This window comes from Aquibacillus albus, from assembly GCF_016908325.1.
In the GTDB taxonomy this organism is placed as follows: Bacteria; Bacillota; Bacilli; order Bacillales; family Amphibacillaceae; genus Aquibacillus_A; species Aquibacillus_A albus.
Map to the genome: position 1 here is coordinate 115,344 of NZ_JAFBDR010000001.1, position 57,671 is coordinate 173,014.

Sequence of the window (57,671 nt, forward strand, 5' to 3'; positions counted from 1 at the left end):
TTTTTATGTGGTGTAATGCACTTTCAACCATTCCATCGGCAGTAGGGTATCCATACTTTTCTAATATGTGTCTCTCAAGTGAACCAGCATTCACACCAATTCGAATTGGAATTCCTTTTTCCTTTGCAGCGTTAACAACAGCTTCGACACGTTCCCTTTTACCAATGTTTCCTGGATTAATTCTGATTTTATCTGCTCCACCTTCAATTGCTTTTAGAGCCAATTTATAATTGAAATGTATATCAACAACTAAAGGGATATTAATACGCTTTTTAATTTCAGGAATAGCATTTGCTGCACGTTCATCTGGACAAGCAACACGAACTACTTGGCAACCGGCCTCTTCTAAACGATGAATTTCTTCAACAGTTGCCTCAATATCATGTGTTTTAGTAGTTGTCATTGATTGAATAACTACTTCATCTCTTCCACCAATCACAACGTTCCCCACTTTAACTGGGCGTGTGTCTTTTCTGTGAGTAAAAGCCATAACATCAATCGCTCCTTTTTAATCGCGAACAAAAAATAAGTATCAAGTACCATTATCCATTATAATGGCAATAGAATAAAATGAGAAGTAACAAACTTTAATTTTCAAAGTCAGACTTATAAACAGGGAAAAAATAGGAGCTGTTCGGTTCTATTTGATGTGGGTTAACTCCAGGATTTAACTGCTCAAAGTCATGTATAATTTGTTCCATTTGGACTGATGAAATGTTTTGATTAAGAGAATCGATGATAGATAAAACGGTATCACCAGGTTTCGTGGTTTGTTGAATAACTTGATAACGATCTGTTTCCATATATACATTCTGATCTTTCTTACTGCTAGACGTTACCTCTGGATGGTTTTCCTCATTTGATTGCTCTTCCTGTTTTTCTGATGGGTCAAGTGGAACTTGATTTATTGGTTGGATAACTGTACCAACAGTTAGGTCTTTAAAAATACTAATTATAAATAATAAAGTAAGTATTGTAAGAAAAATTTTTTTCAAAGTGTTCATCGTTTATTCCTCCTTGGTCATTATATAATAATTCTACATTTTTTTAAAAATCCTTTATGAAACCAAAGAAGATAATAAAACGTATCTTATGTATATGGGAAGGAGTTGTCGGGATGAGTAGTTTATCAGCGGATTGGTTAAGCTTCATAGTAGTTGGACTTGGTACGTTATTTTTATTGGGTGAAATATTGGTTAATATGAAAGGTTTTTTTGGGTTATTAGGCTTAGGATTTATTACAGTATATTTCATGTCCTATTTAGACCCAGGAATGTTTATATTGTTGATGATTGTTTATTTTTTAGGCATTGTTTTAATTATTATTGATGGCAAATTGATAAATGATGGTACTTTAGCTACAATTGGTGTCGTTTGTATGATAATATCTGTTGGCTTAAGCTCTCCCAATTGGGTGGCTGGAACATACGCTGTTATTGGAATTATTATAGGAGGGTTGTGTTCACTGTTTTTCTTAAAGGTCTTTAAAAAAAGGGACATGTGGACAAAACTGACTTTACTTGATCGTATGACAGGAGAACAAGGGTATAATACAATGAACAAATCTTATGAAGCCCTATTAAATAAAACAGGGGTAACTGTCACTGACATGCGCCCAATTGGTACAATAAAAATTGAGGACAAAGAGTACAGTGCCATAACTAATGGCCATTGGATAAAAAGTGGTACTCCAATTAAGGTCGATCATGTGGATGGTACAAGGATACTCATATCAAAAATTTAAAAACAGTTAAAAAGTATTGCTTTTACAAAAAGTAATACTTTTTTTGTGGAAAGCTCTCTTAAAGGATTTATTTTGATATATAGTTTGGTTTTTTATGTAAGCCATCATTTTAAAAAATAAGAAATTTTTGCAATACGTTAATATTTAATAAATAATGAAAAGGGTGTAGTTCAATTTTTTGAAAATTGTAAATGAAAGGATGAGATTCCTTGGACATAAATGTACATGTACTTGTTTTAGAATTTATTGGGGGATTGGGAATCTTTCTATTAGGAATTAAATATATGGGGGAAGGCCTGCAAAAAACAGCTGGTGATAAGTTAAGGGATATATTAAATCGCTTTACTAGTAATCCCTTAATGGGTGTTTTAGCTGGAATTATTGTCACCATCCTAATTCAGAGTAGCTCAGGTACTACAGTACTTACGGTTGGATTAGTAAATGCAGGTTTTATGACACTTAGACAGTCCATTGGCGTAATTATGGGTGCAAACATAGGTACTACTGTTACGGCATTTATCATAGGGATTGATATTGGTGAATATGCACTATCGATCATGGCAGCTGGTGCATTTTTAATGTATTTTTTTAAGAATATCAAAGTATCAAATATTGGACAGGCTGTATTTGGATTTGGATCATTATTTTATGGCTTAGGGCTGATGAGCGTTGGAATGAAACCTCTACGTGATGTACAAGCTTTTCATGACTTAACAGTTAGTTTGAGTGAAAACCCAATTCTTGGTATTGTAATCGGAACTTTATTTACTTTTATTGTCCAAAGTTCAAGCGCTACTGTTGGGATTTTACAAGGCTTGTATGATCAAGGTGCAGTTGAATTGACTGCTGCATTACCTGTTCTATTTGGTGATAATATTGGTACAACAATTACTGCTGTATTAGCTTCTATTGGAGCATCAATCGCTGCAAAGAGAGCTGCGTTCACACACGTTATTTTTAACGTGATGGGAACAATAATTTGCTTAATCTTTTTAGAGTTCTTTACTAAGTTTACTGCATTTTTAGAGAATCAACTAAATTTGAACCCTGAAATGACAATAGCTTTTGCCCACGGTACTTTTAATATATCTAACACAATTATACAATTTCCATTTATTGCTGCAATAGCTTACATTGTTACTAAATTAATCCCTGGAGAAGACGTAGTTGTTAAATATAAGCCGATTCATTTAGATTCAATTTTTATCCAACAGTCACCTTCATTTGCATTAGACCAAGCAAAAAAGGAAGTAATTCGAATGGGAGAATATGCATATGAAGGCCTAAGTGAAACGAGCCTTTATTTAAATAACCACCAACAAAAACATGCTGATATGGCACTCCAAATTGAAGGTGCTTTAAATAACTTAGATCGGGAAATTACAAATTATTTGGTTGCATTATTAGGAACTCCATTTTCAGAAGCAGATAGAGCGAAACATTCTCTCCTGATTGATTCAGTTCGTGATATAGAACGAATTGGGGATCACTTTGAAAATATAATTGAATTAATTGATTATAAAATTTCAAATAGAGTAATTATTACTGAACAAGCAAAAGATGATGTAAATGAGATGCTTGATTTAACACTTATTACAGTTAAACAAGCAATAGAAGCATTAGGTAACATAGATAGAGTAGCTGCTCTTGAGGTTATACAAAAAGAAGATGAAATTGATAAAATGGAACGAGCGTACAGGAAAAAACATATCATTCGATTAAATGAAGGTGTATGTACAGGAACAGCCGGAATTGTGTTTGTCGATATTATTAGTAATCTAGAACGGATTGGAGATCACGCTGTTAATATTGCAGAAGTGGTTTTAGGAAAAAAATGATCATATTATCTAGAGGCATTCCCTTTTAGAGATCAAGACTAACAGGGGATGTTTTTTCATTTGTCATTTGGGAAAAATTATTAAAAAAACCTTGATTAGGTATTTAGGACATGCTATATTAATCATGTTGCCTGTTTGTTGGTAGGTTGATTATTGACATTCAATTCTATCCATGTTATATTATATTTCGTCGCTTAAATAATCAACCTTAAATTATTCCACAGTAGCTCAGTGGTAGAGCAATCGGCTGTTAACCGATTGGTCGTAGGTTCGAATCCTACCTGTGGAGCCATATGGCGGTGTAGCTCAGCTGGCGAGAGCGTACGGTTCATACCCGTGAGGTCGGGGGTTCGATCCCCTCCGCCGCTACCAATAAATATGGCGGTCGTGGCGAAGTGGTTAACGCACCGGATTGTGGTTCCGGCATTCGTGGGTTCGATTCCCACCGGTCGCCCCAAAAAAAATGTTTATATAGGACCCTTAGCTCAGCTGGTTAGAGCTATCGGCTCATAACCGATCGGTCGCAGGTTCGAGTCCTGCAGGGTCCACCATAATCGCGGAGGAGTACCCAAGTCCGGCTGAAGGGAGCGGTCTTGAAAACCGCCAGGGGCTTCACGGCCCGCGGGGGTTCGAATCCCTCCTCCTCCGCCATATACATATTAAACTAATTCAAGAAGTGTTATGCGACGAGCAGAGGAAGAATTATATAAAAAATTATACAATGGCTCGGTAGCTCAGTCGGTAGAGCAACGGACTGAAAATCCGTGTGTCGGCGGTTCGATTCCGTCCCGAGCCACTTATTAAACAAGCTAATTTTAGCTTGTTTTTTTGTTTCGTGGATTATGGTATTAACTTAGAGAGGTTGTTTGAGATCTATTAATATGAGAAATGATTGGAAGCAAATCAGTTGCATGTTATAGAATGCTTTGATAATCTTTCCTTGAAAGGATAAACGTGGACAACAGTTTACGTTTTTCTTACATAAACACATTAAAGGAGGAATAAAAATGGCAAAATTTGAACTACCTGAACTACCTTATGCGTATGATGCTTTAGAGCCTCATATTGATAAGGAGACAATGAACATCCACCACACGAAACACCATAACACTTATGTAACAAAGTTAAACGGTGCTTTAGAAGGACATTCTGATCTTCAAGATAAGTCATTAGAACAGCTGCTTTCTGACTTAGACAGTGTTCCTGCAGAAATTCGTACTGCTGTTAGAAATAATGGCGGTGGACATGCTAATCACAGCTTGTTCTGGACATTACTTTCTCCAAACGGAGGAGGAGAACCAACTGGTGAGTTAGCAAGCAAAATAAACGATAAATTTGGAAGCTTTGACAAATTCAAAGAAGAATTTGCAGCAGCAGCAGCTGGTCGTTTTGGTTCTGGTTGGGCTTGGTTAGTTGTAAATAATGGTGAAATAGAAGTAACTAGTACACCAAACCAAGACACACCAGTAATGGAAGGAAAGACACCAATATTAGGACTTGATGTTTGGGAGCATGCTTATTATTTAAATTATCAAAATAGACGTCCTGACTATATCGCTGCATTCTGGAATGTAGTTAATTGGGATGAAGTATCAAAACTTTACGAAGCAGCAAAATAACTTGTATAATCTTTACGCTATCAATCTTTATGGATTGATAGCGTTTTTTTATAAGTTCAGCTTATAATCTTCGCCGTTTCGACCTGCTTGCTTCTAATTTTACCCGCTTTTTGAACACGCACTATTAGTTCTTATTCTCCTGTATAACTCGTTTACATTTGAAAACAATAAGTGTAGACAAGAAAAGGAGACAGGAGATATGAAAAAAACTTTGCAATTACTTCTCGGAGATACTGATATAGATCGTGATTTAAAACTTCTATTAACGATTGGGGGTCTTTACGCACTTTCAACGTTTCTTTCTAATACCTTTGTAAATATATACCTTTGGAAACAATCCGGCGAATATATTGCAATTGCCTTATACAATATTTCAATCTACATTATGCAGCCATTAACATTTATATTAGCGGGACGATGGGCAAAGAAAGTAGACAGAGTTATAGTACTTCGACTAGGGGTTACCTTTTTATCACTTTTTTACATGACGGTGTTGATTGTCGGTGAAAATGCTTCCACTTATAACATGTTACTTGGTGGATTACTAGGTATTGGTTTTGGTTTCTATTGGTTAGCTTTTAATGTATTAACTTTTGAAGTGACAGAGCCAGAAACGAGAGATTTTTTCAACGGCTTTTTAGGTTTAATGCAGTCATTTGGTGGTATGATTGGACCTATGCTAGCAGGGTATATTATTTCTACGATGAATAATTTCCAAGGATATACCTTTATATTTGCCATTTCTTTCATCCTATTTGCATTAGCTGTTGTATGTACGATGTTTTTAAAGAGAAGGTCTGCCAAAGGAACATTCTCGTTTCGGAGAATTTTACAAGAAAGAAAAAATAATCGTGATTGGAAAAATATATTACATGCCCATACCCTTCAAGGTCTTAGAGAAGGTGTCTTTGTATTTGTAATCGCAGTTTGGGTATTTATCACCACGCAAAGTGAATTCGCTTTAGGTACTTTTAATTTGGTTTTTTTTAGCTTTTCACTCGTTTTTTATTTTGTCGCAACAAGGTTTATTAGACCTCATATGAGAAAATGGGCAATATTTGCTGGCGGGATATCGCTTTATTTGTCTGTTTATTTGATCATTATTCATACAAGTTATACGACTCTGTTGATATATGGAGCTATTATAGGACTATCTTATCCAATTTTCACAGTACCATATGCTTCCATGACGTATGATGTGATAGGGAATGCATGGAAAGCTGGGGAAATGCGGATAGAATATATCGTTGTTCGTGAATTATATATCAACCTTGGTCGCGTTCTTTCTATTGCAATATTTTTAGTAGCGGTATCCATGTTTCAACCAGAAGCAATTATTCCTTATTTGCTAATGGTTTTAGGAGCGGGACATTTTATCATTTACTTCTTTATTAAAGACATTACTTTACATGGAAAAAAGGTTAGAAATGAGGAGGTTGCAGTTAAAAAGGAATTTGCCAACCAAGAAAACAGATGATTATGTTATAATAATAAAGAAATTTACAGTTAACAAAAGCAGCCACACTTCTGATGTACTGCTTTTGTTTTAGTGTTTGGGGGAGAACTTCAATGGGAAAGAATGATAAAAGGAAAAAATCACAGCTTCCCTTCCGTTTAAATATATTGTTTTTGGTCGTTTTTAGTTTATTTTCTTTGTTAATTCTTCAATTAGGTGTTGTACAAATATTGAATGGGGAAGAGGCACAACAAGAAATAGATAAAACCGTTAATACAACTACTAAATTGTCGGTACCCCGTGGAAGAATGTTTGATCGATATGGAAGAATAATTTTAGACAATGAACCATTACGCTCGATTACTTACACTCCGCCAAAGAGTGGAGATTCAGCAGAAAAAAAGTTAGATCTCGCTGAAAAGCTGTCACAATATATTGAGATTCAAAGTAACCATGATAAGCTTTCGGATATGATTACTGAAAGAGACAAAAAAGAGTATTGGTATTTGCAGAACACTGAAGAAGTCCAAAGTCGATTATCAGCCGAAGAGTTAGAGCTAAATAATGCTGAACAGTATCAAGTTATGTTAGATAAAATAACAGGAGAAGACCTCGCTACGGTTGACTGGACACCATCTCTCTTAAACGTTATTGCCATTAAAAAAGAATTGGACCAAGCATATGAACTCTCTCCTCACGTTGTTAAAAATCAAAACGTTACAGAGGAAGAGTATGCGAAAGTTGCTGCACATTTAAATGAGTTACCAGGAATAGACGCAGCGCCTGACTGGAATCGTAAAAACGTTTATGATGGAACCTTTAGTAACTTTATTGGAAGTGTTTCTTCTTCTGATGAGGGTATCCCTAGTGAAAATCGAGACTATTATCTGACTCGAGGATATAGTCGGAATGATCGTGTCGGAGAGAGTGGCTTGGAAGCAGAGTATGAAAGTATCCTTCGAGGTACGAAGGAACAAGTTCTATACACAACAGATAAATCAGGAAATATTGTAGGAAATGCAGAAGTAGTGGTAGAAGGAAAACCAGGAAGCGATTTAGTTCTAACAATAGACATGGAACTTCAAAAGGCTGTGGATGAAATTGTTCAGGAAGAGCTACAAACAACGATCGAAAAGCATCCTCAACAAAATAAATACTTGCAAGATGCACTTGTTGCAATGATGAATCCACAGACTGGAGAAGTTTTGGCTCTTTCAGGCGTTCGCTATAATCGCGAGGAAGACCAGTATGAAGATCACTCTTTCCGCACTATATATGATGCTCATCGAACTGGTTCAGCAATAAAAGGTGCAACAGTCTTAGCTGGTCTTCAGTCAGGAGTTATTGAGCCCGGAGAAAAAATTGATGATCTACCAATTCGAATAAAAAACACACCGGAAAAGAGTTCATGGAAATATCTTGGTGTACTTAACGATATTGATGCACTTAGGCGCTCATCCAACGTTTATATGTTTCATATAGCTATGCGTATGGGAGAAGCGATTTATCGTCCAGGTGAACGACTCATTGGCTATGATTCTAGTAATTTTCAAAAAATGCGTAATTACTTTAGCCAATTTGGACTCGGTGTTGAAACTGGGATTGACCTGCCCTATGAAGAAGATGGTTTTAAAGGAAGTAATTTGAACGCAGGTTTTCTTATGGACTTTGCGATTGGACAATATGACACGTTTACTACGTTACAACTAGCTCAATATGTATCAACAATAGCCAATGATGGTTATAGACTTAGGCCGTATTTAGTTAAACAAATTCGGGAGCCTGTTGCATCCAAAGAAGAACTAGGTCCTGTACAAAAAGCTATTAACCCTGATGTTCTGAACAAAATTGAAATGGAACAGGATTATATTGATCGTGTTCAGGAGGGTTTTCGTAGAGTTATGCAAGAACCCCAAGGAACAGGTGTTGCTTATTTCGGTAATGCCCCATATGATCCAGCTGGGAAAACAGGAACTGCGCAAAATGGTATCTATGAAAATGGGCAATTAATCGCAGAAACGGAAAATCTTACTTTAGTTGGATATGCCCCATATGATGAACCAGAAGTGGCTTTTGCTGTGGTGGTACCGAATACTGGTGCTTTTGAAGGAAAACATCCAGTAAACCATATGATAGGCCGAAGAATCCTTGATAAGTACTTTGAGTTAAAAGAAAAAAGACAATTGAATGGAGTTAATGTAAATATAAATGAAATTGATGAAGAGTTGGAGGTACCGGAAGAAGTAGAACAGGCAGAACGAGAAGCAGTAGCTGAATAAGGTTTAAAATCCATGATTTAATGTAATCATGGATTTTTTCTTTACTTTTCCACTATTTTCAGCCAAAAAAAACAATTTTTTTATAAATTTACGTCATCTTTACATTTAGTTAACCGTAAATTAAAACTTGTACGTTATGATGTAATAGAAGTTGGTTAAGGTACTCTTAACACAAATTAAAAAATAGGGGGAAAACAAAGATGAAAAGTATGAAGTTATTAGCACTGGCTGCATTATTCATTTTAACAATTGGTTTACTTGCAGCTTGTGGGACAGAGAATGAAACAGGACAAGCTGATGAAAATCAAGAAACAGATCAAACGGATGAGGGTACAAATGCATCTGAAGAAAATACTGAAGAAAATACTGAAGAAACAGAAGAACTTTCTGGTGAAGTATTGATCGATGGATCTTCCACAGTGTTTCCAATCATGGAAGGTTTGACATACGAATATAACCAAGAAAATCCAAGTGTTGAACTTTCATTGAATTCGTCTGGTTCAGGTGGTGGATTTAAAAAATCTACTGTTGGTGAAATTGATTTAAGTAACGCTTCACGTCCGATTAAAGAAGAAGAAATAGCAATTGCAGAAGAAAATGGTATTGAACTTCATGAATTAGAATTAGCTTATGATGGATTATCTGTAGTAGTAAGTCAACAAAATGAGTTTGTTGAAAATCTTACCGTTGACCAACTTAAAAAAATCTTTCTAGCTGATAATGATGCAACACAATGGTCAGATATTAATCCTGAATGGCCAGAAGAAACGATTACTATTTACAGCCCTGGACATGACTCTGGTACATTTGACTATTTCAATGAAGTTATTTTAGAAGAAAATCCAATGAAAGAAGGGGAAAATGTTACACTTAGTGAAGATGACAACCTTCTTGTTCAAGGGATTCAAAATGATCCATATGCAATTGGATACTTTGGTTATGCATACTATGCTGAAAACCAAGATACTTTAAAGGTATTAGGTATCGATGAGGGGAATGGCGCCATTAAACCGAGTGGCGAAACAATACAGGATGGAAGCTATAGTCCATTATCAAGACCAATATTTACGTATGTAAATGTAGCATCATTAGAAAAGCCACAGGTATATGATTTTGTAGAATTTACTTTAAACAATGCTGGATCAGCTGCCGAACATGTAGGTTATGTAGCACTTCCAGATGAAAAATATCAAGAACAACTTGATAAAATAAATGAATTAGCAGGGAAATAATATGTTTTAAATGGATCAAGGGTCAGATTATACATATAATCTGACCCTTGATTAATTGTGTTATAAAAATAAGGCCCTTCTTTTAATCATAAAATATGAATAAGAAATGATGAAACTAGGTAATTTAATATTAAATATTGATTTTAAGAAAGGTAACATAAAAAATTTACAATAACTTAACATTTAATTAATAATAACTTAACAGTTATTCGTTATCATTTACCTGGATATAAATTAAATAAACTAGGGGGCACTACCATGAAAAACATAAAATTGGTTAGAATTTTTGCACTTCTTATGCTTACGTTCGGCTTACTAGCTGCTTGTGGTGTAGAAACGGAAGATAACAACACAGGTGAAGGTGGAGAACAAGGACTTTCCGGAGAAGTATTGATTGATGGATCTTCTACCGTATTTCCAATTATGGAAGGTTTAACATATCAATATAACAAAGAGAACCCAAATGTTGAACTCTCATTAAATTCATCTGGATCAGGTGGTGGATTTAAAAAGTCGACTGTTGGTGAAATAGACCTAAGTAATGCTTCTCGTCCCATTCAAGAAGAGGAAATAGCAATAGCAGAGGAAAACGGGATAGAGCTTCATGAAATAGAATTAGCTTATGATGGACTATCTGTCGTTGTAAGTCAGGAAAATGACTTTATTGAAAATATTACTGTTGAGCAGCTTAGACAAATATTTTTAGCAGATAGTGATGCGACAAAATGGTCCGATATTAATCCTGAATGGCCAGAAGAAACGATTACTATTTACAGTCCAGGACATGACTCAGGTACGTTTGATTACTTTAATGAAGTTATCTTAGAAGATAATCCAATGAAAGAAGGAGAAAATGTTACACTGAATGAAGATGACAACCTTCTTGTACAAGGGATTCAGAATGATCCATATGCGATTGGATATTTTGGGTATGCATATTATCTAGAAAACCAAGATTCATTAAAAGTTCTAGGTGTTTCTACTGGAGATGGAGAGCCTGTTAAACCAAATGGTGAAACAATACAAGATGGTTCATATACGCCATTATCAAGACCAGTCTTCACGTATGTAAATGTAGCATCATTAGAAAAGCCGCAGGTATATGATTTTGTGAAATTCACACTAGAAAATGCAGGGGAAGCATCAGAACAAGTGGGTTATGTGGCACTTCCAGAAGAGAATTATCAAGAACAACTTGATGAAATAAACAACTTAGCTGGAAAATAAGTTATCGAAAATATAAGGATAGGGTCAGATGTCAACAATCTGACCCTTCCTCCATGTTATTCTAGAAGAGGTGAATTCATTTGGTTAACAATAATGAACAAGCGCATTCCGTTCAAGAAATGATAAAAACCAATAAAAGAAAAAACAATTTACTAAAAACGTCTGAAAAGTCCGTTCCAATTTTTCTTTTGTTTTGTGCTACTATTTCAGTATTAACTACTATTGGTATCGTTTTTACTCTTTTAAGAGAGTCAATCACGTTTTTTTCTGATGTTTCTTTAGCTGACTTTTACTTGGGTGTTAACTGGTCACCATGGTCTGGAAAGTTTGGGGTTGCACCATTAATAACTGGTACTTTACTAATAACTTTTATAGCAATATGTGTTGCTTTGCCGTTAGGAGTTGCGTCGGCAATATTTTTAAGTGAATACGCAACGAACAAAACTAGAAAAATTATCAAGCCAATTCTTGAGGTATTAGCTGGAGTTCCAACAGTTGTTTATGGTTACTTTGCACTGACATTTATTACACCATTACTTCAAGGTTTAATACCGGATTTAAAAATATTTAATGCACTAAGTGCTGGAATAGTTGTAGGTATTATGATTATTCCAATGATTGCATCATTATCTGAAGATGCAATGAATGCTGTACCAAATCATTTACGTGCAGGGGCGCTTGCATTAGGTGCTACTAGGTTAGAGGTTACGTTTAAAGTAATTATTCCAGCTGCATTGTCAGGAATAATTGCATCTGTTGTATTGGCTTTATCCCGAGCTATCGGAGAAACGATGATTGTAACGATTGCTGCTGGTGCTTCACCTAATTTAACTTTTGATCCTACACAATCTATTCAAACGTTAACTGCATTCATTGTTCAAGGCGCAAAGGGAGATACAACGTATGGGTCAACCATATATTATAGTATCTATGCAGTAGGTATTACTTTGTTTGTTTTTACTTTTATCATGAATATGTTATCACAATATATTTCCCGAAAGTTTAGGGAGGATTATTAATGCAAATTCACATTTCTAAAAGCCGAATGAAAAGAAGAATCGCTTTAAATAGCATTTTTAGAATTTTATTTTTCTTAGCAACTACAATCGGGTTAGTTTTTCTTTCTTTATTATTAATTCGAATATTAAATCAAGGTCTAGGCTATTTAACAATAGATTTTTTACGAAACTTTCCAGCTCCATACGTTGAAGAAGCCGGTATGTTTGCTGGAATCATAGGCTCTTTGTTTCTTATGCTCTTAACAGCTCCTATTGCGATTATATTAGGAGTATCAACTGCATTATATTTAGAGGAATATGCACCTAAAAATAGATTTACAAACTTTATTCAAGTGAATGTTCAAAATTTAGCTGGTGTTCCTTCTATAGTATTTGGTCTATTAGGTTTAACTTTTTTTGTTTATTTATTTCAGATGGGTTATACACTCATAGCTGGTGCACTGACAATGAGTCTTCTTATCTTACCTGTAATCGTGGTAGCGGCTCAGGAGGCCATTCGTTCTGTACCGAAAGAAATTAAAGAAGCTTCCATTGGCATGGGAGCAACAAAATGGCAAACAATTTGGCGGATAGTTCTGCCAGCTGCAGTACCCGGTATTTTAACGGGATCTATTCTGGCTTTATCAAGAGCTATTGGTGAAACAGCACCTTTATTAATAGTTGGTGCAGCAACAGCTATTTATACCATTCCAGATTCTATGTTGTCGAAGTATACAGTAATGCCAATACAGATATATAGTTGGACAAGCAGACCTCAAGAAGAGTGGCAATTTGTTGCAGGTGCAGGTATTATTGTTCTATTAGTGATATTATTATGTATGAATGCAATAGCTGTATGGATTCGAAATAAATTTCAAAATAGATATTAAAATGAGGGGTTCTTTCATGACTGATATGATTAGTAATCAACAAAACGAAAACAGTGCAATTGATGACCAATACATTTTTGATATTCATGATTTCAATTTATGGTATGGTTCAGACCAGGCGTTATATGGAATAAATATGGGGATTGAAAAAAATAAAATAACTGCAGTTATCGGTCCTTCTGGTTGTGGAAAATCAACATTATTAAAAACACTTAATCGTATGATTGAGATGGTTCCAAATGTTAATACATCTGGATCAATTAAATATGATAATGCAGATATTTTTAGTAAAAAACAAATGGTAGAAGACTTACGAACACAAGTAGGAATGGTTTTTCAAAAACCTAATCCTTTCCCAAAATCAATTTATGATAATGTTGCTTATGGACCACGAATTCACGGGATAAAAAAGAAAAAAGTTTTGGATGAGATTGTTGAAAAGAGTTTAAGAGGTGCCGCGATTTGGGATGAAGTGAAAGATCGATTAAATCAAAATGCATATGGCTTATCTGGTGGTCAGCAACAACGGGTTTGTATAGCACGATGTCTAGCTATTGAACCAAATGTTATTTTAATGGACGAGCCAACTTCAGCATTAGATCCTATATCAACATTAAAGATCGAGGAATTAATTAAAGAATTAAAAGATAAATATACGATTGTCATTGTTACACACAACATGCAGCAGGCAGCGAGAATTTCAGATAAAACCGCTTTTATGCTAACTGGCGAATTAGTTGAATTTACCGATACGGATACATTATTTTCTAATCCAAAAGATAAAAGAACGGAAGATTATATTACTGGCCGTTTTGGATAAGAAAAATTCTTGACTAATAAAGTGAGGGTAATTGTAAATGAGCAATGTTAGAAAAACTTTTGATGCAGAATTAGATAGGCTTAAGGAAACTTTGTTAGAGATGGTTAAGCTATCTCAAAACGCAATAGATGACGCTTTAAGAGCACTTAAGGAAACAGACCTGGAGAAAGCACAAGCAATCATTGATAATGATATTCAAATCAATAATTATGAGGAATCCATTAACAATCAAGTAGTGAAAATTCTTGCTCAACAGCAACCAGTAGCTTCTGACCTTCGTCGAACTATTGCAGTTCTAAAAATTTCTAATGATGTAGAACGAATTGGCGATCTTGCCGTAAATATAGCAAAATCAGTTCTTATCATTGGTAATGAAGAGTTAATCAAACCTATAGAGGATATCCCAAAAATGGCCAAAATAGCTCAAGGTATGCTTTCCGATGCTATAAAAGCATTTTATGAGGAAGATGTTATTCTTGCAGGAGATTTAGCAAAAGTAGATGATCAAGTAGATGACATGTACGGCAAACTTATTAAAGAACTTCTAGAATTAATGACAAAGTATCCAAATTCTCTTTCGCAAATTACACAACTTTGTTTCATTTGTCGATATATTGAAAGAGTTGGTGACCATGCTACAAATATTTCGGAAAATATTATATACATGGTAAAAGGAAAAATGTTTGACTTAAACGCATAAAAATAGTTAAAGCTATATTTTACTAATAATATACCCCTCGAGAACTAACCTTCTCGAGGGGTTTTTATATATATATTCAGTTCGGTATTTACTCTGATGAAATATTAAAAGATGGAATAATTACCGATTTAAAGAATAAACATCTAATATACTTCATTCAATTAGCCTCAACAAAAAAGCACCGAAGATATTCCTTCAGTTAACTTTTGCAATGATAGAAATTTCTCTAAAAATATATAGAAAACATTCGATAATTTTTTAAGAATCGAGGGGAGTTAAGTGGTTGCAAGAGAACAGTTTAATGCTGAATTAGAAAAAATAAAAAAAATGATTATAGATTTAGCACATGGTTCAAAAAATCTTTTATCTTCATCGGTTGATGCTTTGTACAATAGCGATATTGAATTGGCCACTGAGGTAATAGAAAATGATAAATGGTTGAACAAATTAGATATGCAAATAAATGAAGGTGCAATCCTGTTAATTGCTAAACAACAGCCGGTTGCTTCTGATTTAAGAAGGTTGATTGTAGCAATTCGAATTGCTACTGATTTAGAACGAATGGGTGACAACGCTAAAAATATAGCAAAATCTGCCATACATTTGGGCGAAGATCACGGTATGTCAATTCATCATTCACTTCGTGATATGTTGGATATTGCAATTAAAATGACTGATTTATCCATTAAGGCATATGATTTTGAAGATATTTCATATGTAAGAAAGTTAGCGGAATTAGACGATTCAGTTGATAAAATGTATGAGGACATCATTAAAGATATGTTGCAGGAAACTTCTTTAAATTCTAAAAAGATTCAACACATTATGCAAATGGCTCTTAGTGCTAGGTATATTGAGCGTTTTGCTGATCATGCGACTAATGTTGGAGAGAGTATCATGTATTTGGTTAAAGGTGAATCAGTTGATCTAAATAATTAAGTTGGATTTTTCTTTCGATGATGTGTGTTAGGTAGGAGTTCGGTTTATTCGTCAAAAAAGACATCGAGTTTCATTTAAACGATGTCTTTTTTGTTTATTGTTTTGTAATCGTGTCAGCGATTTGTTTTTCTGTCATATCAGTAGATAGCTGGTATTCACCAATTTGAATTTTCGTACTATAATCATTTTCTTCTAAAAACTGATTAAATTCTTCCGTATCTTGTATTAGTCCAATGTTGAACAGTTCATCTGCAATTGTCATAGAACTCATTCCTGTGTTTATGACAAGTGTATGATGAGTAACTTTTTCCTTATCTGCTTCTTCTTCCAGATCGTCTTCATTCTCGTGTGGTTCAACTTCTTCCTTTTCCGTTTTTAGTTCATTTGTTTCCATCGAATCAACAGACGATTCAAGTTTCTGAGTTTCTTCTTCCGTAGAATTCGTCGTATTTGGAGGACTGTCCTCAACATTATATCCGCTTTCTTCTAAATGTTTGATCATTTGTTGGTTCGTTAGTGTAACTGAATGATTTGTGTTATTTTTGTCTAAATAGTAAACGATAGATAATAGTGCTGTTGCACATAATATTCCTAATGCAAAGGCTTGAACCGATTGTTTCATTTATAATCCACCGCCTCTAGCATCTAGCTTATTTTGGTTAATAATAGAATGTACATCGTATTCACTTAATTTGGTTTCTTTTGCAATATCCTGAATGGACAACCCATCTATGTGCATTCGTATAATTTTTTTCATGAGCGGTGTTTTATTTCCTTCTAGTGGTTGAGACTTGAAATGGGTGATGTCATCTGATAACAGCTCCTCTTCCAAGATCTTTACTTTTTTTTGTAATTGGTATGTTTCTTGTAAAGTAGAAATTGAAACCTGCTCTAATTGGTCCTCTATTGATTTAAAGCGATCTTTCATGAAAAAAGATAGAAATAACAATAATATTGAAGTAGTAAATAAACAAATAATTGCATAAATCACGAACATTCCTCCATCGTTTTTACTGTTTCCATACTAGTTATAACACAGGTGTTACAGATAGAAAACAGTTTCAACGAATTATAGGACTTTTGATTGAAACCTTGAAATAAATAAGAATTTTTGGTAATATAATTAAGTCTGATTAATGATATAAACTGAATTGTATTTTATGATTCAGATTAACAATAGTAAGTTGTTCTTACTGTTGTAATGAAAATGATATTGAATAAAGATATGGAGGGATAATCATGCGTGTAAACATTACACTTGCTTGTACTGAAACTGGTGATCGTAATTATATTAGTACTAAAAATAAACGTAAGCACCCTGAACGTCTGGAGCTTAAAAAATATAGCCCGCGTTTGAAAAAACACACATTACACCGTGAAACAAAATAATTTAGAAAAAAACTCTTACCAAATCGTGGTAAGAGTTTTGTTTTGGAAATTATAAAATGGCTGGATTGTGGATAAAAGGTGTTGGTTAGCGACGTCCAGCTCCAGCGCCCAGCGACTAGTGAGACTTCCCTCACCTCCGTACGATAAGTCAACATCGGTTCACTTCGTTCACCGTGTTTCCTTTATCTCCTGCGGTTCAGTCCAGTCCATACGTCGCTACCAGGGCGCATGCGCTTTTGTTTTATATTTCACGTTTTAAAAAAGTAGAGGTGTTTGTTATTGACGAAAAAAGAAAAGCTTAGAAGTGAGACATTACAAATTTTACGAGAGATATCCGAAGAAGAAAAAGAACAAGTGGAACGAAATATAGGGAGGCATCTTGTCCATAGTGAATGCTGGGAAAAAGCAAAAACAATTGGTGTAACCATTTCGACTAATAATGAATGGGATACAAGAAAATTAATTGAAGCTGCTTGGACACAGAAAAAAAGAGTTTGTGTTCCTAAATGTTTTCCAAAAGATAAACGTATGGTTTTTTATGAATTACATACTTTCGAGGATTTAGAGACTGTGTATCATCATTTGTTAGAACCAAAACCGAATGGTGATTTTATTGTGACGAAGAATCAAATCGATTTAATGATTGTACCGGGGATTGTATTCGATTATAAAGGGTTTCGTATAGGATATGGTGGGGGATATTACGACCGTTATTTAGCAAATTATGAAGGTACGACCGTTTCTTTAGCCATCCAAGATCAAATTGTAGAGGAACTTCCAACAGAAAATCATGATATAAAAGTTGATTATATTATTACAGATCAAGGTTTTGTTTCCACATCTTCATTCTATTGACAGCATATTCTTCTTGAAAACGGTGCAAACTACACTCAACAATTCAAAAAGAAAGAAGGGTGAGTGTATGAAACAATTGATTACATTTAGCTCGGTTATTTTAGGCTTAAGTATTCTTTTTAAAAAGAGGTATCGTATATTAAACATGATGTTAGCTGTAAATGTTATTCGCAAAGTAATTGTTAAAATTACAATGAATTTACCATATTTACGAAAAAAAATATTACCGAGTATTCTTGGACGTTCAGCTTAAAAGTTGAACGTTTTTTTATACGAAAAATATAAAATTTTAGCTTTGAAGTTAATGACCAAGTTTTTCTAACATTTAATTGGTTATTTTTGAATTTTTTTAATACCATAGATGTATACCTAAGTTTTTTGCTCTTACAAAAGGGGGCGGCTTATCATGTATTTAAAAGAAGCCTATTATTTTTTTCGTATGACACACGACTTAATACAAAATCAAAAATTTAATCTTTTACATATCGACCATTCTAGGGAAGAAATCTGGTTAGAAAAAAAGGTGAAGGGTATTACTCATATTGTTCGATTATTACAGGAGCAATTTGACTGGAGTAATCATTTAAAAAGAGATATCGATGAAACCGTTGAACGGGCTAAAAAACTCCAAAGAATAATCATTGGTGGGAAAACTTTTATTCATAATGTATATGTTTCTACTTATCCTCCTGTTGATCAATTAGAATTAGCAAAAAAAACAATGGAGATGGAACGAAAGCTAGCTAAAATGCGTGTATATCTTTTAGATGAGGCAAATAGAGAAAGTAAAAAGGAGCAATTATACAACAACTTAGGACTAGCAAATAATCCGTTTGAATATCCACATACAGAACTGGAATTGGAGCACACAACTATTGTTTTGCGAGAGCAAATTAATCAGTTATTTGTGAAGTCACAAAAGGAAAAGGAAGCTGTATTCCAGAATGGAATGCCATTTTTTACTTTCTTCCTTATCATCATAAATGTTTTCATGTTCTTTTTATTGGAAGGTGCTGGAGGAAGCACATCCACTAATACTTTAATAGAATATGGTGCTAAATATAACCCAGCAATCTTAGACGGAGAATGGTGGAGAATTATTTCTTCTATGTTCCTTCATATTGGCGCTTTACATCTCATTATGAACATGATTGCTTTACATTTTCTTGGATCAGTAGTGGAAAATATATATGGTAATTTCAGATTTCTTGTTATTTATTTTCTTGCTGGAATTATGGGTGGTTTAAGTAGTTTTGCATTAAATCCTCACATTGCTGCAGGGGCTTCAGGTGCCATTTTTGGATTATTCGGTGCACTTTTATTTTTTGGCATTAATTACAAAAAAATTTTTTTCCAGACAATGGGATGGAATGTTATTGTTGTTATCTGTATTAATATTGTTTTTGGATTTAGTGTTCCACAAATCGATAATGGGGCTCATATCGGTGGTTTAATTGGAGGGTTTGTAGCTTCTTCGATTGTGTTTTTTCCAAGACGTAACAATTGGTATATTCAACTTATATCCTTACCAGTCTATGTAGTTATGATTGGATCACTGCTGCTTTATGGTATTTATCAGTTTTCAAATCATGAAAACTCAGCTCTGCAACTCCAGATTGCCCAAGAATTAATTAACGAGGAGCAATATGAAGAAGTAATAGAGAAAACGAGTAACGGAATAACTATCAAAGGTGAGAATATACACCTGGCGGAATTACTATTTTTTCGATCTTTTGCACATATAAAACTTAATCAACCCGGCCCCGCTATGGATGATTTGGAACAGGCGATTAAGATAAAAGGTGATTTTCCGGAAGCTCACTATAATCTTGCGTTATTATTAACGGATATAAATGAGATTGAAAGAGCAACACATCACGCAAAAGAAGCGACAAAGCTCGCTCCCGGAAATGAAGAATTCAGTGATCTGTACAAACGGCTGCAAGCAAATTAATAGTATTGAATAAGTTGCTCTTTTTTTCCATTTTGATCTTGGTATAGGACCATTAGATGCTTTCCGTCTTTATCAAAAAGGATTAAAGGAATGAAGCTATCAACTGGTTTTTGCGTTTCTGATATTCCAAGAATGTAATTTTTATATAAACCTTCCCACAGCTGTCCAATTACCCGTTCAGTGACTTCTTGTGTTAACCCAGGTATTGGCTTCTTTTCATAGGACATCAATTCTGTTAAAGGGACATAAATATATTGATCCTTAGGAATTTGAAAGTAATCAATTAACTGTTTCCAATGATAACTCAATTGTTGGTTTGTAGCATGATCTAATGTCTTTTTCCATTCTTTTTGACTAGAATTCATTGGTTGATCAAATGATTCTAGCGCTGTATAAGGAGAGTCAATGACATACAGCTCATCCGATGACATGGCGTGAATACTTTTAATCTCATCATCAGGATAATGAATTTCTCCATGATGAAAGGAAATGGTTTGATAGTGACTACTATCTTCTCCATGAACTAACGTTTGTAATTGTATATTTTTTTCATTTTCTTTCCATTTACTTAAAATACCTTTAAGCCTTCCATCTGAAAATAGGAGCGAAACATCCTGTCTTAAATAAATGGGATCTGTTAAGTTCGAATAGGTTGTCCATTTGATGTCATATTCATCTTGGTCGGTTTCTGATAGCAATTTTAACTCTGTATGATAGGAATGAAAAGAAAGTGAATCATCAATTGGGAAAAATTTTATTACACTAACTTCTTTCTCATAAAAAAGCAGTAATGCTAAAAAAAGTGAAGCAACTATTATTCCAGTTGCAACATATAATTTCTTCATAAAATGAACCCCTTCTTCCGTAGTTTCTTATCGTTAAGAAACTTTTTGGACAAACTTAACTTAGTTAATCCATTTATATGATGCTTGTTCATTTTATATGAAGATTAGTGTTAAACAAGAATGGAAGTATGCATGTATTTATTGAATCGGTACAAGCTAATAAACAGAATTCATTTGTTAGGGTGAGATGATGGAAAAGAAATTGAAACCAATGTACCGAAACTTTAAACAAAATGTAGAATACATGCGAGACAGGCTAGGGGTAGATAAAAGTTTTGACGTTATCCACCTTGATGTTGAGTACGCTGAGCGAAGAATGGCTTTATTCATGATAGATGGATTTGTTAAAGATGATATATTACATCTATTAATGAAATTTTTAGCTAAATTAGAGCCAGATCATTTAGAACCCGAACCGCTTGAAAAATTGTTAAAAACCTATATTCCATATGTAGAATTGGACACGACAGATGATTTAGATGAAGCAGGTGATATGGTTTTAGCTGGACCAACTGCTTTATTCGTTGAAGGTATGGATAAGATTATTATAATTGATGCAAGAACATATCCTGTTCGGGGTCCACAAGAACCTGATTTAGAAAGAGTTGTACGAGGTTCTCGAGACGGTTATGTAGAAACAATTGTTTTTAACACAGCTCTAACTAGACGAAGGATACGTGATCGATCGCTTCGGATGGAATATACCAGTATCGGAAGACGGTCCAAGACAGATATTTGTGTCTGTTATCTAGAAGATATTGCTGATCCTGAAAAAGTAGAGGTTTTAAAAGATCATCTAAAACAAATTGATACAGATGGCCTTCCGATGGCAGAGAAAACGGTCGAGGAATACTTAGGTGGAAGGCATTGGAATCCTTATCCGACAATAAGGTATACCGAAAGACCTGATACAGCAGCAGCACATCTTTATGAAGGACATATCATCCTTATCATTGATGGGTCTCCAAGTGTCATGATAACACCAGCGACATTTTGGCATCATTTGCAGCATGCTGAAGAATATAGGCAAAAGCCCTTAGTAGGAGCTTACCTACGATTTGTAAGGTATATTGCGGTAATTGCATCGATATTTATTTTACCATTATATTATTTGTTCTCCGTAAACCCAGATTTACTTCCGACAGCATTAAACTATATTGGACCGAGTGAATTTGGAGCTATACCATTGCTTGTACAGTTTCTTATAGCTGAGATTGGCATTGATATACTTCGAATGGCAGCTATTCATACACCAACTGCACTAGCAACGGCCCTTGGTTTAGTTGCAGCAATTTTAATAGGTCAAGTAGCGGTAGAGGTAGGGTTATTTTCAAATGAGGTTGTATTGTATCTTGCTATCGCAGCAACCGGAACGTTTGCAACACCTAGCTACGAGTTAAGTTTGGCAAATAGAATTTTACGTATTGTCTTGTTAATCGTAACAGCAAGCTTTGGTGTAGCGGGTTACGTAGTAGGTATTACGGGATGGATCATTTATCTTATGCGTATGAATTCCTTTAACACAGGTTATCTATGGCCGTTTATACCATTCTCACCGATTGCATTTAAAGACGTATTACTTCGGACTCCAGTACCATTAAAACGTTCAAGACCACCTTTCCTTAACCCACAAGACCCAGACCGATAATTCGTTCTGGGTTTTTTATGTATATTATAAAGAAGGAAGAAGGCATTTATTTTCTTTCTTCTGCTTGCTATAATAGAATAGGTGAATAATATGGAAACAGTATTTGATGTACAACAGCTGCTTAAAAAATATGGAACAATTATTTATATTGGTGATCGGTTAGCTGATCTTGAATTAATGGAAGATGAAATCAAAGAATTGTATCAATCACAGTTTATTTCAGCAAAAGATTATCAGAAGGCAGTTTTAATTTTAAAAAGAGAAGCAGCATATATACGGCAAGGGTAGGGGATTCGGTGAATTGACAGAAGTATGTTGTAGGTGTTGATATCGGAGGTCTAATAAAGAAACACTTCTATCCAAAACGTTTGAAACACAAGGGGAATTTGGAGGTGCCTACTTAGTCAAACAGAAAATGAAATAAAATAGGATAAATGAATGATTGTTTTTTTGTCACGAGATGATTATAATTTCTTTTACATGGCATACTTTTTATGAAGACAGATTTATCCAATTTTGTAAAAAATATTCCCTTTCGCAGGGTTTATTTTTTTGTTTTCATCAATTAAAATGAATGGATGTTAGATAATCAGTCTAGAATAATGTAACTAATTTCTTTTTATCTACGTCTATACGAAGTGAGCTTCATTTAATAATAATAAAATGTACTACATTTCAAGAATGTATGACAAATAGAGGAGGAAACATATAATGATTCAAAACAAATCTAAATTACCATTATATGTGCTAGCAAGTATTTTATTTGGATTGAAAACGTATATCGTCTATCGATTTTTATTTACTATATCTTTAGATAACACAATGCAAGAATTTATTCTATTCATTAATCCTTTCGTTTCAGCATTTCTAGTCTTTGCTATTGCTGTTTGGTTTAGTAGAAAACGACAAATGAAGTTTTTACGATATGCTTCGTTAATAGGAACAATAATTCTTTACTTTAATCTAATTTTTTACCGTAATTTTACTGATTTTATTACTATACCTGTGTTATTTCAGGGTAGCAATGCCACAGACTTGGGATCTAGTCTGTTAGCACTTGTTCATTTACCAGATATATTGTTGTTTTTAGACGTTCTTATTATTTGGTATTTAAGTAAAAAGCGCGAAGGTATGGTCATGGTTCATTATCGAAAAAGAATGAAGGCATTTGTGTTTAGCTTGTCTATAGCCTTTTTAATAGGAAATTATATCTTGGCTGAGATTGAGCGACCACAGCTATTGCAAAGAACTTTTGACAGGGAATATCTTATTAAAAATATTGGGTTATTTAATTACCACGTGTATGACGCAGTATTGCATTCAAAAACAAAGGCTCAGCGTGTTTTTGCAGATGGAAATGAAATGCCTGAAATTAAAACCTATGTAAATGAAATAAATGAAGTGAATAATCAGGATACAGAATTGTTTGGTGTGGCAAAGGATAAGAACGTTATTTTTATTTCTTTAGAATCCGTGCAAAGCTTTGTGATTAATAGGACTGTAAATGGGGAAGAGGTAACGCCATTTATGAATGATTTAATTGAAAATAGCTATTATTTTAAAAACTTTTACCACCAAACAGAGCAAGGAAAAACATCCGATTCAGAATTCTTAGTAGATAATTCATTGTATCCACTTCCTAGAGGAGCTGTATTTTTTACTCATGGACAAAATGAATATAATGCACTTCCAGAAATACTAAAGAATCAAGGATATTACTCAGCTGTATTCCATGCGAATAACAAAAGCTTTTGGAATCGTGATGTAATGTATGATAATGTTGGATATGACCATTTTTATGATGAAAATGCATACCAGATTACCCAAGAAAACACCATTGGATGGGGTCTTAAGGACAAACCATTTTTTGAACAGTCGATTAAGTATTTACAATCTTTACCTGAGCCTTATTACTCCAAGTTTATTACGCTAACGAATCATTATCCATTTGATTTAGGGGAAGAGGATGCTTCAATTGAACCGTATCATTCTAATTCAAAAACATTGAATCAATACTTCCCTACTGTTCGTTATACAGATGAAGCGTTAGAGGAATTCTTTGACCAGTTAAAGCAGTCTGGGCAGTATGAAGACTCTATTATTGTTATGATGGGCGACCATTATGGTATAAGTGACTTCCACAATAAAGCGATGAGCATGTATTTAGATAAGGATGAAATTACCCCTTATGATCATGTTCAATTACAAAGAGTGCCGTTTTTCATTCACATACCAGGTGAAGAAGGAAAGGTATTTGAAAAAATTGCTGGGCAAATTGACGTAAAACCTACGTTGTTACATTTATTAGGGATAGAAAATAAAGGTGATATTGGATTTGGCAATAATTTATTTGCCGAAGAAAGAAAAGACTTTATTGCATTAAGAGATGGAAGCTTTATTACGGATGATTATATTTATAGTAAAGATCAATGTTTTGATAGAGACACTGGTAAGTTATTAGCAACAACTTCAAATAATGAGTTAACCAATAATGAAGAAGAGCAGGAAGAGAATGTTTGCCAACCATATAAATCCATTGTTCAAAAAGAGTTATCTTATTCTGATCAAATTATTTATGGTGATTTGTTAAGATTTTATGATAGTAAAGTACAAGTGCATACCGAGGAATAAAAAAGAGGGCTGTCTAGTTGAATCACTAGGCAGCCCTCTTCTTTAATTAAATAATATTTAACTCTGATAGGATTGTCATTATTGAAAACCATCCAAATACCAAGGTAGAGATACCAGCAAATCCAACTGCAAAGAAGTTCTTTGCTTTTAATTCTCTGAACACTGCCACTAAACATAAGACCGCTACTACTAACAAGATAATAGCCAATTCCATCCTTATACCTCCTCGAAATCTAAACCATGTTGAATAACGTTCCTTATTATACTAATATGTAATAGACCATTTCTTCTCATACATTCTAAAACAAAAAAAATGTTTTGTCGAGATGAAAATCTAAAATATTACATAGAAAAGGAGGAAAGGAAAATGGATGTAAATAAGTTATCATTAGGACCTTTAGGAACAAATTGTTACGTTATATCAAATGACAAAGAAAGCATTATCTTTGATCCAGGTGGAGATGCTGATCAAATAGTAAATTGGATTGAAAAGTCTCAGCTTAATCCTGTCGCTATTTGCTTAACACATGCACACTTTGATCATATCGGTGCAGTAGAACCACTTCGTGAACAATACGAAATTCCTGTTTATTTACATGAGCTAGAAGAAAATTGGTTATCAGATCCTACTCTGAATGGATCATCTTTTTTTCCAGTAGAAGACATCGTAGTTCAATCTTGTGATGCTTTTTTAGAAGAAGGTAAAATGAAGCTTCAATCATTTGAATTTGAAATTTTACATACCCCGGGTCACTCACCAGGCGGAGTGGCATTTGTATTTAATAGAGAGAAAAAGATTATTGGTGGTGATAGTTTATTTCATCACGGTATTGGTCGAACAGATTTACCAGGTGGGGATTTTGATACTTTAATAAACAGTATTAAGACAAAGTTGTTTAAGTATGAGGATGATTATGAGGTGTTTCCAGGACATGGTCCTTTGACAACTATTGGAAATGAAAAAAGGGAAAATCCATTTTTATAGAGTAGATCGTACGAAAAAACGGTTTGACTGCTTATTACAAACCTAAGTAAAAAAGCTTTGACTTTGATTGATTCAAAGTCAAAGCTTTTTTATTAATGTCCAAATCCAGGTACCAAAATAAAATTAGTATAGTAAGTAAATCCGATAAAAAAGACCGTACAATAAGCACCGAATAAATACATATACATTCTTTCAGATAAATTTAAAAATCCTACTCCCAGGAAAAAGACAGTTTGTGCCAGAAACAAGAAAGCCATGTTATGCATTTCAGCCACATAGAACATGACAGTAAAAATTCCTGTCCAAAAAGAAAGCACACGAAACATTCTGTCCATACTTTCCCCTCCTTCATAAAGGTATGTATCATCGTTATTATATACGAGGTAAAAGAGATTGTAAATCAATCTTATCCATGTTTTAACTATTTTTAAAGAAATAAAGGCTGACACACATTTCATCTAAGTGTTGCGTCAGCCTTTCTTTGGACATGAACTGGGCTAGCTGGATTCGAACCAGCGAATGACGGAATCAAAATCCGCTGCCTTACCGCTTGGCTATAGCCCAACATCTTACATTCATTATGATGAACAAATGGTCAATTTTTATACTATTTTTCTTCGATTTTTTTAATGTACATTCTTAATTCACGTTTCCCACCCTTATCAGAAATTACATAAAATTGAACATCTATTGTATCACTATTAATAAACGAATAAGCTGCGGTTACCTGACCATAAGGATAATCAAAGATTTTTTGCCCGCTTTCCGAGGATTCACTCTGCTGGAGGTTATCTAATAATTCAGCATGAGCCATTTGAATAAGAGTCTGTAATTTCATTTGTTCTATTTCTAATTTAGATACCTCTATATGGTTTATATATACGGTTACACTAGACGAAATGACCATAAGTGTTAAAACCATAATAAGCATGAAATAAGGCAAGATAAATCCCTTTGAGTTTCGGAATAATTCAGTAGAGGCTAAATTTTTTTTCATAAAGTTGACCTTCAATCGTTTTTACTGTTATATCAAAACCAAAAGAATTTGTTTGTATTTCTAATTCTTCAATATCTCTAGCCAGTATTTCGTGTCCTTTCCCTGTTACTTGTCTTCGTATCACTTGTTGATACTGATCAATTGAAACCACCTCTCCATTGTGATTTTTCAATAATAATGTATCATTTGAAACTGTCATTGATTCAGTACGGTAAAGTTCATCCTGAATAAATTGAAATAGTTGTCTTACAGATAATTCTTCTGAATAGCTAGGGATAGTGAGGGAGGTAAAGAAATATGGGACAAAGGGTAGTGTTACCATTAGAAATGAAAGAGAAAACAGTATAGATAGCAAGGTGAACCCACCATTAGATTTATGGGTATCCGTAAAGGCAGGAAGTTTCATAGCCAGTTTTTGCATTTTTCCATTTTACACATCCTTTCATTAATTCCTCTTCAAATTCAAAAGTTAGGTGCAGCAATCCTATGCTGGTATTTTTTTGATAACTAATGGGGAACTCTAACTGAGATGAAGCCCATATATGATATAGTAGTTCATCATGTAAAATAGATTGTGCGTTTCGCCTATGGCTTAATAATACTTCTTCCACTTTAATTTGAGAAAGAATCGGGATAAGGCTAAACATAATTGTCGAAAAGATTGCTAGACAAATAAGGACTTCTGTTATATGGAATCCACTTGAATTATTTTTCAATAATATAACACCTGCCTTTCCCAAACGGAAAAGATACGTCATAGCTGCTATAAGTAGTATCGATAGTGAAAGTTCCTGGATTTTTTATTGTTCCATTCGTAGTAAATGATATCGGCATTGTTAAAGTTCTTAAGTTAATGTCCCAAGTTTTAGGGATTTCTCTTGTAACTATAGACTTCCCTACAGGCCCTTGTTTGATAACGTATAGATTTTTTTCAGGCTCAATAACCATATAGATATTGTCTCTTGTAACAGTTGTCCTTTTTTGCATATATAAAATATCATCCTGAAATATTTGAATAAAATGTCTGGTTTTATATTGATCGATAACATGATATTGAAATGCCCCTCCGATTGAGATAATAAAAGAAATCATACTTAACACTATAATAACTTCTATCAATGTAAAGCCGCTCTGTTTATTCGACGGCAACAATTTCTATTGTTCCATTTGTTAATGTAATTTTTTGTTGACCATTGGCACATTGATCTGTTTGTAAATACTCACCTTCGATTAAAGTTTGAATGTCAATGGGTGTACTGCCGTTATCAATTTCATAAGCTTGTATTTGACTCTCCGTTAATTGAACTAAAGCATTACAACCTTTTGTTTGCATTGTATTATTTTTATCAGCTAGGTTAGGAATTAAAAGTATAAGTAAAGTGCTTATTACGGTCAGAACAATTAACATTTCTATAAGAGTAAATCCTTTTTGATTATTCATATTTTTTCCCTCATTTCATAGGTTTTGAATTAATTGGAACATCGGTAGCATTAAAGTTAAGTAAATAAACAGGATTAATCCACCAATCATAATGAAAAAGGCTGGTTGAATAAAATCAATCAATTGCTTTGTCTTGCTTTCAATTTGTTCAATTAAAAACTCAGCATAGATGGCTAAATCTTTAGCAAGAACCTGGTTATTTATATTCTTATTAAAAATTCTATATAGTTCTTTCGTGAACATCGAACAAGACGGGAGAACGGATGTGATTGATTTCCCTCTCTTTAATTCGGAGATCATTCTATTTGAATAATACGAAATAATCGGTAATTGCTGTTGATTGTGCAGGGTTTCAAGACATGCTTTTAATGATAACCCTGCATTTAGTAAGGAGCTTAGGTGAATAGAAAATAAAAAAGAGTTGTTTAGTTTTAGAATAAAATGAAAGAAGGGGATAAGATGGTATACCTTTATTCGGTTTTCAACGCTTAATTTTTCCTTCATCAATAACCAACTTCCATAAATGATTATTAAACATAATGAACCGTATACTAAAATCTGAAATAGAATATGGATAAATGTTATAGCGAAATCAGTTATTTTCGAGGTCCCGGAAGTTGAAGAAAATAAATGGAGAAAAGACGGGTAAACGGAATTTTTTATAAAATACAATAAAGTAATAAAAAGGATACCTAAAAAAAGCGGATACCTTGCTGTTTGTTTGAATTTTTTCGTGAACTGAATTTGTTGGTTTAACATTAAACAACATTGTTTTAATGCGGTTTCTAAATCTCCATCGAGCATTGCAAAATACATAAACGAGATTACTTTTTTATGAAAGTTGGCTTCCTGTAAGGCAATATGGAGCGATTTTCCATTTTTAAGTGTCTCAATAATTAAATTGGTTTGATATTGCCATGATTTCTCCCAATGAAGAATTTCAAGTGCTTCCAATAAAGAGTACCCATTTTCAATCAGTCGATATAGCCGTTTGAGAAAGTCATGTTGTTTTTGAATGGATAGAGGTTGTTTTTGCTTGTATTTAATCAATTGTGAAAATAGCTTCCTCCGCAAATCCATAAGCATAGGCTTTCCTCCTTAGTTGATCAAATGTAATCAGTTCTTTTTGAATCAATTTTGAATTTCCTTTAATCGCACTTTTCATCACATTACCATCTAATAATTCAAGAATAGCCGCGCGGGATGGAAGGTTATTATTTGTATTAATCGGTAATAGGCGGAGAGATGCAACAGCGATTAAACTTTGCTCTAATTCTGTTTTATTAATGCCCATCTCTATTAAACGGTGAATTGTCCCAACTGCATCCTTTGCATGTAATGTACTTAAAACTAAATGGCCAGTAAGTGAAGCATGAAATGCAAAGTGAGCAGTTTGCTTGTCTCGAATTTCTCCTACCATAATAATATCAGGATCATGTCTAAGAGCAGCCTTTAAGCCAATGTTATAACTAATGCCGGCTTTTTCGTTTACTTGGACCTGTAATATATTTTTCATTTCTTTTTCTATAGGGTCTTCAAGTGTAATGGTTTGAAAAGATTGTTCAATGAGTAAGGATTGTAGAAGGGCGTACAGAGTTGTGGTTTTTCCACTGCCAGTTGGTCCAGTGAACAAAATGATTCCCGATCGATTGTTTATCCAACGTTTAATCTTTTGAAGTTGAGAAGGAAATAGGAATAACTGTTCTAATGATGGAGCTTCTTGTTGGGGAAGAATACGAATGGCGAGACTTTCAAGGGAGTTGACAGGAAGAGTAGATAATCTTAAGGAAAATTTCTTTTGTTGTGAGCTGAAATTAATGGTACCATGTTGTGGCTTTCTGGATTCTCCAATATCCATCCCAGACGAAAACTTGTAGTACGTTAGCAATGTTTCATACTGCTGAAACGGTAAAAATTGGTGAAATACTCGCTTTCCGTGAACTCGGAAATAAATTTCTGTACTTTTAGTGGATGGACAAAGATGAATATCAGATGCAGTTGATTGAATAGCAGATAAAAGAAGTTGATTGGAAAAAACAGCTGCTGGATTCAATATTTAGATCACCTCGCTATATTGTTTTATATTACTATTCGACACAACGCAACAATTCCCTTCAAATTTCTTTAAAAAATTTCAAAATATTTTGATGCGAATGACAGTTAAATTTCAACACAGCTTTATCTACTTATAAATAAGATCAAATAGGGTAAAATAGTAGTGAGGTGATTAAGTTGTCTGGAAATGATTACGTCAAATTCATGACACAAGAAATCGTTAAATATATGAATATGCCCCAAGAAGAAAAGAAAAAAAGAAAAGAAAATCGTAGCAATAATAAAACCGATAATATTTCAGGACGTTGGTTTGGTTTATTACCATTTGCATTAAAGCTATTAATACAAAAGAAAAAGTAGTGTGGCACAACTGGAAGAAGGCCATACTACTTTTTTTATTGCTAAGTAGTAAATTTTTGACTCATGATGTGAAATAGAGATGAACACCGATCTTTAACAAAGCTATTTACAAAATGATTTTTGATGAACTCGCTTGTGATAAATAAAAGAGACCGCCATTTATAACTTCTATATTAATTTGTGGTTTGAATCTTCCTTCTAAATCCTTTATCTCTTGATTAAAACGATCTTCATCCTCATCCATGGAGTGCTGATAAAAATGTTCCAGAAGCTTTTTTTCTTCTTGTAAGTGACTCCAAGACTCCTCGGCCCAACTATGCTCGATGTTCTCTAAATAATTTTCAACGTAGCGGTTGATTCTTTGGTATCCACTCTTTAGTCGAATGATCGGTGTGATCGTATAACAAAAGTCTGGTATAGAAGGCTGTAAGTGTAATTTTTCTAATTCATCCATCATCATTGTTTTCATTGCCCCATTAATTAATTGCAACCCAATGGACAGAATCTCGTCTTTCTTATGTTTTCCAGTGTAGCTAATTTTAACATTCGTAACTAACCAAGGAATTAATGCAGTTCTATTACCAGTTGTTGTCCTCTCGAACAAGCGCGTATACTTCCCTTGAGAATTCAAAAGATTGAATATTTGGTGTATTCGAGGACTACCAAAATGCACCCATTCGCCATCCTCATCTTTACGGTCAGGGTTCGTAATAAAGGAAACTTGCATCGGTTCACCTGGATAACCTAACTTTTTCACGTATTGCCAATAGAATGGACGATTCATTAATTTTTCATCCATTTTATCAGTAAGTTGTATACTTAATTTTCCATTGTCATTTTCTAATATTTCACATTGATTTGCTGTAAAGTAATCCGTAATAAAATTATGAAGATTCTCGAGTGTCATTCCAATCCTCCTCAGATTGCTGTTGTTGGGCATATGATATCACAGATGATAAATTTTCTAGTTTAATTCTTGCTTCACCCTCAGTAGCTGACTCTTGAAAGATGGTTTGGATTTCGTGTTCCACATCTTGAATTTCTAAATCTGCCAAAATTGCATCTAAATTACCAATTACTCGTTCGAAAAGTTGAATTTTTTCATAAAGTAAATTTAATACGTGTTCTTCCATCGTATTTTTAATTGCAAAATTATATATATTGACATCTTCTTCTTGTCCGAAACGGTGAATGCGTCCGATACGTTGTTCTAAACGCATTGGATTCCAAGGGAGATCATAGTTTATCATGTTGTTACAAAACTGCAAGTTAATTCCTTCTCCACCAGCTTCCGTTGCAATCAGTACTTGTGCGTGATTTTCGAACAACTGCCTCATCCAGTCCTTTTTCCCTCGCTTAAAACCACCTCTAAATGGTACGGAAGAAATACCGTGTTGTTGAAGATACCATTGCAGATAAAATTGAGTAGCCCGATACTCTGTGAAAATGATAAATTTTTCATCTTTATCTTTCATTAATTCCACCACTTTATCAGCTTTTGCATGATGTGGTAGTTGTTCAATTCTTTTCATAAAAGCCTCATAGGCTTCTGTATTTTTTGTGTTTCCTTGATTCACTAATTTTTTTAAGGACAAATAACAAGCTTCTCTTGAGGAGCATAGTTCTCTTGTAAACGTAATCGATGAAAAATTAGAGGTTTCATCTACAATTTCCACCAACTCGTTGTATGCTTGTTGCTCTTCATCAGAAAAATTAATCCAAACTGTTTCTACATTTCGTTTGGTCCAGTCTATTCCGGTGTCTCCACGACGGTTTCTTACCATTACCTTTTGAACCAGTTGTTTTAAATGCGTATCATTGAAAAGATTCTTTCTATCTCTACCAAACTGTTTTGTAAATTCATCATAATTTCCAAGATAACCAGGTTTAAGAATGGAGACTAAATTGAAAATGTCGGTAAGTTTGTTTTGAACCGGTGTTGCAGTTAACAATAAACAGTACTTCTTCCTTAATGATCGTACAAATTCATAGTTTTTCGTTTTATGGTTCTTTAATTTGTGAGCCTCATCAATTAAAACAAAATCATAGTCTTGTTCTAAAATTGTTTCACGATGAGGAGGTCTTTTAGCTGTATCTAGGGAAGTAACGACCACGTTATTTTGATCCCATACTGGCCGTTTACCTTGTGAGATAGCAGGTATATAAAACTTTTGTCTTAATTCATTCACCCATTGATTTACTAAAGATGCAGGAACAAGGATCAATGCTTTTTTGACTAAGCCTCGAATCATATATTCTTTTAAAACTAAACCTGCTTCTATTGTTTTGCCGAGTCCGACTTCATCTGCAAGTATCCCTCTACCATTCATTTCTTCAATTACTTGCTTGGCACAATCTAATTGATGCTGTAAAAATGTGATGTGTGGTAACCTTGAAGGAGCAGTTAAGCCTTTGAACTCTTCTGTCATCGTTGCTACAGAGGAATGATAGGACATTTTAAATAGTTCCCAAGAACAAAATGGACCTTCGTTTTCTAATTTATTATCCAATTCATCTATAAAACGTTGATCACGATTGATTTGTATATTCATCTGTAAACCCATCCTTTATAGGACATTATATTTTCTATGAATTTTTTAATTTTTTCCACAACACTGTTTTGTTGTGATATAATTTAAAATAAATCTATTGTGTAGTATGTCCAAAGAACAGTAATTTAATAATAATAAGCGAATGATTACAAGGGGAGAGACTACTTGTGTAGCGCCGAAGGAGCAAGCCAACGTGTGAATCTCTCAGGCAAAAAGACTCTTGTATGACGCAACTCTGGAGAGTGTTTACCAACGTAAACTACCCAAGAAGCAAGCCAGTCATATTGTACTGGCCAAACTTTCTGGTGCAAGGACAGAGATTTCATCATTTATTTGGTGAAATCTCTTTTTTTGTTGTTAAAAAAGTAGGAGGGAAGAAAAATGGCAGATCGAAAACGCACACCGTTATTCTCAGAATACAAAAAACTAGGTGCAAAAACTGTTAATTTTGGCGGCTGGGAAATGCCAGTTCAATTTACAGGAATAAAACAGGAACACCATGCTACTAGAAATGCTGCTGGTTTATTTGATATTTCTCATATGGGGGAGATCTTAGTAGAAGGTAATGCAAGTCAGCGATTTCTTCAAAAAATGTTAACGAATGATGTTTCTCTTTTAACTCCCAAGAAAGCTCAATACACCATTATGTGTTATGAAGATGGAGGAACAGTTGATGACCTGATTGTGTATATGTTAAATCAAAATAAATACCTACTGGTTGTCAATGCTGCTAATTTACAAAAGGATTATGAATGGTTAGAAAAACATAAAGAATCAGATGTTGAACTTACTAACTGTTCTGACTATTATGTTCAATTAGCAATACAGGGGCCTAAAGCGGAAATGATCTTGCAGAAGTTAACACAAACAAATCTTTCTTCGATTAAATTTTTCCATTTTGAAACACCAGTTCAGTTTGAAGGAATCAATGAAGGGGCAATCGTGTCAAGAACTGGTTATACAGGGGAAGATGGTTTTGAAATTTATTTAGATGCATCTGCAGGTAGCAAATTATGGAATCAATTACTTGAAGCTGGAGAAAGTGAGGGCCTTCAACCAATTGGTTTAGGTGCAAGGGACACGTTAAGATTTGAAGCTAATTTAGCCCTATACGGTCAGGAATTAACCAAAGAAATTACTCCAATTGAAGCAGGGTTGGGGTTTGCAGTAAAAGCGAATAAGAAAGATGATTTTATTGGTAAATCAGTGTTGAAGAAACAGAAGGAAGAAGGTCCAAAAAGAAAACTAGTTGGAGTAGAAATGATTGAAAAAGGAATTCCTCGACATGGCTATGAAGTAATTCATGATGGTCATGTAGTTGGAGTTATTACATCAGGTACTCAATCACCAACACTGAACAAGAATGTTGGCTTGGCCTTAATCGACACAGATTTAACTAAGATTGGTACAGAATTATTTATTCAAATTAGAAACAAACAACGAAAAGCTTGTGTTGTTAAGACACCATTTTATAAACGATCATAAGGGGGATTCACCATGGAGTTTCGGTATTTACCGATGACAGATAGTGACAAAAGTGCAATGCTAAAAAAAATTGGAATTAATTCAACAGAAGAGCTATTTTCTGACATTCCTGAAAAAGTTCGATTAAAACAACCACTAAATTTAAAAGCACCCATCGATGAACATGAATTGACGAAAGAATTAACCAATCTGGCACAGAAAAATATTAGTGTAAAGTCACATACTTCCTTTTTGGGTGCAGGTGTCTATGATCACTATATTCCTTCGATTGTTGATCATATTATTTCGAGGTCTGAATTTTATACAGCGTATACGCCTTATCAGCCAGAAATTTCCCAAGGAGAATTACAGGCTATCTTTGAATTTCAAACAATGATTTGTGAATTAACAAGTATGGATGTAGCTAATTCTTCTATGTACGATGGCGGTACAGCTCTTGCTGAAGCTACGAATTTAAGTGTTGCACAAACAAAAAAACAGAAAGTGATTGTTTCTAAAACCATCCACCCTGAATCTCTAGAGGTTATTAAGTCGTATGCTAAAGGACAAGATTTTGAAATTGTTGAAATTGAAGAGCAAGATGGGGTAACAGATATCGAAGCTTTAGCAAACGAGTTAGATGAGAACACAGCAAGCGTCGTTGTTCAGTATCCGAATTTTTTCGGACAAATAGAGCCGTTACAAGAAATTAAACAACTACTTGAACAACAACCAAAATCAATGTTTATAGTATCAAGCAATCCATTAGCCCTAGGATATTTAACTCCTCCTGGTGAATTTGGAGCGGATATCGTTGTTGGTGATACCCAAGTGTTTGGTATTCCATCCCAATTTGGTGGACCACATTGTGGCTACTTTGCTACTACAAAGAAGCTTATGAGAAAAGTACCTGGTCGACTAGTAGGTCAAACGCTAGATGAAGAGGGAAGAAGAGGATTTGTCTTGACATTACAAGCAAGAGAGCAACATATACGAAGAGATAAAGCTACATCAAATATATGTTCTAACCAGGCTCTCAATGCTTTAGCTTCATCTGTTGCAATGACAGCTCTTGGTAAACAAGGAATGAAGAAAATGGCTTGGTTATCGATGCAAAAGGCTTACTATTTAAAATCGAAATTTGAAGAAGTAGGAATACCAGTTGTGTTTCAAGGTCCGTTGTTTAATGAACTTGTCATTGATATGAATCAATCTATCCGAGAAGTAAATGAGAAGCTTTTAACAAAAGGTTTTATTGGTGGTTTTGATTTAGAACAAATGAACACAGGCATGTATGGCAAGATGCTCGTCGCTGTAACGGAAATACGTACGAAACATGAAATAGACACATTTGTAAAGGAAGTAGGTGAAATTCATGGCTAATCAAAACTTTTCACTAATTTTTGAACATAGCAGTCCTGGGCGAATCGGGCATAGTTTACCAGAATTAGATGTTCCGGAAGTTGATCTAACAAAACAAATTTCTAGTCCGTATATTCGTGAGAGTGAACCGAATTTACCAGAAGTAAGTGAACTACAAATCATTCGACATTACACAGGATTATCTCGTAGAAATTATGGTGTTGATTCGGGATTTTACCCGTTAGGCTCATGTACAATGAAGTATAATCCGAAAATTAATGAGGATATAGCAAGATTAGAGGGCTTTAGTCATATCCACCCTTATCAGGCTACAAATACGGTGCAAGGTGCATTAGAAGTGATGTATGACCTTCAGCAATCTTTAGCAGAAATTACAGGAATGGCTGAGGTATCCTTACAGCCAGCTGCTGGAGCACAAGGAGAATGGACAGGATTAATGATGATTCGAGCGTTTCATGAGGCAAATGGTGACACGAACAGAACGAAAGTTATTGTTCCTGATTCTGCACATGGAACCAATCCCGCTTCAGCAACTGTTGCAGGATTTGAAGCGGTCACTGTAAAAACGAATGAGCGTGGTCTGGTTGATCTGGGTGATCTAAAGAGAGTTGTTGATGAAGATACTGCTGCTTTGATGTTGACAAATCCAAACACGCTTGGGTTATTTGAAGAGCAAATACTAGAGATGGCCAGTATTGTTCATGAAGCTGGCGGGCGTCTTTATTATGATGGGGCAAACTTAAATGCAATTATGGGTTATACAAATCCAGGTGAAATGGGATTTGATGTCGTACACTTGAATTTGCACAAAACATTTACTGGTCCTCATGGTGGTGGAGGCCCAGGATCTGGTCCTGTTGGTGTAACGAAAGAGTTAGCTAAATTTTTACCAAAACCAATTCTGACGAAACAAAATAATGAATATGTGTTTGATGATAATCGTCCTCATTCAATTGGTAGAGTAAAACCATATTATGGTAATTTTGGGATAAATTTACGTGCCTATACGTATATTCGAACGATGGGGGCAGAAGGACTAAAGCAAGTTAGTGAATATGCTGTGCTAAATGCAAATTATATGATGCGGAGTTTACAGGAAACATTTGAGTTGCCATATCCACAGCATTGTAAGCACGAGTTTGTCTTGTCAGGAAAAAAACAAAAAAAATTAGGTGTTAGAACGTTAGACATTGCGAAACGTCTACTTGATTTTGGTTATCATCCTCCAACAATTTACTTCCCATTGAATGTGGAAGAAGCACTTATGATTGAACCGACAGAGACAGAATCAAAAGAAACTTTGGATGGTTTTATTAAAACAATGTTACAAATTGCAGCTGAGGTAGAAGACAGTCCAGAGCAAGTGCAAGAAGCTCCACATCATACAGTTGTGAAGCGGATGGATGAAGCTACAGCAGCTCGAAAACCAATCTTACGTTATAAACCGGAATGATTATAAATAAAGCTAAGAGCCTTTTCTCAAGAAAAGGCTCTTAGCTTATTATTCATAAAGACCCATTAAAAAAACAGCCAGACAAAAAGAGACCAAATCATTATGCGACTTGGTCTAATAAATGGAACGTTAATTCGTATGTTTCTTCACCATTCGGAGTACTTTCATTAATATTGAACTTTTTTCGCTTTAATTTTCCCATTCCATTTTTTAAATCCACCCTTTAAATGGTTTAAATCATTGTAGCCTTTTTTATTTAATAATAAAGCAGCTCTTGCGGATCTAGCTCCACTTTGACAGTATAAATAGACAGGTTGATCTTTTCTAAGTTCATTTAGTCGTTGGCGCATTTGTGATATTGGGATATTTCTGGCTCCTAAAATGTGACCACCTTCAAACTCTTTAGGCTCTCTAACATCGATTAATTGTGCTTTACGATAACCCTCTCTAAATTGCTCTTCAGTCAACGTATTAAGGATTTTCATTTGCTTAAGATATCGAAAGACACTAAATAAAATTAGTGCAGCAATTAGTGCTAATAAAAATAGTAATTCCATCATGATTCCTCCGCTTTTTTCTTCTATTATATTATAAGATGATTATAGCATTTTTAGTAGAGCTAAGAAAATAATTTATTAGTTAATATTACTTTTGTCGAATTTTGGCAACGTTATTGTCTATTCCAGTAAAGATGGCAAGTCTAAAAATAATCCTTTTTATTAATAATAAAGAAAACTTCCTTTTAATATCTCTTAATTTCAAAGCATATCGAAGAATATTGATGTTGACAAATTCAAAATGACTTGTTCAATATCACAATATGTAGTGTTAATTCTTATTTTTTAATACAATATATTGTTATTGATTTGTGTTTTGTGATAAATTAGAAAGTAAATATTCCTAGTAATATTTCAACTACAATGATTTTACATAATAGAATCTTTTTAAAGGAGAGATGTCAAAAATGGGAACTATTACTGAAACCCAAATGGAGATTAATGTCGAAAAGTTAAACAAAGACATTAGTTTGTTCCCTCAGGTTCATCCTATAACGAGTGAAATGAAGGTTACTCATAAAGGAGTTTCTAGGCTCGTTATGCTTGATCGCTACGCCTTTAAGGATACGGAGAAAACAACGTTGACTGAAGGGGATTTTGTTGTTCTTACGGTTAAGGCAGATCCCAAATTTCCAGCAAGAGGCCTAGGTTTTATTAAATCGATTGATTGGGAAAATAAAAAAGCAAATGTTCAAGTTGATAAAGAATTTGTTACAGTTTTGGATAATGAGAAGGAAATAGAGACAGGAATTATTACTCGATCCTTGGATGTCATTGAAAAACCCCTAGAAGTATTTTATGAGCAGATTGCGATGCGTAATGCTACCGGGTTAGCAGCTGTAGAAGTAACAGAAGAAAATGAACAAAAATGGTTCGAAAAATTTTACAAGGAATTATCGAACTTGAATTTCATCCCTGCTGGTAGAGTGCTTTACGGGGCAGGTTCGGGGACAGAGGTTACATACTTTAACTGTTATGTGATGCCGTTTGTAAAAGATTCGCGTGAAGGAATCTCTGATCACCGAAAACAAGTGATGGAGATTATGAGCCGTGGTGGCGGTGTTGGCACGAACGGTTCAACGTTACGGCCAAGAAATACGTTGGCACGCGGTGTGAATGGGAAATCATCTGGTTCTGTTTCTTGGTTAGATGATATTGCAAAACTGACACACCTTGTTGAACAAGGAGGTTCGCGCAGGGGTGCTCAGATGATAATGTTAGCTGATTGGCACCCTGATATCATTGAATTTATTATCTCAAAAATGCAAAATCCAAGAATCTTAAGGTTTTTAATTGAAAATACAGAAGATGAACAAATTAAACATTTAGCAAATGAAAAATTGAAATTTACACCTTTAACAGAAACAGAACAGGATATGTATCAAGGTATTGTTAATTACAAAAATATGCCAGGCCAAGGTGGTTTCCCGGATCGTGCAATTAAAGAAGCAGAAGAAAAACTAGCAGCAGGCGGTAATTACAGTGTGCATAATTCAGAGTTCTTAACTGGGGCGAATATTTCTGTCTGCCTTACAAAAGACTTTATGGAAGCTGTTGAAAATGATGGTTATTATGAGTTGCGATTCCCAGATGTTGAAAATTATACAGCCGATGAGATGAAGGATTATAATGAGACGTGGCATGAATACGGTGACGTTCGAACGTGGGAAGAACAAGGGTATAGCTTAAGAGTCTATCGTCGAGTTAAAGCAAAAGAATTATGGAATTTAATTAATATTTGTGCAACATACTCTGCAGAACCAGGTATATTCTTCATCGATAATGCGAATGACATGACGAATGCTAAAGCGTATGGTCAGCAAGTAGTAGCAACAAACCCTTGTGGTGAACAGCCACTTGCACCTTATAGTGTTTGCAATTTGGCTGCAGTAAATTTAGCTTCAGTTGCAGATAAAGTAAACAAAAGGGTAGATTTTGAAAAATTAAAGCAAACCGTTAAAACTGGTGTAAGAATGCAAGATAACGTGATTGATGCAACACCATATTTTTTAGAAGCAAATAAAAAGCAAGCACTAGGTGAAAGACGTGTAGGTTTAGGTGTTATGGGTTTACATGACTTGTTGATTTACTGTGAAACAGAATATGGTTCTAAAGAGGGAAATGAGTTAGTTGACCAGATTTTTGAAACAATCGCAGCAACAGCCTATAGAACTTCTATTGAATTAGCAAAAGAAAAAGGAAGTTTTCCATTCTTGGTTGGTGATACGGAAGAAGAAACAATGAAACTGCGACAGCGTTTTGTTAACACTGGCTATATGAAAAAAATGCCAAAAGACATCCGAGAAGGTGTCTTAGCATATGGGATAAGGAACTCGCATTTATTAACAGTTGCTCCAACTGGAAGCACAGGAACAATGGTTGGAGTTTCTACAGGATTAGAACCGTATTTTTCTTTTTCATACTACAGAAGTGGCCGATTAGGTAAGTTTATCGAAGTAAAAGCAGATATTGTTCAAGAGTATTTAGATCAACATCCGGAACAAGATCCTAATAATTTACCAAAGTGGTTTGTTACCGCAATGGATCTTGCGCCAGAAGCCCATGCAGATACCCAATGTGTAATACAAAATTGGGTAGATAGTTCAATATCTAAAACCGTTAATGCCCCAAAGGGATATACTGTTGAACAAGTTGAAAATGTTTATCAACGTTTGTATAAAGGTGGAGCAAAGGGCGGAACAGTGTATGTTGATGGCAGCCGTGATTCACAAGTCTTAACATTAAAAGCCGAAGAAAACAGTTTTGAAGATGAGGAGAATGTGGCAGACTCACGACACAAACCACATGTTGTACTGATGGATACCGTTCAAGAACTTGAAAAAACAAATGTAACGATTGGTTCTGAAGTTGGCGATACCTGTCCGGTATGTCGTAAAGGAACAGTGGAAGATATTGGTGGATGTAACACTTGTACGAATTGTAATGCACAGTTAAAATGTGGCTTATAAGACTAGAACAGGGCAACTTCGTTAAATTAGTTGCCCTGTTCGTAATGCATTGTTTTTAAATAATTTAAAGGACTAATAAGGTGTATTAATTCGCTTGTTTCATGACTAAAACTGGTGTATCCTTTTATTATTGATACGTAGAAATGAATGGAGGATTATTAATGCCTACACCTAGCATGGAAGATTATATCGAACAAATTTATCTATTAATTGAGACGAAAGGGTATGCCAGAGTATCTGATATAGCTGAAGCACTTCAAGTTCATCCGTCCTCCGTTACAAAAATGGTACAAAAATTAGATAAAGATGAATACTTGAATTATGAAAAATATAGAGGGTTAATCCTTACTTCTAAAGGGAAAAAAATTGGCAAGCGCTTGGTTTATCGACATGAATTGCTTGAGCAATTTTTAGAAATAATCGGTGTAAATAAAGAGAATATTTATGAGGATGTTGAAGGAATAGAACATCATTTAAGCTGGAATTCCATTGATAGAATCGGTGATTTAGTACAATATTTTGAAGAAAATCCATCTCGAATGGAAGAACTGAAGGTACTTCAATTAAATAACGAGCAATGAAAAACTCGCAGCTATTGGCGAGTTTTGTTCTGCAAAAAAATAAAAACCGAGCATCTAAAAGGAAGCTCGGTTTTTTCGTTTTGGTTTATTTCCTTCAATTACTCGTAAATGGGTAGGGCGCGATTTTGTGCTTCTTTTTTTATTTAGTAAAGGTGTTTGTTTCGTTGCCAACTGAGAGAAAGATTTATTTCCTTTATGGCCTTTTTTGTACTTCATTTTTGACTGTTTTACAGCCTTTTTATATTTTTTTAAATCATTTGGACTTCGCTTACTAATAACAAAGTAGTAGATGATACCATAAATAATGGCACCAATCGCGATCATTATCAATAAGTTGGTAATGAGTGACGCTGTGTCTGTAACCAACTGTCCAATAAATCCAATAACAGCAAGACCTATAAGCAAATAAATTAATGGGGTTAGTTTACGTCTAAACATGCCACTAAATCCTCCTTTCTCTGACTTTGTCGCCTCACCATGTTACGTTTATTATCATGTATACCACTAAGAAACCTGTCTGATTATTTATTTTCTTTTTTTATAACTAGAAATGAAGAGATGAATAATTTCCTAGTCAAGCTTTTATACATTCGAAAGAGTTTGAAAAAGGATAAAATCTAGACATCTTCTTTCCTAGAAAGTTTCAACAATCTAACCGATAGAATTTATAGTATTGTATGAAATTTTTCATGTGAAGTGAAGGCGAAACAATAATTTTATATATTTTAGGAGCTTATTTGAATGTTAACACCTTGTTATAAAAGATTCTTTCCGTTTAAAAGGAAAATTATTCATTATCTGATGATTTCTTCATTTTTTGTATTTTAGTTGAGAGTTAAGGGGATAGTGTAACTTTTCGTTTGTGCTTACGATTTTTACATTTTCTTCATATATTCTATTTTACTAAAAATTCACCTTTTTCACTAGCACATATAATCCATTTATTCGGAAATAATAGTAAAACAATTCTAATTAATACAGAAGTCATAATCCTTCATAGTATTTATTATAAATATTCGGATTGAATGATAATTTTCTGGTCATTCTAATCTTGGAGGTGTCTTTAAATGGAAAAACAATTAGAACAAAACAAAAGAGAAAAACCAATATCCGTATTTGCAAGTGCACTATTGACGGGATTTATTGGGGGTGTCATATGGAGTTTTTTTGGGGTTGTTGCAGCCTATTTTAACTTTTCTTCTGTTTCGCCAGCATCTTTTGTATTCCGTTCATGGTTACAAACAAACTGGTCTGATGGATGGTTGGGACAATTATTATCTATTTTGGTCATTGGTTTATTGTCCATTCTTGTTGCATTGGCTTATTATCTATTATTTAAGCAACTGAAAGGAATTTGGACGAGCATTATGTTTGGTATTGCATTATGGTTTGTAGTTTTTTATTTATTACAACCAATTTTTCCGAATATAAATCATATGACTAAACTAGATAGTAATACTATAGTAACAACCCTTTGTTTATTTGGACTTTATGGAGCATTTATCGGTTATTCCATTTCGTATGAGTATCAGGATTCAGTAAGTAAAGAGAATAGTTAAATTGGAATTTTTGTACATTATTCAAGTATTACAAAGACAATTATGATAAACTTAAAAAGTGTGCCCGCTAAGCATTATATGAAGAAGGATTAGGGGAGAAATGTCAACAAGCCTTTGTTTACAGATGGACGCAGGTCCATCTTTTAGGTTTGAATTCAGCCAATCAATGAAAAAATAGGTTTTGAAAGGATGGTTCATTTGGGGAAACTTGAAAAGCTCCGTCAAATGTTAAAGGAGAAGGATTTGGATGGACTGTTAATTAGCAGTTCTTATAATCGTAGGTACATAACAGGGTTTACCGGTACGGCTGGAGTAGTCCTGATTACAGAAAATGAGTCACTGCTAATTACGGACTTTAGATACATAGAACAAGCAACAGAACAGGCAACAGAGTTTAAAATTATTGAACACAAACAACCAATCGGATTAGAGATTGCTGATCAAGTAAAAGAACTTGGAATTAATCAATTAGGCTTTGAAAAAGATGACCTAACATATGGGGTATATGAACAATATAAAAAAGAAATATCAACCGAATTGGTTCCAACTAGTGGTATTATTGAAAAAATACGTTTAATAAAGAGTCAAGAGGAAATTAATATTTTAAAAGAAGCAGCAAAAATTGCCGATGCAGCTTTTGACCATATTCTTACTTTTATAAAGCCAGGCATAAAAGAAATTGATGTATCAAATGAGTTGGAATTCTTCATGAGAAAGCAAGGGGCAACGTCCTCTAGTTTTGATATCATTGTAGCTTCAGGTTATCGATCTGCTCTTCCTCATGGAGTTGCTTCGGAAAAAACAATTGAGTCAGGCGAACTGGTAACACTAGACTTTGGTGCATTGTACCATGGATATTGCTCAGATATCACAAGAACAGTTGCTGTTGGAAAGATTAGTGATGAACTTAACACTATCTATGATGTTGTTCTAGAAGCTCAAAAGAAGGGTATGGAAGGAATAAAGGCAGGTATTACTGCTAAGGAAGCAGATGCGTTCACGAGAGATTATATTAAAGAAAAAGGTTATGGAGAATACTTTGGACATTCAACGGGGCACGGGATAGGATTAGAGGTGCATGAAGGTCCAGGTCTATCATTTCGTTCCAACCAATTATTAGAAGCGGGGATGGTTGTTACAGTTGAACCAGGGATTTACGTGCCGGGAATTGGCGGATGTCGAATAGAAGATGATACGGTAGTTACACAAAATGGGAATGAAAGATTAAACCATTCACCAAAAGAATTAATTATATTGTAGGGAAAGTACAAGGAGGAGTAGAAATGATTTCAGTAAACGATTTTCGTACAGGTTTAACGATTGAGGTGGATAATGGGATTTGGCAAGTGGTAGATTTTCAACATGTTAAACCTGGGAAAGGTGCTGCATTTGTTCGATCAAAATTAAGAAATTTGCGAAATGGAAGTATCCAAGAAAAAACATTCCGTGCAGGGGAAAAAGTAAATCGTGCCCATATTGAAAATAGAAAAATGCAATATTTATATTCATCTGGAGACGTGCATACGTTCATGGACAGCAATACATTTGAACAATTGGAATTACAAACAAACCAAATCGAGCGAGAATTGAAGTTTTTAAAAGAAAATATGGAAGTGAATATTATTACCTATGAAGGTGAGACGTTGGGTGTTGATTTACCTAATAACGTAGAACTTACAGTTACAGAAACTGAGCCTGGGATAAAAGGTGATACTGCTAGTGGTGGAACAAAACCTGCTACTCTAGAAACTGGTTTAATTGTTCAGGTACCGTTCTTTGTTAACGAGGGTGATGTATTGGTAATAAGTACTAGTGATGGTAAATATGTTTCTCGAGCATAAAAATGAATAGTAAATGATAAGAATGTTCTTGATACTAATCTTCTTAAAACAGAAGCTTGGTATTAAGGACATTTTTTTATTCCATTTAAACGACAGTTTATTATGCCTGTAGAAGATAAAAAGCCACTCTATCAATTATCTATTAATTTGATATCGTGTAGTCATATAAGGGACAGACAAGCATACATATACATTAGAGGTGCAAAACATAGATAGGAAGAAGTGATTTCTAGCGATGGAAGAAATTTTGCGTATATTTCCACCAAACCTTAAGAAAAAAATTATTCAATCACTTTCTAATCGATGGACGAGTATACAGGAAATTAGAGTTCGAATTGGACGACCTATTGAACTTATTTATGATAATCAGGAAGAATGGATATCTACCTTTATTCCATCGGAAGGAGATGGACAATTTATTTTGAATCAGTTAAGCGAATTTTCTCTCTATCGTTTAGAAGATGAATTACGAGAAGGTTATATAACAATAGAGGGAGGACATCGTGTTGGCCTTGCTGGCAAAGTAAATACAACAAATGGTTCGGTTAAGGCAATTAAACACATCTCATCATTTAATATTCGAATTGCAAAGGAAAAGGTGGGTGTATCAAGTCAATATATCCCTTATTTATATAATAATGGTTACTTAAGTACATTGATTATCGGACCTCCCAAAACGGGTAAGACAACGATTCTAAGAGATTTAACAAGGTTAATTTCATCTGGGTGGGGGAGTGTAAAACCACTGAAAGTCGGGGTTGTGGATGAACGGTCGGAAATTGGCGGCTGTGTAAAAGGGGTTCCGCAGCATCAATTAGGGATAAGGACAGATATACTGGATGCCTGTCCGAAAGCGGAAGGATTAATGATGATGATACGCTCTATGTCACCAGATGTTCTAGTTGTAGATGAAATCGGAAGTGTTGAAGATGTTAATGCATTAATGGAAGGGTTACATGCAGGTGTCAAAATTATATGTTCAGTGCACGCAGAATCCCTTTCTGAGTTGAAAAAGCGTCCATCTTTAATGCCACTACTAGAATACAATGCTTTTCATCGGTTTATTACATTAGAAAAACACAACAAGCCTGGCAGGGTTAATGGAATTTTTAATGAAAAGGAACAAAATATTCTTAAGAAGTTGAGGTGCGCAAAAAATGAAATGGATAGGGGCACTTCTATTATTAAGCGCCACCACTTGGGTGGGGTTTGAGATAGCAAAAAAGTTAAATGATCGTCCAAAACAAATAAGGCAACTAAAAAATGCGTTTCAAATATTAGAGGCAGAAATATTGTATAGTCAATCACCGGTAACAGAAGCATGCTTAAGCGTCTCTAAACAATTACCCCATCCCATTTCGTGGTTTTTTAAATCGGTAAGTGATGATTTAACGAAGAAATCTGAAACGCTGTTTACCATTTGGGTGAATAATTTGAATCATATATGGCCTTTCGTTGCGTTAGGATCCAATGAGAAAGAAATACTTCGACAGTTTGGCCGAACCCTTGGACAACATGACTTTACTCAGCAACAAAAACACATTCAATTAGCACTATCACACTTAGAAAGAGAGCTCCAGGATGCACAGGATCACCAGTACAGATATAGCAAAATGGTAAAAAGTTTAGGATTCTTAACAGGATTACTATTAGTTTTACTCTTGATTTAGAAAGGAGTAAGGTCGAATGCTTGGCGATGCATCAATTTTATTTCAAATTGCTGGTATAGGGATCATAGTGGCCATGATTCATACTATTTTGAAGCAAATGGGAAAAGAAGAATATGCTCAATTTGCGAGTGTTGTAGGTTTTATCATTGTTTTGATTTTTGTAATCAATGGTATTGCAGATCTATTCCAGCAAATTAAGTCTGTATTCTTGTTTCAGGGGTAAGCATTATGGAGATTATTCAAATTGTTAGTATTGGGATCGTTGCGAGTTTATTAGTGCTCATTATGAAAGAACAGAAGCCATCATTCGCCTTCTTTCTTATTCTATTAACTGGTATTGCTATTTTCACTGTTGTTATTCAGCATATTGGCGAGATACTTCAATTAATTAAATACCTTGGTGAAAGAGCAAATGTGAAAGGAATGTATATCGACACAATCTTGCAAATTATTGGAATAGCTTACATTGCTGAATTTGGAGCGCATATTACAAGAGATGCTGGTCTTAGTTCTGTTGCGGCTAAAATTGAGTTAGGTGGAAAAATTTTAATACTCGTATTAGCAGTACCAATATTAACAGCAGTTATTGAAACAATTATAGGGTTTATCCCTGCCTAGGGTGGGAAGGGAGAAGGGTGTAGTGAATGAACCAAGCAATAAAGTTGATGGTTGCAATCTTTGTTTTGTTGATGATGATTTACTCATGTCCTCTTCTGACATCTGCAGATGCGAATCAAAACGATGAGAAAACGATGGAGAATATGGAGTTAGATTCTATCTCATTTAACGAAGTAAAAGGTTATTGGGATGAAGTTGTTAATGAATATGGAGGTTACTTACCTGGAATACAAAAGACCTCTTTTTTTGAGTTTATCAAAGGTCGTGGAGACTTATCAGTAAAAGAGTGGATAGTCGGACTTTTAGAATTTTTATTTTATGAATTGGTGATGAATGGGAAGTTACTAGGTACCTTAATAATGCTTACATTATTTTGTATGATTCTACAAACACTCCAATCTGCGTTTGAAAACAAAGCAGTAAGTAAAGTAGGCTATGCGGTTATCTACCTAGTTCTGGTCGTATTGGCATTGAATAGCTTTCAGCTTGCAGCATCTTATGCTAATGAGACAATTTCTACAATGAGTAGTTTTATGGTTGCCCTACTTCCTTTAATGCTTGGATTAATGGCATCATTTGGAAATTTAGTTGCTGTTTCTTTTTTTCATCCTATAGTTGTCTTTCTCATTCATACAAGTGTTTTACTAATCTCAAATGTTGTCATCCCATTATTTTTTCTCTCAGCACTTCTACAAATTGTTAGCACCTTAAATGAAAGCTACAAAGTAACGCAATTAGCGAATTTGTTAAAAAACATTGGTCTAGGATTACTAGGTGCTTTTTTAACCATTTTTTTAGGTGTTATTTCAGTCCAAGGTGCAGCCAGCGCTATTCAAGATGGTGTAGCGATGAAAACCGCTAAATTTGTAACTGGAAATTTCATACCAGTTGTAGGAAGAATGTTTACAGATGCTACAGACACTGTACTTAGTGCATCTCTCTTGTTGAAAAATGCAGTGGGCATTGTCGGTGTGGTGATATTACTAGCTATTATTTTATTTCCTGCTATTAAAATATTTGTTATCTCTATTATTTACAAGTTAACTTCAGCTCTATTACAACCAATTGGGGACGGGCCTGTAATAAAATGTATGGATATTATTAGTAAACACATTTTATATATTTTTGCAGCGCTACTAGTTGTATCGTTTATGTTCTTTTTAGCGATTGTTTTATTAGTCGCTTCAAGTAATTTAACTCTCATGCTTAGATAAGAACTTTTTAGGTCATATCGTTCAAGGAGGGGTTAGCGATTGATATTATTATTGATTGGATTACACAAATTATTTTATTTTTACTACTGGCCATGATCATTGAATTAATTTTACCTAACTCTTCGTTAAAAAAATATATCAATTTGGTAGTTGGATTGGTATTAATCTTAATATTTTTACAGCCTATTTTTCAACTTTTCCAAGTAGATATTGAAGATATTTTAGATAAAGCAACACCCGCTTTAGATACGACTCTAGAAGAAGAAAGAATGAAAAATTCAATAGAATTAAAGAAAAATGAAATACAAGCCCAACAAGATGCATACATTTTAGAAGAGATGGCTGTCCAAATGAAAAATGAAGTGAAAGAGGGGTTGAGAGAAAACTATGGGATTAGTATTTCAAACATAACATATGAGTTTTATGAAGAAATGGATATTAGTTTGGATTCACTGAAGACGGTACAAGTTACTCTACGTGAAAAAGCAGAAACTCAAAATGTTAGTGCCGTAGAGGAAGTAGTTATTGATGTTCAAAAAGATGAAATAACTGATGAAACGACTTCAGATATGGATGATGATATTAAATCCTATTTACGTGAAAAGTGGCAGCTTGAAGACCAAACAATTAGCCTTCTATGGGAAGGAGGGATATAGTGGAAAATCCATTAAAGAAACTTTTTTCCCATTTTAAATTAAAAACAGATGATGGGAAAGGTCCTACAAAAATGGGGTATATTCTCTTAATTGCACTAACAGGTATTTTGATACTTATTGTTAGTAGTATGATCAAAGATCAAACAGCAAATAGCGATGAATTATCTTTAATAAATGAAACAGAAATTTCTTCAGAAGATATAGAGACGTCTGCTTCAAACAAAGGTGGAAATAGAACCAGTGAAGTGAAGGATCTAGAAAAAGAGTATGAAGAGAGTTTAACGATGCTACTAGAGGAAATAACCGGGGTTTCTCAGGTAGAGATTATGGTAAACCTTGATTCGACCAATAAAAAAGTATATGAAAAAAATTTAATCATTGGTACTCAGACAACGGAAGAGACTGATCAAAATGGTGGAGAAAGACAAGTGAAAGATTCTACCCAAGAAGAGGAAGTAGTCATCGTAAGACAAGGAGACAAAGAGGTTCCACTGATTATACAGACGAGAAAACCAGAAGTGAGGGGAGTGTTAGTCGTAGCAAAAGGTGTAGATCATATTGAGTTGAAGAAATGGGTAGTAGAAGCAGTATCAAGGGTACTTGATGTCCCTTCTCATAGAATTTCTGTTATGCCTAAAAAATAAAGGGGAGGAATAATAATGTTAAAAAAGCAAACAGTTTGGTTGTTAACGATGCTAAGTCTAATGATTGTGTTGAGTGTGTATTATATGAGCTCGCCAAATGGAGAAGATTTGGCCTACATGAATCAAAATGAAGCAGAGAGCAATGAAGCTGCTACTTCAGATTTAGGAGAAACGGAACAAATGATGGAAGGGGAAGAGATGGATGTTGAAGGAATGATGGAAGGGGAAGAACAAGAGGTCATTTCTTCTACGTCAACGGATGAATTATTTACAACGATAAGAATGGAATTAAACGATCAAAGAAGTAGACGGTTGGATCAATTAGATGATATTGTCGCGTCTAGTACAGCATCAACGGAAGAAAAGAATAAAGCTTATGATGAAATGAAAGAAATTGAAAGCACGTCTACGAAAGAAACAATTTTAGAAGAAACAATTGAAGCTGAGAATGGTTATCCGGATGTATTAGTTAGAACTGTAGATGGCAATGTAGTTGTCACAGTAAAAGCAAATGAACTTTCTCAAACAGAGGCAAATAATATTATGAAATTAGTAAGTGATGAATTCGGACCAGTGGAGGTAGAAGTCAAATATCAACCAGTTAATGAATAATCTACTTAATGTAAAACCAAATTGGTACTGACTCTTGGGTGAAACCTATTGGGTCAGTTTTTTCTTGTGAAATTACAGTGTGATATGTGATAGGATAGATAAGAAGTAAAACTTACATAATATTTGAAGGAATAGTTGCAGTTTTACCTTTTTATTCGGTAAAATGTAAAAGGAGTTATTAGTACCTGTTATTATATGTAAATCAAGAAAGGGTGCAAGTAATGCTAAAGATACAAGAAATTCACGAATTGATTAAGCGAATTGATGAGTCTTCGATTGATGAATTCACATTTGAAACAGATGGAACTAAACTTTCTTTGAAAAAAAACAAGGAACAAGTGGTAACTACACAGCCCACTTTTGCTTCTGCTCAACCTTCTGCTCAACCTTCTATTCATACCGAATTAACTGAGCAAACTACTAATACGGAAACAGTAACGAAGTCCGATACTCCTAAGGATGCGAGTGTTACTAAGGCTGAATACGATCATGAAATAGTTTCACCAATGGTAGGAACCTTTTATCATGCGCCATCTCCCGATAAGGATCCATTTGTTCAAGTAGGAGATAAGGTGCAGGCAGATACCATTGTTTGTATTGTTGAAGCAATGAAATTATTTAATGAAATTGAAGCGGATGTTAACGGTGAAATTGTTGAAATACTAGTTGAAAATGGCGAACTGGTAGAATATGGACAACCATTATTCCGAGTAAAGACAGTATAAGGGGATGACATTGTGATTAAGAAAATCTTAATTGCTAACCGGGGAGAGATAGCTGTTCGTATTATACGTGCCTGTAAAGAGATGGGAATTGAAACAGTTGCTGTTTATTCTGATGCCGATAGTGATTCTTTACATGTACAACTTGCGGATGAAGCTTACTGTATTGGCCCTAAGCTTAGCAAGGATAGTTATTTAAATTTCACAAATATCATGAGTGTAGCAACACTAACTGAAGTAGACGCAATACATCCAGGTTATGGATTTTTATCTGAAAATGCTGACTTTGCAGAGATTTGCAAGGAATGCAATATTACTTTTATTGGTCCTAGTGCATATGCTATACAAAAAATGGGTACCAAAGACGTTGCTCGAGAAACAATGAAGCAAGCTGGAGTTCCGATCGTACCAGGGTCGGATGGTATCATTGATAGTGAAGAAGAAGGGCTTGAAATTGCAGAACAAATTGGCTACCCAGTTATTATTAAAGCGACAGCTGGTGGTGGCGGTAAGGGAATCCGTGTTGCAAGGAACATGGATGAACTAAAAAAGGGTATTCGTGTAACTCAGAACGAAGCAGAAAAAGCATTTGGTAATCCAGGTGTTTATTTAGAAAAATTTATTGAAGATTTTCGACATGTGGAAATACAGGTTCTAGCCGATAATTTTGGAAATGTTATTCATTTAGGTGAAAGAGATTGTACGATTCAACGTAGGCTGCAAAAACTAATTGAGGAAACACCTTCACCAGCAATCACACCTAATATACGCGAACAGATGGGTGATGCTGCAGTTCAAGCAGCGAAAGCCGTTGAATATTCAGGTGCTGGAACAATTGAATTTATTTTTGATAAGAATGAACAAACGTTTTATTTCATGGAAATGAACACAAGGATACAGGTGGAACATCCGGTGACAGAAATGGTTACAGGAGTAGATTTGATAAAGGAACAAATAAAAGTTGCTAACAATGAGCCGCTCTCACTTCGACAGGAAGACATTGAATTTAATGGATGGGCAATAGAGTGTCGAATAAATGCTGAGAATCCTTTTAAAAACTTTATGCCGTCACCTGGTGAAATAAGCATGTATCTCCCACCAGGAGGATTTGGTGTTAGAATTGATTCTGCTGCATATCCTGGATATAAAATTCCACCATATTATGATTCAATGATTGCAAAATTAATTACATATGGTGCAACTAGACAAGAGGCTATCCAACGTATGAAACGTGCATTAGGTGAATTTGTAATTGATGGAGTTTTTACAACAGTACCATTTCACAGCAAAATGATGGATCACCCTGTTTTCATAAGTGGAGATTTTAATACAAAATTTCTGGAAAAGTATACTATAATGGATAATGAATAAAGAATAAAAATAATGTGATCCACCATTATTTGACACACTGAGTTGTTAACCATTTCAAAGGAGTGAGTGCAAGTGAGTGAAAACTCGTTGTTAAACGTAAGTGAGGATTCCAGTCTTGGTAAAGTAGAAATTGCTCCTGAAGTTATTGAAGTGATAGCGGGAATTGCAACAACAGAGGTAGCTGGTGTTTCTTATACAAGAGGTAACTTTGCAAGTGGTGTTGTGGAAAGGTTTGGTAAAAAATCACATGGAAAAGGAATTAAGGTTGAGCTAACAGAAAATGGTGTTCTGATTGATGTCTATGTGGTCATTGATTTTGGTACAACAATTCCTGATGTTGCTCAAAAAATTCAAACAAATATACGGCAAGCCTTAAAAAACATGACGGCATTGGATATTGATGAAATAAATGTACATGTAGTTGGAGTGCATATGGACTACAAAGAGGATCCAGCTGATCTGGAAGATTAAAAACGAAAAAACATATGATGAAAAAGACCTGAGGAGGAAAGAAACACTCATTTCAGGTCTTTTTTATTTGTACGCTAATTTTAAAATTTATTTTAGAATAGATTTTTCAACTTGGATAAACGTAATGATATCGATAGAATTAGATTTATCGGTTTAGGAATAGCTTTGATTGGAGGAAAATGTTATCATTTGTAACAGATATAGCTAAAAACCCGGATATGTTTTTGATAATGGAAAATTAACTTGTCAAAATGAAGATGGAACAGATTATTTATTTTGTATAAATTCACAAATATTATGATAGATAGTGAATAAGGAGAATGAAAATGAAACGAAGAGCAGCTAGAGAAAAAGCCTTTCAAATACTTTTTCAAATGGATATTAATGAAATTAAACCAAAAGAAGCAATGGATTATGTGTTAGAAGAAGAAGAGAATGATCAATTTTTGTCTCAACTCGTGCACGGGGTAATTGAAAACAAAGCCGATATTGATGAAAGAATTTCAAAACATTTAGAGAATTGGACCATCGCTAGGTTAGCTTCTGTTGAAAAAACACTGTTACGTATTTCAACTTATGAAATGTTTTATGATGTAGATACACCACAAGGGGTTGCTATTAATGAAGCTATTGAATTAGCTCATGTTTATGGAGATGAGAAATCAGGTAAATTTATTAATGGTGTACTTTCAAAAATGATAAAGTAAGGAGAGAGTTTTAATGACAGCCGAAGTAATCTATGGAAATGTATTAGCAGAAAGTATGAGAAATGAAATGAAAGAAGAAGTGGACAAATTAAAAGAGAACGGGATTGTTCCTGGTTTAACTGTTATATTGATTGGAAGTGATCCAGCATCACAGTCCTATGTGAAAGGTAAACAAAAAGCTTCAGATAAAGTTGGGATTCATTCAGACCTAATTGAACTTCCGTCAGATACGACGGAACAAGCGTTATTAGATTTAATTCATCAACTGAATAATGATGAAAAGGTGCATGGTATTTTAGTTCAGTTACCATTGCCAAAACATATTAGGGAACAAGTGGTTATTGAAACCATTGATCCTTCCAAAGACGTAGATGGATTTCATCCAATTAACATTGGTAGGATGATTGCAGGTAAAGATACCTTTTTTCCTTGCACACCCTATGGAATCATACAAATGCTGAAGTCTAAGAATATTGAAATAGAAGGAAAGAATGCAGTGGTTGTTGGAAGAAGTAACATAGTAGGTAAGCCTGTTGGACAACTTCTTTTAAATGAAAATGCTACAGTTACTTATTGTCATTCTAGAACAAAGAATATGCAAGCATACACGAAATCTGCTGACATTTTAATCGTGGCTGTTGGTAGAGCACACTTTTTATCTGGTGATGATATTAAGGAAGGTTCAGTGGTTATTGATGTAGGTGTAAACCGATTGGAAACGGGGAAATTAACAGGTGATGTTGACTTTGAATCTGCAAAAGAAAAGGCAGCGTATATTACTCCTGTTCCAAAGGGAGTTGGCCCGATGACAATAACAATGCTTTTACATAATACCATTAAGTCAGCAAAAAAATATTACAACTTTTCCTAATTGATATATATGTTTATAGTGTATGCTCAATAGGACAAAAAGCGCGGGAGATGTTTAAGCCGGGCCAACGAAGAAATTCAATGCGCCGAAATATTGAACATCCCCGTATATTTAGTATTTTAAAAAAAGACGCAGGTGTAGAACGTGAAAGAAAAATATTTAACTGTAACTGCTTTAACAAAATATATTAAGAGAAAGTTTGAATTGGATAACCACTTAAAAGGCGTTTGGCTAAAAGGTGAAATTTCGAATTTTAATCATCATAGCCGTGGCCATATGTATTTGACGATTAAAGATGATCATTCCAGAATTCAAGCAGTAATGTTTGCGAGTAATAATAGACTTTTAAAGTTTAAACCAGAAAATGGCATGAATGTGTTGGTTAAGGGGCAGGTAAATATTTACCCACCCCAAGGTCAATATCAATTATATATCCAACAGATGGAGCCTGATGGAATAGGTGCCCTTTACTTAGCGTTTGAACAACTCAAAGAAAAGCTAAAAAATGAAGGGTTGTTTGATGAATCAAGAAAAACACCAATTCCTCGTTATCCAACTCATATTGGTGTCATTACCTCACCAACTGGTGCTGCAATTCGAGATATTATAACCACTATTCGTAGAAGATATCCGATTGTTAATGTTAGTGTGCTTCCAGTTCTCGTACAAGGAGAGTATGCGAAAGATTCTATTGTCCAAGCGATTCAGCTAGCAAACCAATTAGAGGTTTTTGATGTTTTAATTGTTGGCAGAGGTGGTGGTTCGATAGAAGAATTATGGAGTTTCAATGAGGAAGAGGTTGCTAGAGCAATAACGTCATCAAACATACCTGTTATATCGGCAGTAGGCCATGAAACGGATTTTACAATAAGTGACTTTGTTGCAGATATGAGAGCTGCTACCCCAACTGGAGCTGCTGAATTTGCAGTTCCTTCACAACGTGAATTAAAAGAAAAAATATCTGGTTTGGAAAAGAACCTTAATCGTATAATAAGTGAAAAAGTTAAACAGTCCAATGAACGGATACTCAAGCTTAAGAAATCATATGCCTTTAGATATCCTGAGCAACTAATTCAACAAAAAGAACAGGAATTAGATAAAACAATTGAGCGTATGTCAAAGGCTTTAATCAAGCTGCAAGGGCAAAAAAGCGAGAAACTAGAAAATTTATTTAAGCGGTTCATTCAGCAACATCCAGAAAAAAAGATAAGTCAAAACAGGGAAAGTCTGTCCCGATTAAGGACAAGGCATCAGCTTGCTTTTAATCAAAATTTCTCTAAAATGGAGTCGAAATTTTCAACGTATGTAGAAAAACTTACTTTATTAAATCCTTTAAATACAATGAAAAGAGGATACTCGATTGCTTATGATGAGGATGGTAAGGTTATTCAGACAGTGAATCGTGTACACCCTGGTGATAAATTATCAGTTAAATTCTATGATGGGACAATAGATTGTCAAGTATGGGGGCTAGAGGAGGATTCGGAATGACGAAAGAAGATTTATCATTTGAAGAAGCAATGAAACAATTAGAACAAATTGTTGAAAAATTAGAAGAAGGAGATGTACCGTTAGAAAAAGCTATAAATTATTATCAAGAAGGAATGAATTTATCCAAATTTTGCAGTGATAAGCTAACAAAAGTTGAGAAGCAAATGGAGCAGATCGTAAATGAACAAGGGGAGTTCAAACCATTCACGATTCAGGAGGATGAATAATAAGTGGTTGTTCAATTACCAAATTACATACTAGAACGTCAACAAGAATTTAATCAGGTATTAGAAGCTTATATCAATCGAATTAATGCTCCTCAACGATTAAAGGATTCCATGTTATATTCATTAGAAGCAGGCGGAAAAAGGCTTCGCCCGATTTTAATGATGACAAGTTGTGAATCTTATGGCGGGAATGCCGAATCGGTTTTACCTACTGCAATTGCTTTAGAGTTTGTACATACTTATTCGTTAATCCATGATGATTTACCAGCCATGGATGATGACAATTATCGGCGAGGAAAGCTAACTAATCACAAGAAATTTGATGAAGCAACCGCTATATTAGCAGGCGATGGATTATTGACGCATAGTTTTACGATTATTTCAACGGACCCGACATTATCAAATGAACAAAAAGTATTTTTAATACAGAAGTTGTCTGAGGCTAGTGGACCAGAGGGAATGGTAGCTGGACAGCTATTAGATATTCAAGCAGAAAAATCAGGCGTGGAGTTAAACGAACTAGAGAAAATACATCGCTTGAAAACTGGACAGTTGATTATCTTCGCTATTGTTAGTGGTGCATATATTGGTGGAGCAACTACCAAACAACTTGAAGCACTTAATAAGTTTGCTGGTTACCTAGGACTGATTTTTCAAGTACAAGATGACATTTTAGATGTTACTGGTGATCCAGACTTAATTGGCAAACCAGTTGGTAGTGATGAAAATAACTTTAAAAGCACCTTTCCAAAGTTACTCGGGTTAGAAGGTGCGAAAAAGCAAAAACAGTTATATGTTGATAAGGCAAAAGAGGCCTTACGTCATGCAAATATAAAAAATTCATTATTGGAAGAATTTACTGACTATTTAAGTGATAGAAGCTATTAGACTAGTTGTTAAATGGATTGAGAATATTTCTGTTTTGTGTTATATTATATGTTACAAAAGGAATGGTGCAGTATTCTAGTCAGTCCTCCGATTCTGAAGGCGGGCCTAAAAATCCGCTAAAGGGCACATCGATGAAGTTCCTTGTGCTGGCTTGAGGCGCCCAGCCTTGGGTCAGTGCTGGGAGTTAAGGTAGTAGGGCGATCCACAAAGGCATGTGGGCGAAGACCCTGCTTCCGCGGAGGCCCATC

63 protein-coding genes, 7 tRNA genes and 1 riboswitch (1 of these 71 only partly in view) are annotated in these 57,671 nt (G+C 34.6%); of the genes, 51 read left to right on the forward strand and 19 right to left on the reverse strand.

Annotation, left to right across the window (positions count from 1 at the left end; all coding sequences use genetic code 11):
• Both ispG and JOC48_RS00595 read right to left on the reverse strand, forming a co-directional pair.
• A protein-coding gene (gene ispG / locus JOC48_RS00590; protein ID WP_204497101.1) for a flavodoxin-dependent (E)-4-hydroxy-3-methylbut-2-enyl-diphosphate synthase crosses the window boundary here: on the reverse strand, positions 1 to 490 show its start. It extends 614 nt beyond the left edge of the window; 490 of the gene's 1,104 nt are visible here — the first part of the coding sequence; its start codon is at positions 488 to 490; its stop codon lies off the left edge, out of view.
• A 97-nt stretch (positions 491 to 587) separates the two neighbouring features.
• Positions 588 to 1,004 carry a hypothetical protein gene (locus JOC48_RS00595; RefSeq protein WP_204497102.1) on the reverse strand — a complete coding sequence of 139 codons (417 nt, stop codon included), beginning with the start codon at positions 1,002 to 1,004 and terminating at the stop codon, positions 588 to 590.
• A 113-nt stretch (positions 1,005 to 1,117) separates the two neighbouring features.
• Here JOC48_RS00595 and JOC48_RS00600 point away from each other — a divergent pair, with 113 nt between their 5' ends.
• The 18 genes from JOC48_RS00600 (at position 1,118) to phoU (JOC48_RS00685) (ending at position 15,742) form a co-directional block, all read left to right on the forward strand.
• Positions 1,118 to 1,744, forward strand: coding sequence for an NfeD family protein (locus tag JOC48_RS00600; protein WP_204497103.1), 627 nt, complete (start codon positions 1,118 to 1,120; stop codon positions 1,742 to 1,744).
• A gap of 209 nt (positions 1,745 to 1,953) precedes the next feature.
• The gene (locus tag JOC48_RS00605) at positions 1,954 to 3,582 is read left to right on the forward strand and encodes a Na/Pi cotransporter family protein (protein WP_204497104.1); all 1,629 of its coding nucleotides are present in this window, start codon (positions 1,954 to 1,956) and stop codon (positions 3,580 to 3,582) included.
• 217 nt (positions 3,583 to 3,799) lie between these two features.
• Positions 3,800 to 3,874, forward strand: a tRNA-Asn gene (locus JOC48_RS00610).
• A gap of 3 nt (positions 3,875 to 3,877) precedes the next feature.
• A tRNA-Met gene (locus JOC48_RS00615) sits at positions 3,878 to 3,954 on the forward strand.
• A gap of 9 nt (positions 3,955 to 3,963) precedes the next feature.
• A tRNA-His gene (locus tag JOC48_RS00620) sits at positions 3,964 to 4,039 on the forward strand.
• Positions 4,040 to 4,056: 17 nt separating this feature from the next.
• Positions 4,057 to 4,133: transfer RNA gene (locus tag JOC48_RS00625), tRNA-Ile, on the forward strand.
• 7 nt (positions 4,134 to 4,140) lie between these two features.
• Positions 4,141 to 4,233, forward strand: a tRNA-Ser gene (locus JOC48_RS00630).
• A 72-nt stretch (positions 4,234 to 4,305) separates the two neighbouring features.
• Positions 4,306 to 4,378 (forward strand) — tRNA-Phe (locus JOC48_RS00635).
• A 211-nt stretch (positions 4,379 to 4,589) separates the two neighbouring features.
• Positions 4,590 to 5,201: a superoxide dismutase SodA gene (gene sodA / locus JOC48_RS00640; protein WP_204497105.1), complete on the forward strand. Its 612-nt coding sequence runs from the start codon at positions 4,590 to 4,592 to the stop codon at positions 5,199 to 5,201.
• Positions 5,202 to 5,400: 199 nt separating this feature from the next.
• Positions 5,401 to 6,678, forward strand: coding sequence for an MFS transporter (locus JOC48_RS00645; RefSeq protein WP_204497106.1), 1,278 nt, complete (start codon positions 5,401 to 5,403; stop codon positions 6,676 to 6,678).
• A gap of 92 nt (positions 6,679 to 6,770) precedes the next feature.
• The gene (locus tag JOC48_RS00650) at positions 6,771 to 8,936 is read left to right on the forward strand and encodes a peptidoglycan D,D-transpeptidase FtsI family protein (RefSeq protein ID WP_204497107.1); all 2,166 of its coding nucleotides are present in this window, start codon (positions 6,771 to 6,773) and stop codon (positions 8,934 to 8,936) included.
• A 200-nt stretch (positions 8,937 to 9,136) separates the two neighbouring features.
• Positions 9,137 to 10,168, forward strand: coding sequence for a PstS family phosphate ABC transporter substrate-binding protein (locus JOC48_RS00655; RefSeq protein WP_204497108.1), 1,032 nt, complete (start codon positions 9,137 to 9,139; stop codon positions 10,166 to 10,168).
• A 258-nt stretch (positions 10,169 to 10,426) separates the two neighbouring features.
• Positions 10,427 to 11,395, forward strand: a complete 969-nt coding sequence (locus tag JOC48_RS00660) for a PstS family phosphate ABC transporter substrate-binding protein (protein ID WP_204497109.1) — start codon at positions 10,427 to 10,429, stop codon at positions 11,393 to 11,395.
• Positions 11,396 to 11,514: 119 nt separating this feature from the next.
• On the forward strand, positions 11,515 to 12,414 hold the full coding sequence (pstC, locus tag JOC48_RS00665; RefSeq protein WP_204497393.1) for a phosphate ABC transporter permease subunit PstC: 900 nt from the start codon (positions 11,515 to 11,517) through the stop codon (positions 12,412 to 12,414).
• Positions 12,414 to 13,283, forward strand: coding sequence for a phosphate ABC transporter permease PstA (gene pstA / locus JOC48_RS00670; protein WP_204497110.1), 870 nt, complete (start codon positions 12,414 to 12,416; stop codon positions 13,281 to 13,283). The genes pstC and pstA overlap by 1 nt, the downstream gene beginning before the upstream one ends.
• A gap of 25 nt (positions 13,284 to 13,308) precedes the next feature.
• Entirely contained in the window at positions 13,309 to 14,103 is a 795-nt protein-coding gene (gene pstB / locus JOC48_RS00675) for a phosphate ABC transporter ATP-binding protein PstB (protein WP_420829203.1), read from the forward strand.
• A 37-nt stretch (positions 14,104 to 14,140) separates the two neighbouring features.
• Entirely contained in the window at positions 14,141 to 14,803 is a 663-nt protein-coding gene (gene phoU / locus JOC48_RS00680) for a phosphate signaling complex protein PhoU (RefSeq protein WP_204497112.1), read from the forward strand.
• 279 nt (positions 14,804 to 15,082) lie between these two features.
• On the forward strand, positions 15,083 to 15,742 hold the full coding sequence (phoU, locus tag JOC48_RS00685) for a phosphate signaling complex protein PhoU (protein WP_204497113.1): 660 nt from the start codon (positions 15,083 to 15,085) through the stop codon (positions 15,740 to 15,742).
• 94 nt (positions 15,743 to 15,836) lie between these two features.
• On the opposite strand, the gene JOC48_RS00690 is transcribed toward phoU (JOC48_RS00685), so the two are convergent.
• Complete coding sequence (locus JOC48_RS00690; protein WP_204497114.1) at positions 15,837 to 16,364, reverse strand: hypothetical protein; 528 nt, start codon at positions 16,362 to 16,364, stop codon at positions 15,837 to 15,839.
• Positions 16,365 to 16,733, reverse strand: a complete 369-nt coding sequence (locus JOC48_RS00695; RefSeq protein ID WP_204497115.1) for a hypothetical protein — start codon at positions 16,731 to 16,733, stop codon at positions 16,365 to 16,367.
• Positions 16,734 to 16,981: 248 nt separating this feature from the next.
• On the opposite strand from JOC48_RS00695, the gene rpmG reads away from it, so the two are divergent.
• The 4 genes from rpmG (at position 16,982) to JOC48_RS00715 (ending at position 19,940) form a co-directional block, all read left to right on the forward strand.
• The gene (rpmG, locus tag JOC48_RS00700) at positions 16,982 to 17,131 is read left to right on the forward strand and encodes a 50S ribosomal protein L33 (protein WP_204497116.1); all 150 of its coding nucleotides are present in this window, start codon (positions 16,982 to 16,984) and stop codon (positions 17,129 to 17,131) included.
• A 279-nt stretch (positions 17,132 to 17,410) separates the two neighbouring features.
• Positions 17,411 to 17,986 (forward strand): 5-formyltetrahydrofolate cyclo-ligase, encoded by a 576-nt coding sequence (locus JOC48_RS00705; RefSeq protein WP_204497117.1) that lies wholly within the window; start codon positions 17,411 to 17,413, stop codon positions 17,984 to 17,986.
• Between the two features lie 76 nt (positions 17,987 to 18,062).
• Positions 18,063 to 18,239 carry a hypothetical protein gene (locus JOC48_RS00710; RefSeq protein WP_204497118.1) on the forward strand — a complete coding sequence of 59 codons (177 nt, stop codon included), beginning with the start codon at positions 18,063 to 18,065 and terminating at the stop codon, positions 18,237 to 18,239.
• A gap of 153 nt (positions 18,240 to 18,392) precedes the next feature.
• Positions 18,393 to 19,940, forward strand: a complete 1,548-nt coding sequence (locus JOC48_RS00715; protein ID WP_204497119.1) for a rhomboid family intramembrane serine protease — start codon at positions 18,393 to 18,395, stop codon at positions 19,938 to 19,940.
• Here JOC48_RS00715 and JOC48_RS00720 read toward each other — a convergent pair.
• Entirely contained in the window at positions 19,937 to 20,785 is an 849-nt protein-coding gene (locus JOC48_RS00720; protein ID WP_204497120.1) for a hypothetical protein, read from the reverse strand. The genes JOC48_RS00715 and JOC48_RS00720 overlap by 4 nt on opposite strands.
• Positions 20,786 to 20,975: 190 nt before the next feature.
• On the opposite strand from JOC48_RS00720, the gene JOC48_RS00725 reads away from it, so the two are divergent.
• From JOC48_RS00725 to JOC48_RS00735, 3 genes are all read left to right on the forward strand, one after another.
• Complete coding sequence (locus JOC48_RS00725; protein WP_204497121.1) at positions 20,976 to 22,433, forward strand: spore germination protein; 1,458 nt, start codon at positions 20,976 to 20,978, stop codon at positions 22,431 to 22,433.
• 90 nt (positions 22,434 to 22,523) lie between these two features.
• A complete protein-coding gene (locus JOC48_RS00730) occupies positions 22,524 to 22,721 on the forward strand; it encodes a YqgQ family protein (protein ID WP_204497122.1) in 198 nt (65 codons plus the stop codon).
• Between the two features lie 423 nt (positions 22,722 to 23,144).
• Entirely contained in the window at positions 23,145 to 25,064 is a 1,920-nt protein-coding gene (locus JOC48_RS00735) for an LTA synthase family protein (protein ID WP_204497123.1), read from the forward strand.
• Positions 25,065 to 25,110: 46 nt separating this feature from the next.
• Here JOC48_RS00735 and JOC48_RS00740 read toward each other — a convergent pair whose 3' ends face one another.
• Complete coding sequence (locus JOC48_RS00740; protein WP_204497124.1) at positions 25,111 to 25,278, reverse strand: DUF2759 family protein; 168 nt, start codon at positions 25,276 to 25,278, stop codon at positions 25,111 to 25,113.
• Between the two features lie 153 nt (positions 25,279 to 25,431).
• Between JOC48_RS00740 and JOC48_RS00745 the strand changes: the two genes are divergently transcribed.
• The gene (locus JOC48_RS00745) at positions 25,432 to 26,049 is read left to right on the forward strand and encodes an MBL fold metallo-hydrolase (protein WP_204497125.1); all 618 of its coding nucleotides are present in this window, start codon (positions 25,432 to 25,434) and stop codon (positions 26,047 to 26,049) included.
• Between the two features lie 92 nt (positions 26,050 to 26,141).
• On the opposite strand, the gene JOC48_RS00750 is transcribed toward JOC48_RS00745, so the two are convergent.
• The 9 genes from JOC48_RS00750 to comGA all read right to left on the reverse strand — a co-directional run bounded on the left by JOC48_RS00750 (position 26,142) and on the right by comGA (position 30,540).
• On the reverse strand, positions 26,142 to 26,384 hold the full coding sequence (locus tag JOC48_RS00750; protein WP_204497126.1) for a DUF2626 domain-containing protein: 243 nt from the start codon (positions 26,382 to 26,384) through the stop codon (positions 26,142 to 26,144).
• A 157-nt stretch (positions 26,385 to 26,541) separates the two neighbouring features.
• Positions 26,542 to 26,613 (reverse strand) — tRNA-Gln (locus JOC48_RS00755).
• 43 nt (positions 26,614 to 26,656) lie between these two features.
• Positions 26,657 to 27,046, reverse strand: a complete 390-nt coding sequence (gene comGG / locus JOC48_RS00760) for a competence type IV pilus minor pilin ComGG (protein ID WP_204497127.1) — start codon at positions 27,044 to 27,046, stop codon at positions 26,657 to 26,659.
• Positions 27,021 to 27,401 carry a ComGF family competence protein gene (locus tag JOC48_RS00765; RefSeq protein ID WP_204497128.1) on the reverse strand — a complete coding sequence of 127 codons (381 nt, stop codon included), beginning with the start codon at positions 27,399 to 27,401 and terminating at the stop codon, positions 27,021 to 27,023. Before JOC48_RS00765 ends, comGG begins: the two co-directional genes overlap by 26 nt.
• Before the next feature lie 19 nt (positions 27,402 to 27,420).
• The gene (locus tag JOC48_RS00770; RefSeq protein WP_204497129.1) at positions 27,421 to 27,762 is read right to left on the reverse strand and encodes a hypothetical protein; all 342 of its coding nucleotides are present in this window, start codon (positions 27,760 to 27,762) and stop codon (positions 27,421 to 27,423) included.
• Entirely contained in the window at positions 27,752 to 28,198 is a 447-nt protein-coding gene (comGD, locus tag JOC48_RS00775) for a competence type IV pilus minor pilin ComGD (RefSeq protein ID WP_338024207.1), read from the reverse strand. Before comGD ends, JOC48_RS00770 begins: the two co-directional genes overlap by 11 nt.
• Positions 28,182 to 28,487: a competence type IV pilus major pilin ComGC gene (comGC, locus tag JOC48_RS00780; protein ID WP_204497131.1), complete on the reverse strand. Its 306-nt coding sequence runs from the start codon at positions 28,485 to 28,487 to the stop codon at positions 28,182 to 28,184. Before comGC ends, comGD begins: the two co-directional genes overlap by 17 nt.
• Positions 28,488 to 28,502: 15 nt before the next feature.
• On the reverse strand, positions 28,503 to 29,573 hold the full coding sequence (gene comGB / locus JOC48_RS00785) for a competence type IV pilus assembly protein ComGB (RefSeq protein WP_204497132.1): 1,071 nt from the start codon (positions 29,571 to 29,573) through the stop codon (positions 28,503 to 28,505).
• Complete coding sequence (gene comGA, locus JOC48_RS00790) at positions 29,530 to 30,540, reverse strand: competence type IV pilus ATPase ComGA (RefSeq protein WP_204497133.1); 1,011 nt, start codon at positions 30,538 to 30,540, stop codon at positions 29,530 to 29,532. The genes comGB and comGA overlap by 44 nt, the downstream gene beginning before the upstream one ends.
• Positions 30,541 to 30,710: 170 nt before the next feature.
• Here comGA and JOC48_RS00795 point away from each other — a divergent pair, with 170 nt between their 5' ends.
• Complete coding sequence (locus tag JOC48_RS00795; protein ID WP_420829199.1) at positions 30,711 to 30,902, forward strand: YqzE family protein; 192 nt, start codon at positions 30,711 to 30,713, stop codon at positions 30,900 to 30,902.
• A gap of 106 nt (positions 30,903 to 31,008) precedes the next feature.
• Here JOC48_RS00795 and JOC48_RS00800 read toward each other — a convergent pair whose 3' ends face one another.
• Positions 31,009 to 31,809 (reverse strand): YqhG family protein, encoded by an 801-nt coding sequence (locus JOC48_RS00800; protein ID WP_204497135.1) that lies wholly within the window; start codon positions 31,807 to 31,809, stop codon positions 31,009 to 31,011.
• Positions 31,787 to 33,454 (reverse strand): DEAD/DEAH box helicase, encoded by a 1,668-nt coding sequence (locus JOC48_RS00805; RefSeq protein ID WP_204497136.1) that lies wholly within the window; start codon positions 33,452 to 33,454, stop codon positions 31,787 to 31,789. Before JOC48_RS00805 ends, JOC48_RS00800 begins: the two co-directional genes overlap by 23 nt.
• 142 nt (positions 33,455 to 33,596) lie before the next feature.
• Positions 33,597 to 33,684, forward strand: a riboswitch (glycine riboswitch).
• Positions 33,685 to 33,835: 151 nt separating this feature from the next.
• On the opposite strand from JOC48_RS00805, the gene gcvT reads away from it, so the two are divergent.
• Genes gcvT through gcvPB form a run of 3 tightly spaced genes read left to right on the forward strand, consistent with a single transcriptional unit; the run spans position 33,836 to position 37,754 of the window.
• The gene (gene gcvT, locus JOC48_RS00810) at positions 33,836 to 34,939 is read left to right on the forward strand and encodes a glycine cleavage system aminomethyltransferase GcvT (RefSeq protein ID WP_204497137.1); all 1,104 of its coding nucleotides are present in this window, start codon (positions 33,836 to 33,838) and stop codon (positions 34,937 to 34,939) included.
• A gap of 12 nt (positions 34,940 to 34,951) precedes the next feature.
• On the forward strand, positions 34,952 to 36,301 hold the full coding sequence (gene gcvPA / locus JOC48_RS00815; protein WP_204497138.1) for an aminomethyl-transferring glycine dehydrogenase subunit GcvPA: 1,350 nt from the start codon (positions 34,952 to 34,954) through the stop codon (positions 36,299 to 36,301).
• Positions 36,294 to 37,754: an aminomethyl-transferring glycine dehydrogenase subunit GcvPB gene (gene gcvPB, locus JOC48_RS00820; RefSeq protein ID WP_204497139.1), complete on the forward strand. Its 1,461-nt coding sequence runs from the start codon at positions 36,294 to 36,296 to the stop codon at positions 37,752 to 37,754. The genes gcvPA and gcvPB overlap by 8 nt, the downstream gene beginning before the upstream one ends.
• Before the next feature lie 167 nt (positions 37,755 to 37,921).
• Here the strand turns inward: gcvPB and JOC48_RS00825 are convergent, their stop codons facing one another.
• The gene (locus tag JOC48_RS00825; protein ID WP_204497140.1) at positions 37,922 to 38,314 is read right to left on the reverse strand and encodes a rhodanese-like domain-containing protein; all 393 of its coding nucleotides are present in this window, start codon (positions 38,312 to 38,314) and stop codon (positions 37,922 to 37,924) included.
• A gap of 404 nt (positions 38,315 to 38,718) precedes the next feature.
• On the opposite strand from JOC48_RS00825, the gene JOC48_RS00830 reads away from it, so the two are divergent.
• Complete coding sequence (locus JOC48_RS00830; RefSeq protein ID WP_204497141.1) at positions 38,719 to 41,280, forward strand: vitamin B12-dependent ribonucleotide reductase; 2,562 nt, start codon at positions 38,719 to 38,721, stop codon at positions 41,278 to 41,280.
• Between the two features lie 161 nt (positions 41,281 to 41,441).
• Complete coding sequence (mntR, locus tag JOC48_RS00835; RefSeq protein WP_204497142.1) at positions 41,442 to 41,861, forward strand: transcriptional regulator MntR; 420 nt, start codon at positions 41,442 to 41,444, stop codon at positions 41,859 to 41,861.
• A gap of 54 nt (positions 41,862 to 41,915) precedes the next feature.
• On the opposite strand, the gene JOC48_RS00840 is transcribed toward mntR, so the two are convergent.
• Positions 41,916 to 42,299 (reverse strand): SA1362 family protein, encoded by a 384-nt coding sequence (locus tag JOC48_RS00840; RefSeq protein WP_204497143.1) that lies wholly within the window; start codon positions 42,297 to 42,299, stop codon positions 41,916 to 41,918.
• Positions 42,300 to 42,928: 629 nt separating this feature from the next.
• On the opposite strand from JOC48_RS00840, the gene JOC48_RS00845 reads away from it, so the two are divergent.
• The 19 genes from JOC48_RS00845 to JOC48_RS00935 all read left to right on the forward strand — a co-directional run bounded on the left by JOC48_RS00845 (position 42,929) and on the right by JOC48_RS00935 (position 57,423).
• The gene (locus JOC48_RS00845) at positions 42,929 to 43,420 is read left to right on the forward strand and encodes a YqhR family membrane protein (protein ID WP_204497144.1); all 492 of its coding nucleotides are present in this window, start codon (positions 42,929 to 42,931) and stop codon (positions 43,418 to 43,420) included.
• A gap of 198 nt (positions 43,421 to 43,618) precedes the next feature.
• The gene (locus JOC48_RS00850; protein WP_204497145.1) at positions 43,619 to 44,680 is read left to right on the forward strand and encodes a M24 family metallopeptidase; all 1,062 of its coding nucleotides are present in this window, start codon (positions 43,619 to 43,621) and stop codon (positions 44,678 to 44,680) included.
• 23 nt (positions 44,681 to 44,703) lie between these two features.
• Positions 44,704 to 45,261 carry an elongation factor P gene (gene efp / locus JOC48_RS00855; protein WP_204497146.1) on the forward strand — a complete coding sequence of 186 codons (558 nt, stop codon included), beginning with the start codon at positions 44,704 to 44,706 and terminating at the stop codon, positions 45,259 to 45,261.
• Between the two features lie 235 nt (positions 45,262 to 45,496).
• Positions 45,497 to 46,474 (forward strand): stage III sporulation protein AA, encoded by a 978-nt coding sequence (spoIIIAA, locus tag JOC48_RS00860; RefSeq protein WP_204497147.1) that lies wholly within the window; start codon positions 45,497 to 45,499, stop codon positions 46,472 to 46,474.
• On the forward strand, positions 46,419 to 46,931 hold the full coding sequence (gene spoIIIAB, locus JOC48_RS00865; RefSeq protein ID WP_204497148.1) for a stage III sporulation protein SpoIIIAB: 513 nt from the start codon (positions 46,419 to 46,421) through the stop codon (positions 46,929 to 46,931). Before spoIIIAA ends, spoIIIAB begins: the two co-directional genes overlap by 56 nt.
• A 16-nt stretch (positions 46,932 to 46,947) precedes the next feature.
• Complete coding sequence (gene spoIIIAC / locus JOC48_RS00870; protein ID WP_204497149.1) at positions 46,948 to 47,154, forward strand: stage III sporulation protein AC; 207 nt, start codon at positions 46,948 to 46,950, stop codon at positions 47,152 to 47,154.
• Between the two features lie 5 nt (positions 47,155 to 47,159).
• Positions 47,160 to 47,549, forward strand: coding sequence for a stage III sporulation protein AD (spoIIIAD, locus tag JOC48_RS00875; RefSeq protein WP_204497150.1), 390 nt, complete (start codon positions 47,160 to 47,162; stop codon positions 47,547 to 47,549).
• A 26-nt stretch (positions 47,550 to 47,575) separates the two neighbouring features.
• Positions 47,576 to 48,763: a stage III sporulation protein AE gene (gene spoIIIAE / locus JOC48_RS00880; RefSeq protein WP_204497151.1), complete on the forward strand. Its 1,188-nt coding sequence runs from the start codon at positions 47,576 to 47,578 to the stop codon at positions 48,761 to 48,763.
• 50 nt (positions 48,764 to 48,813) lie between these two features.
• A complete protein-coding gene (gene spoIIIAF / locus JOC48_RS00885; RefSeq protein ID WP_338024216.1) occupies positions 48,814 to 49,419 on the forward strand; it encodes a stage III sporulation protein AF in 606 nt (201 codons plus the stop codon).
• Positions 49,419 to 50,063, forward strand: coding sequence for a stage III sporulation protein AG (gene spoIIIAG / locus JOC48_RS00890; protein WP_338024208.1), 645 nt, complete (start codon positions 49,419 to 49,421; stop codon positions 50,061 to 50,063). Before spoIIIAF ends, spoIIIAG begins: the two co-directional genes overlap by 1 nt.
• 15 nt (positions 50,064 to 50,078) lie before the next feature.
• On the forward strand, positions 50,079 to 50,675 hold the full coding sequence (locus JOC48_RS00895; RefSeq protein WP_204497154.1) for a SpoIIIAH-like family protein: 597 nt from the start codon (positions 50,079 to 50,081) through the stop codon (positions 50,673 to 50,675).
• Between the two features lie 221 nt (positions 50,676 to 50,896).
• Positions 50,897 to 51,400, forward strand: coding sequence for an acetyl-CoA carboxylase biotin carboxyl carrier protein (accB, locus tag JOC48_RS00900; RefSeq protein WP_204497155.1), 504 nt, complete (start codon positions 50,897 to 50,899; stop codon positions 51,398 to 51,400).
• 12 nt (positions 51,401 to 51,412) lie between these two features.
• Complete coding sequence (accC, locus tag JOC48_RS00905) at positions 51,413 to 52,768, forward strand: acetyl-CoA carboxylase biotin carboxylase subunit (RefSeq protein WP_204497156.1); 1,356 nt, start codon at positions 51,413 to 51,415, stop codon at positions 52,766 to 52,768.
• Between the two features lie 72 nt (positions 52,769 to 52,840).
• On the forward strand, positions 52,841 to 53,239 hold the full coding sequence (locus JOC48_RS00910) for an Asp23/Gls24 family envelope stress response protein (RefSeq protein WP_204497157.1): 399 nt from the start codon (positions 52,841 to 52,843) through the stop codon (positions 53,237 to 53,239).
• Between the two features lie 326 nt (positions 53,240 to 53,565).
• The gene (gene nusB, locus JOC48_RS00915) at positions 53,566 to 53,946 is read left to right on the forward strand and encodes a transcription antitermination factor NusB (protein WP_204497158.1); all 381 of its coding nucleotides are present in this window, start codon (positions 53,566 to 53,568) and stop codon (positions 53,944 to 53,946) included.
• 13 nt (positions 53,947 to 53,959) lie between these two features.
• Positions 53,960 to 54,817 carry a bifunctional methylenetetrahydrofolate dehydrogenase/methenyltetrahydrofolate cyclohydrolase FolD gene (gene folD / locus JOC48_RS00920; RefSeq protein ID WP_204497159.1) on the forward strand — a complete coding sequence of 286 codons (858 nt, stop codon included), beginning with the start codon at positions 53,960 to 53,962 and terminating at the stop codon, positions 54,815 to 54,817.
• A 144-nt stretch (positions 54,818 to 54,961) separates the two neighbouring features.
• Positions 54,962 to 56,308, forward strand: a complete 1,347-nt coding sequence (gene xseA, locus JOC48_RS00925; RefSeq protein WP_204497160.1) for an exodeoxyribonuclease VII large subunit — start codon at positions 54,962 to 54,964, stop codon at positions 56,306 to 56,308.
• Positions 56,305 to 56,535, forward strand: a complete 231-nt coding sequence (locus tag JOC48_RS00930) for an exodeoxyribonuclease VII small subunit (protein ID WP_204497161.1) — start codon at positions 56,305 to 56,307, stop codon at positions 56,533 to 56,535. The genes xseA and JOC48_RS00930 overlap by 4 nt, the downstream gene beginning before the upstream one ends.
• 3 nt (positions 56,536 to 56,538) lie before the next feature.
• Complete coding sequence (locus JOC48_RS00935) at positions 56,539 to 57,423, forward strand: farnesyl diphosphate synthase (RefSeq protein ID WP_204497162.1); 885 nt, start codon at positions 56,539 to 56,541, stop codon at positions 57,421 to 57,423.
• Positions 57,424 to 57,671: the final 248 nt, after the last annotated feature.

Bases quoted from the DNA above. Each gene is read 5' to 3' on its own strand.
- nusB (WP_204497158.1), top strand. From the start codon at position 53,566: ATGAAACGAAGAGCAGCTAGAGAAAAAGCCTTTCAAATACTTTTTCAA.
- efp (WP_204497146.1), top strand. From the start codon at position 44,704: ATGATTTCAGTAAACGATTTTCGTACAGGTTTAACGATTGAGGTGGAT.
- comGC (WP_204497131.1), bottom strand. From the start codon at position 28,487: ATGAATAATCAAAAAGGATTTACTCTTATAGAAATGTTAATTGTTCTG.
- JOC48_RS00595 (WP_204497102.1), bottom strand. From the start codon at position 1,004: ATGAACACTTTGAAAAAAATTTTTCTTACAATACTTACTTTATTATTT.
- JOC48_RS00805 (WP_204497136.1), bottom strand. From the start codon at position 33,454: ATGAATATACAAATCAATCGTGATCAACGTTTTATAGATGAATTGGAT.
- JOC48_RS00740 (WP_204497124.1), bottom strand. From the start codon at position 25,278: ATGGAATTGGCTATTATCTTGTTAGTAGTAGCGGTCTTATGTTTAGTG.
- JOC48_RS00800 (WP_204497135.1), bottom strand. From the start codon at position 31,809: ATGACACTCGAGAATCTTCATAATTTTATTACGGATTACTTTACAGCA.
- JOC48_RS00690 (WP_204497114.1), bottom strand. From the start codon at position 16,364: ATGAAACAATCGGTTCAAGCCTTTGCATTAGGAATATTATGTGCAACA.
- JOC48_RS00825 (WP_204497140.1), bottom strand. From the start codon at position 38,314: ATGATGGAATTACTATTTTTATTAGCACTAATTGCTGCACTAATTTTA.
- JOC48_RS00660 (WP_204497109.1), top strand. From the start codon at position 10,427: ATGAAAAACATAAAATTGGTTAGAATTTTTGCACTTCTTATGCTTACG.
- gcvPB (WP_204497139.1), top strand. From the start codon at position 36,294: ATGGCTAATCAAAACTTTTCACTAATTTTTGAACATAGCAGTCCTGGG.
- JOC48_RS00655 (WP_204497108.1), top strand. From the start codon at position 9,137: ATGAAAAGTATGAAGTTATTAGCACTGGCTGCATTATTCATTTTAACA.
- spoIIIAE (WP_204497151.1), top strand. From the start codon at position 47,576: ATGAACCAAGCAATAAAGTTGATGGTTGCAATCTTTGTTTTGTTGATG.
- pstB (WP_420829203.1), top strand. From the start codon at position 13,309: ATGATTAGTAATCAACAAAACGAAAACAGTGCAATTGATGACCAATAC.
- pstC (WP_204497393.1), top strand. From the start codon at position 11,515: ATGATAAAAACCAATAAAAGAAAAAACAATTTACTAAAAACGTCTGAA.
- folD (WP_204497159.1), top strand. From the start codon at position 53,960: ATGACAGCCGAAGTAATCTATGGAAATGTATTAGCAGAAAGTATGAGA.
- JOC48_RS00715 (WP_204497119.1), top strand. From the start codon at position 18,393: ATGTATTTAAAAGAAGCCTATTATTTTTTTCGTATGACACACGACTTA.
- phoU (WP_204497112.1), top strand. From the start codon at position 14,141: ATGAGCAATGTTAGAAAAACTTTTGATGCAGAATTAGATAGGCTTAAG.
- sodA (WP_204497105.1), top strand. From the start codon at position 4,590: ATGGCAAAATTTGAACTACCTGAACTACCTTATGCGTATGATGCTTTA.
- JOC48_RS00845 (WP_204497144.1), top strand. From the start codon at position 42,929: ATGGAAAAACAATTAGAACAAAACAAAAGAGAAAAACCAATATCCGTA.
- JOC48_RS00840 (WP_204497143.1), bottom strand. From the start codon at position 42,299: ATGTTTAGACGTAAACTAACCCCATTAATTTATTTGCTTATAGGTCTT.
- JOC48_RS00720 (WP_204497120.1), bottom strand. From the start codon at position 20,785: ATGAAGAAATTATATGTTGCAACTGGAATAATAGTTGCTTCACTTTTT.
- JOC48_RS00895 (WP_204497154.1), top strand. From the start codon at position 50,079: ATGTTAAAAAAGCAAACAGTTTGGTTGTTAACGATGCTAAGTCTAATG.
- accB (WP_204497155.1), top strand. From the start codon at position 50,897: ATGCTAAAGATACAAGAAATTCACGAATTGATTAAGCGAATTGATGAG.
- pstA (WP_204497110.1), top strand. From the start codon at position 12,414: ATGCAAATTCACATTTCTAAAAGCCGAATGAAAAGAAGAATCGCTTTA.
- JOC48_RS00600 (WP_204497103.1), top strand. From the start codon at position 1,118: ATGAGTAGTTTATCAGCGGATTGGTTAAGCTTCATAGTAGTTGGACTT.
- JOC48_RS00650 (WP_204497107.1), top strand. From the start codon at position 6,771: ATGGGAAAGAATGATAAAAGGAAAAAATCACAGCTTCCCTTCCGTTTA.
- spoIIIAB (WP_204497148.1), top strand. From the start codon at position 46,419: ATGAAATGGATAGGGGCACTTCTATTATTAAGCGCCACCACTTGGGTG.
- comGB (WP_204497132.1), bottom strand. From the start codon at position 29,573: ATGCTTATGGATTTGCGGAGGAAGCTATTTTCACAATTGATTAAATAC.
- gcvPA (WP_204497138.1), top strand. From the start codon at position 34,952: ATGGAGTTTCGGTATTTACCGATGACAGATAGTGACAAAAGTGCAATG.
- spoIIIAA (WP_204497147.1), top strand. From the start codon at position 45,497: ATGGAAGAAATTTTGCGTATATTTCCACCAAACCTTAAGAAAAAAATT.
- JOC48_RS00645 (WP_204497106.1), top strand. From the start codon at position 5,401: ATGAAAAAAACTTTGCAATTACTTCTCGGAGATACTGATATAGATCGT.
- gcvT (WP_204497137.1), top strand. From the start codon at position 33,836: ATGGCAGATCGAAAACGCACACCGTTATTCTCAGAATACAAAAAACTA.
- mntR (WP_204497142.1), top strand. From the start codon at position 41,442: ATGCCTACACCTAGCATGGAAGATTATATCGAACAAATTTATCTATTA.
- spoIIIAC (WP_204497149.1), top strand. From the start codon at position 46,948: ATGCTTGGCGATGCATCAATTTTATTTCAAATTGCTGGTATAGGGATC.
- JOC48_RS00725 (WP_204497121.1), top strand. From the start codon at position 20,976: ATGGAAAAGAAATTGAAACCAATGTACCGAAACTTTAAACAAAATGTA.
- spoIIIAD (WP_204497150.1), top strand. From the start codon at position 47,160: ATGGAGATTATTCAAATTGTTAGTATTGGGATCGTTGCGAGTTTATTA.
- JOC48_RS00730 (WP_204497122.1), top strand. From the start codon at position 22,524: ATGGAAACAGTATTTGATGTACAACAGCTGCTTAAAAAATATGGAACA.
- comGG (WP_204497127.1), bottom strand. From the start codon at position 27,046: ATGAAAAAAAATTTAGCCTCTACTGAATTATTCCGAAACTCAAAGGGA.
- JOC48_RS00750 (WP_204497126.1), bottom strand. From the start codon at position 26,384: ATGGACAGAATGTTTCGTGTGCTTTCTTTTTGGACAGGAATTTTTACT.
- JOC48_RS00830 (WP_204497141.1), top strand. From the start codon at position 38,719: ATGGGAACTATTACTGAAACCCAAATGGAGATTAATGTCGAAAAGTTA.
- JOC48_RS00735 (WP_204497123.1), top strand. From the start codon at position 23,145: ATGATTCAAAACAAATCTAAATTACCATTATATGTGCTAGCAAGTATT.
- JOC48_RS00745 (WP_204497125.1), top strand. From the start codon at position 25,432: ATGGATGTAAATAAGTTATCATTAGGACCTTTAGGAACAAATTGTTAC.
- JOC48_RS00930 (WP_204497161.1), top strand. From the start codon at position 56,305: ATGACGAAAGAAGATTTATCATTTGAAGAAGCAATGAAACAATTAGAA.
- rpmG (WP_204497116.1), top strand. From the start codon at position 16,982: ATGCGTGTAAACATTACACTTGCTTGTACTGAAACTGGTGATCGTAAT.